Source organism: Domibacillus sp. 8LH, assembly GCF_038806185.1.
Classification (GTDB): Bacteria; Bacillota; Bacilli; order Bacillales; family Domibacillaceae; genus Domibacillus; species Domibacillus indicus_A.
Genome location: NZ_JAVJNG010000001.1, coordinates 629,771 through 677,976, shown reverse-complemented (window position 1 = coordinate 677,976; position 48,206 = coordinate 629,771). Strand labels below are relative to the sequence as shown.

The following is a 48,206-nucleotide window of genomic DNA, read 5'->3' as shown; positions in this document are numbered from 1 at the left end:
GAGGCTGAAGAGGCGCCCCTGCTAAGGGTGTAGGTCGGGTAACCGGCGCGAGGGTTCAAATCCCTCCTTCTCCGCCATATGGCCCCTTGGTCAAGCGGTTAAGACACCGCCCTTTCACGGCGGTAACACGGGTTCGAATCCCGTAGGGGTCATTCAAAAGCGAAAAGCACCCGGAAGTTATTTTAACTTCCGGGTGCTTTTTTATTTGCAAAATTTTAGCATAAGGATTCGTGTTATTTTTTAAAAAATAAGGGAAGATAATAAATAAATATGGAAATAAAGAAGGGAAATCTGTTTTTTTAAAGAATACTAAACAATAATTCAATTATAAATACGGAGTTATTCCGCATTTTCCTCTTTTCACTTCACCAAGAATACATAAAATAAAGGGTGTGGACCATGTCATCAGAAACATTTTATCCAAGCGATTTTGACCTCCATTTATTCCATGAGGGAAATCTTTTCAAAGCTTACAAACTATTTGGAGCGCATGTTCAAAACGAAAAAACCTGCTTCGTTTTATGGGCTCCCAATGCAAGAAAGGTTCGAGTAATTGGTGATTTTAACAGCTGGGATGGACTAGAATATGAAATGCATCAAGTATCTGCTGAAGGAGTATGGTTTTTAGAAGTTCCACGTAATTTGGAAGGATCATTGTACAAGTATGAAATTGTTGCACAAAGCGGCAGAGTTATGCATAAAACCGATCCATTTGCTTTTATGACAGAACTTCGTCCAAATACAGCCGGCGTAGTGAAAACGCTTGATCATTATCAATGGCGTGACGAAGAATGGCTGCGCAGCTTGGAATCATCCTCTGTTTATGAGGAGCCGCTGGCTATTTATGAAATGCATTTAGGTACGTGGAAAAGAAAAGGAAAAGGTGAAAATGACCTTTACACATATAGAGAGTTGGCTGATATGCTGATTCCACATGTGAAGGAACAGGGATTTACTCATATCGAGGTTATGCCGATAACAGAGCATCCTTTTGATCGCTCATGGGGCTATCAAAGCACAGGTTATTTTGCAACTACACGGCGTTATGGAGAGCCAAAAGATTTTATGTACTTTGTTGATGAATGCCATCGCGCGGGGCTTGGGGTTATTTTAGACTGGGTGCCTGGTCACTTTTGTAAAGATGCGCATGGCCTGCATAATTTTGACGGAAATTTCAGTTATGAATATGAAAACAGCTGGGATCGTGAAAACTATGTATGGGGAACAGCCAATTTCGATTTAAGTAAAACAGAAGTACATAGCTTTTTAATTTCAAATGCTCTTTTTTGGATGGATTATTACCACATCGACGGATTTCGTGTCGATGCAGTATCCAACATATTTTACTGGCCTAACCGTGACGGATTAGAAGCAAACCCACACGGCGTCGCATTTTTGCAAAAATTAAATAAAGCCGTTTTTTCATTTAAGCCACAAGCGCTTATGATTGCAGAAGATTCAAGTGACTGGCCGCAAGTAACCGCTCCCGTACATCAAGGCGGCATAGGTTTTAATTACAAGTGGAATATGGGCTGGATGAACGATGTGCTTGAATATATGGAAACACACTGGAACGAGCGCTCTCAAAAACATCACTTGATGACTTTTTCCCTGATGTACGCCTACTCGGAAAATTATATTTTGCCTTTTTCACACGATGAAGTCGTTCATGGCAAGAAGTCCCTGCTTGATAAAATGCCGGGTGACTACTGGCAAAAGTTCGCACAACTGCGTTTATTGCTGATGTTTATGATGGCTCATCCGGGCAAAAAGCTGCTGTTTATGGGAACAGAGCTTGCTCCTTTTTCTGAGTGGAAAGATCTGGAGGAAGTGGATTGGCATTTAACTGATTACGACATGCATCATAGTTTCAACCTTTATTTCACAGAACTGCTGCACTGCTATCAAGCAGAACCTGCATTATTTGAACGTGATCACAGTCCGGAAGGCTTTGAGTGGATTGATGTTCACAATCACCAACAAAGCATTTTGTCTTTTGTACGAAAAGATAAAGAGGGAAATCCAATCGTAATCGTGTGTAATTTTGGTGAATACGGGTACAGTGATTATAAAGTAGGTGTTCCGGAAGCAGGGCAGTATGAAGAAATATTAAATAGTGACCGCGCATTGTATGGAGGATCAAATCAGGTGAATAACGGTTCTATCGAAACGGTATCAGACACGTTCCATGGACAGCCTGCTTTTGTAGAAATAAATATACCGCCATTTGGAGCAGTTTATCTGCGCCGCGTAGACGAAAAAGGGAGGAACTAACATGGCAAAACAAAAATGTGTAGCAATGCTTCTGGCTGGAGGAAAGGGAAGCCGTTTAAAAGAATTGACGGAGAACCTTGCAAAACCAGCAGTGCCATTCGGCGGAAAATATCGGATCATTGATTTTCCGCTTTCCAATTGTGCCAATTCAGGAATTCATACAGTCGGTGTACTTACACAATATCAGCCGCTTGTCTTAAATTCATACATCGGAATTGGAAGTGCCTGGGATCTTGACCGTAAAAACGGCGGGGTAACCGTTCTTCCTCCTTATAGTGAGTCGTCTGAAGTAAAATGGTATTCCGGAACAGCAAGTGCGATTTATCAAAATTTAAACTATATTAAGCAATATGATCCGGAATATGTCCTGATTTTATCCGGTGATCATATTTATAAAATGAATTATGATACAATGCTTGATTACCATATCGAAAAACAAGCAGACGTAACCATCTCTGTTATTGAAGTGCCATGGGAGGAAGCAAGCCGTTTTGGCATTATGAATACAGATGCGGACTTTAATGTAACCCGTTTTGATGAAAAGCCTGAAAAACCGGAAAGCAACTTGGCTTCAATGGGCATATATATTTTTAAATGGTCTGTTCTCCAAAGATATTTAGAAATGGACGAAAGCAATCCTGACTCATCCAATGACTTTGGAAAAGACGTTATTCCTGCTATGCTGGCGGATAATTTAAAGCTGATTGCTTATCCATTTAAAGGCTACTGGAAAGACGTCGGCACAGTAAAAAGCTTATGGGAAGCCAATATGGATCTGCTTGACGAAAAGCAGGATCTAAACTTATTTGAATACTCTTGGCGCATTTATTCCGTGAATCCGAATCAGCCGCCACAAATTATCGGCTCAAAGGCGAAAGTTCAGCATTCGCTTGTGAATGAAGGCTGCATTATTGACGGGGTGATCGAGCAGTCAGTCATGTTCCAGGGGGTAGAAGTGGAAGAAGAAGCTGTACTGAAAGAGTGTGTAGTCATGCCAAATGCCCGTATAGGACGCGGTTCCTATATTGAGCGCGCGATCGTGATGGGTGATCTTGAAATACCAGAAAATACAGTTATTCGAAACGACTCCAATGATATTTTGCTGGTGACTGAACAATTCTTAATGGAGCACACTGAACAACAATCGAAAGTGGAGGAAGCCTAATGAAAAAATCGATGCTTGGTGTTATTGATGCAACTATGCTTCCAGGGGAAATGGGCGATCTTGCCCTTTATCGCTCCCCCGCAGCGATCCCTTTCGCGGGCCGGTACCGGCTTATTGATTTTGTGCTCTCCAATATGGTTAATTCAGGAGTACAGAGTGTGGCAATTTTCCCAAGATCTCCTTACCGCTCGTTAATGGACCATTTAGGTTCAGGGAAAGACTGGGATTTGAATCGTAAGCGCGATGGCTTGTTTTTCTTTCCTTCACCAACAAAAGAAGGGCAGCTGGACCGCATGTCGGAGCACCTTGACTACTTCCACCGCAGTGATCAAAAGTATGTGATCGTTTCAAACTGCACAACAGTAGCAAATATGGATTTTGCTCCTGTGTTGGACCGGTTTATAAAGCAAAATTGTGATGTTTTGGAAGTTACCCATAAAGGTGAATCAACTTATATTTATCTTCTCTCGTTAGAGCTCTTGCTTGACTTAATTGACCGGCGTAATGAAACAGGATATGAATCTGTACAGGCAGCAGTTGAAGATGCATCTTCTTCGTTAATAAAATGCCAATACGAATTTGAAGGTTTCCTACAACGGATCAAGACAGTGGACGATTACTACCAAACAAGCATGCAGCTTCTTGAAAAAGACAAGTGGAGCGAGCTGTTTAATGAATTTCAGCCTATTTATACAAAAGTAAAAGACGAGCCGCCAACCAATTATCTCGCAGGCTCACACGTTACAAACGCCATGATTGCCAACGGCTGCATCATCAGCGGGGAAGTCAATCATAGTATCGTTTTTCGTGGCGTAGCCATCGGCAAAAATTCGACGGTTAAAGACAGCATCGTTATGCAAAAAAGTAAGATAGGCGAAAATTGCGTGCTGGAGCACGTCATTATTGATAAAGATGTATCAGTACAAGATGGGGCTATTTTGCGTGGAACGCCGGAAAAGCCGCTTGTCATTAAAAAAGGATCTGTTGAAAGTGCGGTGACCAGTTCGTGAAGGTTTTATTTGCTGTTTCAGAATGTGTACCATTTATCAAATCAGGGGGCCTCGCCGATGTGGCAGGGGCCCTTCCTAAAGAATTAGCCAGTATGGGAGTGGATGTACGGGTAATCATGCCGAAATACGGCACGATTCCTCAAAAATATCAACAGGAAATGAAACAAGTCGCTGTTTTTACTGTGCCGGTTGGATGGAGAAATCAGTATTGCGGCATTTTTGAGTTGAAGCAGGATGGCGTTACTTACTACTTCATAGATAATCTTTATTATTTCCAAAGGGGCAGCTTGTATGGCCATTATGACGACGGAGAGCGTTTTTCTTATTTTACAAGAGCGATTTTGGATTCTTTAAGTCATTTGGACTTTTTCCCAAATATCCTTCACTGTCATGATTGGCACACAGCCATGATTCCATTTATGCTCAAAGTTGAGCATCAGCACCGGCCGGGATATGAAAAAATACGGACCGTGTTCACCATTCATAATTTAATGTTCCAGGGGATTTTCCCGCCTGAAGCCGTAACCGATTTATTAAACTTACATAGCCAGCATTATCAAACGGGCCAGCTTGAGTTTAATGGCAATACAAACTTTATGAAAGGCGCACTTGTCGCTGCCGATGCGATTACGACTGTGAGCCCGACATACCGAAATGAAATTTTAAATTCATATTTTGGAGAGCGGCTTGAAGGCGTTCTGCAGGAACGGCAGGGTGATTTAAAAGGTATTTTAAATGGGATAGATTATTCCATTTATAATCCAGAAGCCAATGAGATGATTGAACCCTACAGTGTTGAAAATATGGCTGGGAAAGCGGAGAACAAGCGCCGTATTCAAGAGTTTTTCCATCTGCCTGTTCGTGAGGATGTTCCGGTTATCGGTCTTGTATCCCGCTTAACAGAGCAAAAAGGACTGTCGCTCATCCAACATGTTTTTCATGAAATCATGCAGGAAGATGTGCAATTTATCCTTCTTGGCAGCGGTGAAGCCCAGTTTGAAAACTTTTTCCGTGAAATGGAATGGGTGTATCCGGAAAAAGTCCGCTCCTATATTGGATTTAATGAGGAGCTGGCCCATCGTATTTACGCAGGATCTGATTTATTTTTAATGCCTTCCCAGTTTGAACCTTGCGGTCTTGGCCAGTTAATTGCCATGAAGTATGGTTCGCTGCCTATTGTTCGTGAAACAGGGGGGTTAAATGATACTGTTCATTCATACAATGAAGAAACCGGAGCAGGCAACGGATTTTCATTCAGTAATTTTAATGCCCATGATATGCTGCATACCGTGAGCAGGGCGCTGCATTTTTATCATGAAGAGCCTGAAGTATGGGCGAAAATTGTCGAGCATGCTATGCAGGCGGATTACAGCTGGTCGCAATCTGCTAAGGAATATATGAAGCTCTATGAGGATGTATCCAACAGGAGGGAAAGTCATGTTTTCTGATAAACAAGCATTTCAAGACTCGTTTAAAAAACGTTTGGAACAGTCCTATAGCATCAGCTTTCAAGATTCTACACGTTCCCAGCAGTTTGTTACGCTCAGCAGCATGGTTCGCGAATACATCAGCAGCGAGTGGATTGAAACAAATGAACGCTATCGAAAAAGCAACAAGCAGGTGTACTACTTGTCCATAGAATTTTTGCTCGGACGCCTGCTTGGACAAAATTTAATTAATCTTGGTTTGTATGAAAAACTGGATTCGTGGCTGTCAGATTTAAACATTCCGCTTCATGAGCTGGAGGAGATTGAGCCGGACGCTGCGCTTGGCAACGGTGGCTTAGGCCGCCTTGCCGCCTGCTTCCTGGACTCACTGGCTTCTTTGAATTTACCAGGACATGGATGCGGTATTCGTTACAAACACGGGTTGTTTGAACAAAAAATGGTCGACGGTTTTCAAATGGAGCTGCCGGAAAACTGGCTGCGTTATGGTTATGTATGGGAGATACGAAAGTCTGATTTATCAGTCGATGTCCCGTTTTGGGGCAGTGTCGATGTGATCGAGCGCGACGGTGCAATGAAGTTTCGTCATGTAGATGCGGAATACGTACGAGCTGTCCCGCATGATATGCCTGTTGTAGGCTATGGCGGAGAAACCATTAATACATTGCGATTATGGAGCGCAGAAATGTCTACCATGACACCGATGCATGATGTGCTCAAATACAAACGGGAAACGGAAGCCATTTCTGAGTTTCTATATCCTGATGATTCCAATGATGAAGGAAAGATTTTGCGCTTAAAGCAGCAATACTTTCTAGTATCTGCGAGCATCCGTTCTATTTTACGCCGCTTTCTCAGCACTGGCGGGGAATTAAAGGAGCTTCATGAACATGTAGCGATCCATATCAATGATACTCATCCGGTATTAGCTATACCAGAATTGATGCGTCTTTTGCTTGATGAGTATCAGCTTTCGTGGGAAGAAGCATGGAATATTACGGAAAAAACATTTGCTTATACGAATCATACTACTTTGTCGGAAGCGCTGGAACGCTGGCCGATTCGTTTATTTAAACCACTCCTGCCGCGTATTTTCATGATTGTGGAAGAAATTAATGAACGCTTTTGCAGAAGTTTGTGGGAAAAATATCCTGGTGATTGGTCAAGGATTGAAAAAATGGCCGTTATCGCTAACGGGGAAGTTCGTATGGCCCATTTAGCCATTGCCGGCAGTCATAGTGTGAACGGAGTAGCGCGCCTTCATACGGAAATCTTAAAAAATCGTGAAATGAACGATTTCTATCAGTTTTATCCGAAGAAGTTTAATAACAAAACCAATGGCATTACCCACCGCCGCTGGCTGTTAAAAGCAAATCCAGAGCTTACATCCCTGTTAACAGAGGCGATTGGCGACGGTTTTCACAAAAATGCGGCAGAGCTCTCTAAGCTCGCACCTTATGCTGACGATGCAGCATTTCAGGAAAAGCTATGGGATGTAAAAATGAAGCGGAAAGAAATATTAGCTAAGCGTATTTTTGACCAAAACGGCATTCAGGTCGATCCGTCGTCGATTTTTGATGTGCAGGTTAAACGTCTTCATGCTTATAAGCGGCAGCTGTTAAATGTGCTTCATATCCTGTCTCTTTATAACCGGGTAAAAGCAGATTCTTCTTACCAGATTCCGCCGCGCACTTTTGTATTTGGAGCAAAAGCATCACCGGGCTATTTTTATGCGAAACGAATCATTAAATTGATTCATTCGGTAGCGGACCTGGTGAATAATGACCCGGCCACAAAAGGGCTGCTTACTGTTGTATTTATGGAAAATTACCGCGTGTCTCTGGCGGAAGATATCATTCCGGCAGCAGATCTTAGTGAACAAATCTCTACTGCAAGCAAGGAAGCATCCGGTACTGGAAATATGAAATTTATGATGAACGGAGCCATTACCATTGGCACGCTCGATGGAGCGAATGTGGAAATTTTAGAACAAACAGGTCCTGAGAATATTCTTATCTTCGGTTTAAAAGCAGAAGAAGTGATGGCGTATGATAGAGAAGGCGGTTACCGTTCGATGGATTACTATCACCATAATCCGCTCATTCGCCGTACGCTTGACCAGCTTGTGGATGGCACGCTTGATGATAAAGGCTTGTTTAATATCATTTATGATTCTCTTCTTGGAGAGAATGATCAATATTTTGTGCTGAAAGATTTTGAGTCTTATTGCAAAACCCAGGAAGAAGCAGGCCGGATTTATACAAACGATTCGGAACGCTGGCGCAAAATGATGGTCCACAATATTAGCGGCTCCGGCATTTTTTCCAGCGACCGTACGATTCAGGAATACGCAAAAGGCATTTGGCATATTTAAAAAAATCCAGCGACATTACGTCGCTGGATTTTCATTGTCTTCATCACGGTCTTCTTTATACAGTTCGTTGTAATTCTCTTTGTCTTCTACAAAATCAGCAGGAGTCTCGGAAGTTCCGTAATTTGCTGCATCACTAAAACTGTCAATGCCGTCATCCGGATGGGAGAGACGGTCTTCCGGCACGCGGTCGGTTTCAGGTTCTTGATCTGGTGTGTGATCTACAGAATAAAGGGTTGTTGGGACTGCCTGAAGACGCTCAAATGGGATTTCCTCACCACTTTCTTTACAAATGCCGTATGTGCCACCTTCCATCGCCGCAAGAGCAGCCTCGACTTTATCCAACTCATCCCGGCTGTGATCATCAATGGCCATATCCCGCTCCCGTACATACAATTCCGTTCCGGTATCCGCTGGGTGATTGTCGTAAGAAGACAGCTCTCCTACATCCTCGTTATCGTTATCCTGCTCCAGCCGGCCGGTCAGCTGCTCCTTTTGACGGAGCAATTCTTGTTTGAGTTCGTTTAACTGTTCTTGTGTAAGCATAAGTTGCCTCATCCTTTCATCTATATCCTACTCTATAGCCGTTTTGACATAGAAAAAAACCCGATTGTTTGATCGGGTTAAAAAAGGTAGCTGATGCATAAGCCGAAAGCAAGAAGGAAGCCGTAAAACGTATTGGTCTGGGCGGTCGCCTTCATCGCCGGCATCATTTGAAATGGAGGTTCCCCGCCTTTGCCTTTAAAGCCTTTCACTGCTTTTATGGCTTTTGGAATGCTTAAGTATGAAAGAAACAGCCAAGGGGAACCTGAATCTGTGAATAATAAAACAATCACCCACAAGAAAGTGATGAAAAAAGATGCAGCAAGAACAAAAACCGAACGGTCATGGCCAATTAAAATAGCTATTGTTTTTCGGCCGGCTTCACTATCGCCAACACGGTCACGAATATTGTTGGATAAGTTAATGCTGCCAACAAGCAATATAATAGGAAGTGAAAATAAAATCGCTGTTGTGGACAGGAAGCCCGTTTGAATATAAAACGAAATATAGATAATAATGCCGCCCATAAAAACGCCAGATGCCAATTCACCAAACGGTGTATAAGCAATCGGAAGGGGGCCGCCTGTGTACAAGTAGCCGACAGCCATACAAATGATGCCAATTAAGCCGATCCACCATGAAGAAGCGATACAAATGTATAGACCGAGCAAAAGCGCGATGCCAAAAAAAGCGAAAGCCATATAAAGAACGGTTTTCGGCTTAACACCGTTGCGTACAATAGCACCTCCGATACCAATTGATTTTTCTGTATCAAGGCCACGCTTAAAATCAAAGTATTCGTTAAACATATTTGTTGCTGCCTGAATAAGCAAAGAGGCAATCAACATCGCTAGAAACAACGGAATATGCAGGTCTGTATGGGCAAGAGCCAGCGCCGTTCCAAGAAAAACAGGAACAAACGCAGCTGTTAACGTATGAGGCCGCATAAGCTGCCACCATATTTGAAAGCCAGTGTCAGCAGAGGGGGTTTGATTCATTCTTCTTCTCTCCCAATTTTCATTGTGAACAAATAAACAAATGTCCTTCATCAAGTGTAGAAAACGGAACCAAAAGTGTCAATCCTTTTTCAATAGGATATTAATCTTGAATTTTTTCCGAAAAATCGAACATCGTTTTTCGGAAATGAAAATGTAGCACAAGTGGTATATAATAAGAAGGAAACATAAAGCGCGGTTTAAAAGCCGCAATGTCTTAGTGCCTTAAGGGGCCAAAGAAGTTTGACCCTGTGTGGTCGGCACAATGGAGGGATTTCATTGGCTATGATAAAGGGGCACCCGCTTAAAGGGGCCTTTGTTGATTTTATAAACGAAATAAACGGTTCGACTTTATTCAGTTATGTAGAAAAAGTGGAAAAAGGCGACCCGATCTGTTTTTACGAGAACGGAAAAGAATGGTACAAAGGAGAACGGTTTTATTTCAAAGACCGTGATGGGGAAAGAACGATTGCAGGACTCGGCAGTGTACAGACGATCCAAAGCAGCAAAGCCGAGCGGTTTGAGGATGTGGAAGGGCAGTGGGATGCCCTGATGAAGCGTGCTTCCATCCATAATCCTTATGATATTTACGGGACAGGGCCCGTTGCATTTGGCGGTTTTTCATTTGATCCGCTTCGCTCTCAAGGAGAAGAGTGGTCCCGCTTTGCACCGTCTTTTTTTTATGTGCCGGAATTAATGATGACGGTTTATGGCGGTGAAACATATGTAACGATCAATATGATGTGCGAAGATGTAGAGTCAGGCCGGTTATTTGATCAAATTGAAGAACGGAAGCAGGCCATTTTGTCAGATTTGAAGCGTTCATTCGAAAAAGAAGCGGTATTAATGGAGCTTCGTGCTGGGGATACACAAGCGTGGAAGGAGTCCGTTCAAGCCGCGGTTCATCGAATTGAAGCAGATGACGATCTGAAGAAAGTAGTACTGGCCCGCAAAGCAAGCGCTGCTTTTGATGGTACTATTTCGTCAGACCGCATTCTTCGCCGCTTGGACGAGGGACAGCCGGACAGCTTCGTTTTTTCTATTGAAGCAATGGACAGCTGTTTTTTAGGTGCTTCTCCTGAACGGCTTGTGAAGAAACGGGCACAAACCGTTTTAACAACGTGCCTTGCCGGTTCAACAGGCCGCGGTGCAACAGAGCAGGAAGATGAGCAATTAGCGGATGCACTGCTGCATGACAGTAAAAACCGGATGGAACATGACTATGTTGTGCAGATGATCCGAGAGGAAATGCAGGCGATGTGCGATTACGTGGCCGTACCGGATGCGCCGGTCGTAATGAAAGTAAGAGATATTCAGCATCTGTATACGCCGGTCATCGGAGAAGCAGACAAGGACGAGTCTATTCTGCGGTTTGTTCAGGCACTTCATCCAACTCCTGCACTTGGCGGACTTCCGAGTGAAAAAGCACTCGGTGTGATCCGTGAACTGGAAGATATGGACCGGGGCTTTTATGCAGCGCCGGTTGGCTGGATGGATTACCGGAAAAATGGTGAGTTTGCGGTGGCGATTCGCTCTGGATTACTGGTACAGAACGAAGCATTTTTATATGCAGGCTGTGGAGTAGTGGCGGAGTCTGTTGCGGAGATGGAGCTTGAGGAAACAAACATGAAGCTGCGGCCGATGCTGCGGGCGATCGGAGGCGGCAATGAATAATCATCAGGACAACATGACACAATACAATGCACATTTTATAGACAGCCTGGTCCGTTCGGGAGTCAAGGAGGCGGTCATCAGCCCCGGCTCCCGTTCGACACCGATGGCGCTATTAATGGAAGAGCATCCTCGGCTGCGCACTTTTATTCAAGTGGATGAGCGGTCGGCGGGTTTTTTTGCGCTTGGGCTGGCTAAAGCCACACAAAATCCTATTGCACTTCTTTGTACATCCGGCACGGCGGCGGCCAACTACATGCCGGCAGTAGCGGAAGCGAAAATCTCACGCGTTCCGCTTATTGTGCTGACATCAGACCGTCCGCCTGAACTCCGGGATGTTGGCGCTCCGCAGACGATTGACCAGCTTCACTTATACGGTCATACAGCAAAATGGTTTGCGGAAATGGCCCTTCCGGAATCAGATCAGTCTGCGTTGCAGTACGTCCGCACACAAGGTGCCCGGGCGGTTTTTGAATCACTTGCTGAACCGGCAGGGCCGGTTCATTTAAATTTTCCTTACCGTGAGCCGCTCGTACCGGATTATGATGGTATTTTTGAACGAATCAAAATCCCTGCTCCCGTTCGGCTGATTTCTGGCAGAAAGGTGCCGGATCCGATTATGCTGGATGATGTAGCAGGAGCACTCAAAGTCGAAAAAGGTCTTATTGTAGCGGGAGAGATTGTGAAGCCGGAGATGTCAGAAGCGATCCTTTCGCTTTCCGAAAAAACAGGCTGGCCGGTTGTAGCCGATCCGCTTTCGCAGCTTCGTACGGACAAAACAGTGATTGACAGCTATGACGCCTTTTTACGTGATGATGAGATGAAAGACGCGTTAAAACCAGAAGCGATCGTTCGGTTTGGTGCGCTGCCGGTCTCAAAATCTCTCATGCAATATATGAAGCGTCAGCAGGATGCGGTGCATGTAATTGTAGACGCAGACGGAGGATGGCGTGATCCTTCCCATATTGCGACCCATATGGTGAATGTAGATGAAGCCGCTTTTTGCCGTGAAATGATACAGAGATTGGAAGGAAGCCGCTCTTCATGGTACACATTATGGCAGAACGTAAACGAAGCAGCCCGCTCGGAGATGAAAAAAGCAGAAGGCATGGACGAAGGTTCATTGTTTCGGCAGTTTTTAGAGGCAGTGCCATCCGGCTCTTCTGTTTTTGCAGGAAACAGTATGCCGATTCGAGATCTTGATTCCTTTTTATTTTCAGGCGAACAAACTCTTCGTCTTCACGGAAATCGTGGGGCAAACGGTATAGACGGTCTTGTTTCTACAGCTCTTGGCATTGCCGCAAGCGGGGAAAAGGTTTATGCTGTTATGGGAGATTTATCATTTTTTCACGATGTAAATGGTTTGCTGGCGGCCAAAATGAACGGCCTGTCGATGACCATTTTAATTATGAACAACAATGGCGGCGGCATTTTTTCTTATTTGCCGCAGGCGGGGGAACGAAAGCATTTTGAAAGGCTGTTCGGCACTCCGTCTGGCTTAAAGTTTGATCATGCAGCTGCACTTTACGGCTGCCACTACGTTCGAATTGAGAACAGCGGCGAGCTTCAAAGAGAGCTGTCCGTGAAACGGGACGGAATCACCATATTAGAAGCATTAACGGATCGTTCCCAAAACACAGCGATTCACCGGGAGTTATGGCAAAGAGCGATTGCAGCTGCAAAACAGGTGATTCAATGACCATTTTTCGTCAAGTAAAAGGCGAAGGAGAGCCGGTTTTATTGCTGCATGGTTTTACGGGAAATTCTTCTACGTGGAAAGGCTTGGACGAGCATCTTCCCTTTCAGCTTGTGATGCCCGATCTTGCCGGGCATGGACAAACGAACTGTTTAGCAGCAGATTTGGAAACAGAAGCTGAATCTCTTAAAAAGATGATGAATGACGCCGGTTTTTCTTCTTTTCATCTTATCGGTTATTCAATGGGCGGCCGCCTCGCTTTGGCTCTCGCGCTTCTTTACCCAGAGGCGGTCCGGTCTTTGGTGCTGGAAAGCACTTCACCGGGGCTCGAGAGTGAAGAAGAGCGTGCAGCAAGGCGGCAATCAGACGAAAAACTGGCTCAACGAATTGAACAGGAAGGCGTTGCCTCGTTCGTTGATTTTTGGGAAAGTATTCCAATGTTTGCTTCGCAGAAAAAACTGCCAGCGGCTGTTCAAGAGAAGGTCCGGAGGGAGCGCCTGGCCCAGTCGGCAGAAGGGCTGGCGTCGTCACTTCGTTTGATGGGAACCGGCAGCCAGCCATCGTATTGGAACCGGCTTCAAATGCTTAGCATGCCTGTTTTGCTGCTTACAGGAACGCAGGATGAAAAATTTACACGTATCGCCTGCCGGATGAAGGAGCGGCTTCCATTTTGTGAATGGATTCAATTTGACGGAGCAGGCCATGCAATTCATGTGGAGCAGCGCGAAAAATTTGGTACAATAGTAAAGACGTTTTTGTTGAATCAAAAAGGAGGACAACAAAGTGGCAATTAATTGGGTAAAAGAACGCGAATACGAAGACATTAAGTATGAAACGTATAATGGCATTGCCAAAGTGACGATCAACCGTCCCGAAGTACATAACGCATTTCGTCCGAAAACAGTCACGGAAATGATCGATGCATTTGCATATGCGCGTGACGATTCTAAAATTGGCGTTATTATTTTAGCCGGTGAAGGCGGAAAAGCATTCTGCTCCGGCGGTGACCAAAAAGTGCGCGGCCATGGCGGCTACGTAGGAGATGACCAAATTCCACGCTTAAACGTGCTGGACTTACAGCGTTTGATCCGTGTTATTCCAAAGCCGGTAATCGCAATGGTGGCAGGCTATGCAATCGGCGGCGGTCACGTGCTTCACGTTGTATGTGATTTAACGATTGCAGCAGACAATGCTGTATTCGGACAAACAGGACCGAAAGTCGGCTCCTTTGATGCTGGTTACGGTTCAGGCTACCTGGCACGCATCGTCGGCCATAAAAAAGCGCGTGAAATTTGGTTCCTTTGCCGTCAGTACAATGCGCAGGAAGCATTGGACATGGGTCTTGTAAACACGGTTGTACCACTTGAAAAATTAGAAGAAGAAACGGTGCAGTGGGCGGAAGAAATGCTTTCAAAGAGCCCGACGGCGCTTCGCTTTATCAAAGCGGCTATGAATGCGGACACAGATGGTCTTGCAGGCCTGCAGCAGTTTGCAGGTGATGCGACGCTTCTTTACTACACAACAGATGAAGCAAAAGAAGGACGCGATTCGTTCAAAGAAAAACGCGATCCGGACTTTGGCCAGTTCCCAAGATTCCCGTAACGAAATCGAAAGAGTGTCCTATACCGGACACTCTTTTTTTAAATGGAAAGGATGACCATAATGAACATGCCAAACTGGCTTCAGCAGCGTGCTTTTTTAACTCCTGAGCGAACGGCTCTTGCTTTTTATGACGAAACGTGGACCTTTTCACAATTGTTCGATAAAGCATCCATGCTGGCAGATCAATTGAAGGCAGCGGGAATAAAAAAAGGCGACTATTGCGGTGTGCTGGCAGGAAATCGTCCGGACACGGTTTTTCTCATTCATGCTCTTCAGCAGATCGGCGCTGCAGCAGTGATGCTAAACAGCCGGCTGGCCGCAGAAGAACTGGCCTGGCAGCTCCAAGATGCCGATGCTGTGTGTCTGTTGTATGACGGGGAGCATCAGAATAAAGCTCATTCTGTGAAAGATATACGTTCTTTTTGTTTTACCTCATTCGAGAAAGCAGCGAAAGAAAACAAGCGTGAAATGTTTGCTTTAGAGGACATTTGCTCGCTTATGTATACATCTGGTACAACAGGACGGCCAAAAGGTGTTAAACAGACGTATGGCAATCATTATGCCAGCGCGACAGCTTCAGCTTTAAATCTTGGTCTTCACTCGGACGATGCCTGGCTTTGTGCGGTGCCTCTATTTCATATTTCAGGGTATTCTATTTTAATGAAAAGCGTGTTGTATGGAATGGAAGTGTGCCTCGTTGAAAAATTTGATCCGAACTATGTAAACGGACTGTTACAAGAAGGACGAGTGACCATGATTTCAGTTGTCACGGCCATGCTTTCTTCCATGCTGCATACACTCGAGGGAGCGTACCACGCCCGGCTTCGCTGTGTACTTCTTGGCGGAGGCCCTGCTCCTCTTTCCATATTGGAGACGTGCCAGGCAAAAGGGATCCCTGTTTACCAAACGTATGGCATGACTGAGACTTCCTCTCAAATTGTAACGCTCGCACCAGAAGATGCTTTCCGGAAAATCGGTTCCGCCGGCAAGCCTTTGTTTCCATGCGCGATCCATATTGATGGAGAAGACGAGGGAGAAATTTGGGTCAGCGGCCCCAACGTGACGCCAGGCTACTTAAACCGCCCGGACGCGAACGAGCAGGCTTTTCAAAACGGCTGGTTTCGGACTGGAGATATCGGCCGGCTTGATGAAGAAGGATTTTTATATGTGCTGGACCGCCGTTCCGATTTAATTATTTCTGGCGGTGAAAATATTTACCCGGCCGAAATCGAGTCCGTCCTTACCGGTCATCCAGCCCTTTTAGAAGCCGGGGTGGCGGGTGTGCCGGATGAGAAATGGGGAAGTGTTCCCGCTGCTTTTTATGTGGCACAGTCTCCGGTTTCGAAAGCGGAATTGATGCATTTCTGTCAGGAAAAGCTCGCCCGTTTTAAAGTGCCGGCTTATTTTATTGAAGTAGAAGTCCTGCCGAGAAATGCGGCAAATAAATTGCTCCGACGTGAACTGGCGAGGCAGTGGAGTGAGCGTTATGAACATTAAGCGGCTCACGATGCATGTAGTAGAAATGCCGCTGAAAGTGCCGTTTTACACACACTTGGAAACGGTCACGAAGCGGGAAGCGATTATCATTGAGGTAGAAGACCGGGATGGGACAGTAGGCTGGGGAGAAGCGTCCGCTTTTTCTACGCCATGGTACACGGAAGAAACGGTGGCCACAGAGTGGCACATTATAAAGGACGTGCTGTTTCCGCTGCTGAAAGAGCATGACATTTCTCATCCGGCGGATGCATCGTCCCTTTTTTGGGCTGTACGGGGCAATCAGATGGCTAAAGCGGGTGTAGAATCAGCACTATGGGATTTGTACGCTAAAAAGCTGGATCAGCCGCTTTTTGGAGTGCTTGGCGGAACGCGCTCATCCATTTCGGTCGGAGCGGTTGCTTCAGGAAAAACAACGGACGATATGCTGGAACGCATACAAGCTCATGTAGAAGCTGGATATAGGCGCATTAAAGTAAAAATCAGCCAGGGCTCCGACATCGAAATGCTGACAGCGATTCGTAAAGCATACCCACACATTTCGCTGATGGCTGATGCCAATTCAGCCTACTCGCTGCAGAATATCGATCATTTAAAAACACTTGATACATATGGGCTGATGATGATTGAACAGCCGCTTGAAGCAGACGACATGTGGAACCATGCAAAGCTGCAGCGCCAGCTTAAGACACCGGTTTGTTTAGACGAAAGCATCCGTTCTTTCCACGATGCCAAGTGTGCGGTTGAAATGAAGGCCTGTCGGGTGATCAATGTAAAATTCAGCCGGGTAGGAGGAATATCGGAAGCAAAGCGCATTCATGATTACTGCCTTCAACAGAATATCGATATTTGGGCAGGTGGAATGATTGAATTTGGCATTTCGCGCGCACACAATGTGGCGCTTGCTTCGCTTCCAGGATTTACGATGCCGGGTGACATTGTCTCCACTGACTATTACTGGGAAGAAGATTTTATTGAGCCCGGCATTTTTGTTCAAAACGGCCGGATTCACTTGTCGCAGGAACCAGGCATTGGCTTCGGAGTCAGCCGGAAGCGAATAGAAAAGCAGCGAAAAGCGGTTCATTCCGCTTAATTCAATTTCTTTTTTTTAGCGGCCACTTTTCGGGCACATAATCTACGCCGCCAGGGTGAAATGGATGGCATTTTAAAATACGAATAACAGCAAGCAGTCCGCCTTTTAGGGCTCCATGCTTTTGAACGGCTTCGTACCCATAATGGGAACAAGTCGGATAAAAGCGGCATGAAGGCGGCTTTAGCGGTGAAATTCCTTTTTGGTAAAAGCGGATCAAAAACAAGAATAGCTTTTTCATTTTTCCTCCTGTTTTTCATATGCGGAGTTTTCTTTTGGCGGATCAATCGTGTGTTTGTAACGGTATCCTTTTTGAATGGTGAATAAGGCAAGAGCCAGTACAACGAGAACAACAAGCACAGAAACGATAAGGACCATCATCATATCCGACAAGGAAATCCCTCCTTTTTTCATAGTGTATCACGTTTTTGTTTAGTTCTGTATAGGAGTGGTATACTAAAAAGGTCGAGATAAATTTGAAAATGTTGGAGGAGATTCTTTTATGTCAGAACAGCTAATCAGCAGTGTAAACAAACAGGTTGCAAACTGGACGGTGCTTTATACAAAGCTTCATAACTATCATTGGTATGTAAAAGGACCTCAGTTCTTTACGCTGCATGCAAAATTTGAAGAGTTATACACTGAAGCAGGCGGACATATTGATGAGCTGGCTGAGCGTCTTTTGGCGCTGGACGGAAAGCCGGTAGCAACGCTTCGTGAATCCCTTGAACTGGCCACGGTAAATGAAGCAGAAGGGCAGGAATCTGCGGAAGAAATGGTACAGTCAGTTGTCAATGACTTTACAACGCTGACTAGCGAATTAAAAGAGGCAATGGATTTAGCCGCTGAAGTAGGCGATGAAACAACAGGCGATATACTTCTGGCAATCCACCAAAGCCTGGAGAAGCATGTTTGGATGCTTAAATCATTCCTAGGAAAATAATGAACAAGCCGAGCCGATAAGAGCTCGGTTTTTTTATGAAAGGAAACAAAAAAACGGAGAATGAGTATTCTCCGTTTTTTCTTTATGTATTAATGGAGCAGGCGGTTTCGGTCGGCAGGTATTTGATCCTGGTTGAATTTTTCTTTTAATCCTTCGTACAAATAAACGCGGAACAGCCAGGCAAGTTCTTCATTCGGCATTTCTCCAATGATGGACAGGATATCTGTCTCAGTCATTTCACCAAGAACGGTCAGCGTGATCATATCCAGGTCGTCTTCTGTTCCCTGCAGCCGGCCGCGATACAGTTCAAACAATTCATTTACAAATTTCATCGCTGTGCCTCCTTTTTAAGAATATATATATAGTTATACATGAAAACGCTATCATATTCCAACTTTTTTTATTGAATGAAGAAAAGAAAAAGCGCACATGCTGTAAAAAGGAGGGATTGATGTGGAAAAACAGCCTTACTATATTGCCATCGCGAATGGAGAAATTCAATCACAGCCGGATGTGTCCCCATGGAATTTTCGTGTTTTTGCCAATGATAGGGAAATACAATCGCTGCGTGAGCTGTTAAATGGAATGAATCGGGAGGACTTTGGCTCGTTTTGGCGGGCGCACGTTCCTGCTATTCCGTATCATGAAGATCAAAACAATGACCGATATGACGACTATATGATGGCCGTATACGAAAAAATCTATGAACTTGGAGATGAAGACGCACGACAACATATAAAAAAGTGGAGAAATAACGTATAATAGAGAGAAAGCAAGCAGGGGTGAGGGATGCCGGTTGCACAGTTTTACCGATCAAAACAATTATCCTGTTACGATGGTGTTTACAAGAGGGGCGTTTGGAAGGGTGCCGTCTCACGTTCTTGTTTTATGCCGATTCGAGCATTCTTGGCTTTTAACAAAACATAAAGTGCGAGGTCTTGAATGTCCGGGCGGAAAAAGAGAACCGGGTGAAACGCTTGAAGCAGCAGCCCACAGGGAAGTGGCAGAAGAAACGGGGGCCGCGATATCCGGTTTGCACTTCATAGGTGAGTATTATGTTCATGCACCAGAGCAGCCGTTTTTAAAAGCGGTTTTTTTTGCGCACGTAACGGATATAAAAAAGAAACAAGATTATTTAGAAACAGACGGTCCATATATAGAAAAGGATGATTTGCTCGAAGCGCGCTTTGGAGCTCATTATTCCTTTTTAATGAAAGATGAAATGATTCCGCTCGCGTTATCAGAAGTAAGGAGAAAGGGGCTGGTCTAATGGAGTGTATACCGTACCCATCGCCAAATCCACATGTACGTCTTTTCCTGGTTCATTATAAGTCTGCGGGTCTTTTAGTAAAAGGCTTTTTAGCGGAGCCGGCTGATCAGGAATCGTACGAAGGTTTTTTATACTTGCGAGGCGGTATTAAAGGCATTGGCATGGTGCGGCCGTCAAGAGTCGCCGAATTCGCTGCAGAGGGATTTATTGTCTTCGCACCGTTTTACAGAGGCAATCGCGGCGGAGAAGGAAATGAAGACTTCGCTGGAGAAGACCGCGAAGATGCCTTTAGCGCTTTTGACCTTTTAAGAAATCATCCGCGTGTAAAAAATGGCCGGATTCATGTGTTTGGCTTTTCACGAGGCGGCATCATGGCTCTTTGGACAGCCATCCACCGGCCGGTATCTTCACTTGTTACATGGGGCGGCGTATCCGACATGAAACTTACGTATGAAGAAAGAAAGGATATGCGCCGAATGATGAAACGTGTGATCGGCGGAACGCCCCAAAAAGTGCCGGAGGCGTACGACCGGCGGACACCCCTGGAAGAAGCCGGCCTGATCACAGCGCCCGTGCTGATTATTCACGGCCGCAGTGACAAGAATGTATCGGTAGAGCATGCTTATCGGCTGAAGGAAGCTGTGCCGCATGCAGACACGATGTATTTGGATAAATATGATCATTACATACCACCTGCAGTAAACCGTCAGATTGTCGGTTACATTGCAAAATGGATAAAGGGGGACTAAAATCATGGGAATGCCTATGGAACTAAATACGATGATTGTCACAAAAGGAAATGAAGTACGGGAGGAAGAAAATCGGTTCGTTCTTCAAAAAGACGGCTACCGGCTGTATCCAATTGATATTCCAATTGCCGTGTTTAAAACAAAGGACAGCGAACAAAGCGGTACCGCCCTCATTAAAAAAGTAGAATGGCAACAGGAGAAAACGACCATTACGTATACGCTCGTTTCTTTGAAATCAACGAATTAAAAATAAAAGCCCGAGAGACAGTCCCTCGGGCTTTAAGAGTGTAGACGAAAAGTAAGAAAGCCCGAAGGATTGATCCTTCGGGCTTTTTGTAGGGGTTAAAGAAGCGGACCGCCTTTTTGGGCAATTTCATCTGCTACACCGCTGAATTTTTTGAAGTTTTCCCGGAACTTTGCTGCTAATTCCTGCGCTTTTTGCATAAAGGCTTTTTCATCCGCCCATGCCTTGCGTGGAATCAAAACATCATCCGGCACACCTGGAACATGAAGCGGAATTTCCAGGCCAAAAACTTTTGTTTTATAAGTTGGTGTGTGCGCCAATTCGCCTTCTAGAGCAGCTTGAATCATTGCACGTGTGTAGGAAAGCTTCATTCGTTCGCCAGTTCCATACTCGCCGCCTGTCCAGCCTGTGTTCACGAGGAAAACTTGCACATTTTGCTCATCGATTTTTTTGCCGAGCATTTCTGCATAAACCGTTGCATGCAAAGGCAGGAACGGTGACCCAAAGCAAGTAGAGAACGTTGCCTGAGGGCTTGTAATACCGCGTTCTGTACCAGCAAGTTTAGACGTATATCCGCTTAAAAAGTGGTACATTGCTTGTTCTTTCGACAGTTTGCTGATTGGAGGCAGCACACCAAACGCATCTGCAGTCAGGAAAATAATCGTATTCGGATGGCCGGCAACGCTCGGGTCTACAATATTATCAATGGCTTGAAGCGGGTAAGCGGCCCGTGTATTTTCGGTTAATGTGTTATCGTCGTAATCCGGCTCCCGTGTTTTAGAATCAAGAACAACATTTTCAAGAACAGAACCAAAACGAATCGCATCAAAAATTTGTGGTTCTTTTTCGCGTGTCAGGCCAATTGTCTTTGCATAGCAGCCGCCTTCAATATTGAACACTCCGTTGGCGGACCATCCATGTTCATCATCGCCAATCAAACGGCGGTTTGGATCAGCGGAAAGCGTCGTTTTTCCAGTACCCGAAAGACCAAAGAACAGGGCTACATCTCCTTCGTAGCCGACGTTTGCTGAGCAATGCATTGGCAGGACATTATTTTGCGGCAGAAGGTAGTTCATCACAGAAAAAATGGATTTTTTCATTTCACCGGCATATTCTGTGCCGCCAATAAGAATAACACGCTGTTCAAAGGAAACAATAATAAATGTTTCAGAGTTTGTGCCATCTGTAAGAGGATCCGCCTGGAAAGAAGGCGCTGACAAAATAGTGAAGCCTGCGTCATGTGTTCTAAGCTCTTCTTCTGTTGGACGAATGAACAATTGGTGCGCGAATAGGTTATGCCAGGCATATTCATTTATAACCTGAATCGGAAGGCGGTGTTTTTGATCCGCGCCGGCAAAGCCTTTGAAAAGAAACAGTTCTTCTTTTTCTTTTAAATGAGAAACCACTTTTTCATACAAGCGGTTAAATGCTTCTTCAGAAATCGGCTGGTTGACTGAACCCCAGTCTATGCTGTTTTCAACAGATGCTTCCCGGGCAGTAAACTTGTCTTTTGGGGAGCGGCCTGTATATTTGCCTGTTTCGGCGCGAACAGCACCGGACGCGGTTAAAACACCTTCGCCGCGCTGAAGTACCTTTTCTACAAGAACCGGTACAGAAGGCTGAACGAGAATATTGGAGCCTTTGAGCAGCTCAGTTAATTCGCTGGAAACAGTTAAAGAGTTCATCATGTACAACCATCCTTTATTTGAGTTTTAATGTGTTTGATTAACTTGAAATTAGTATAACACATTGAAATGAATAGTCTATACTATTGGATGAAATTTTTCGTATATTTTTATATTTTTTGGGTCATGCTAGTAAATATGTGAATTTAATTAAATAGGAAGAAAAGCAGGATACACAAAAAAAGCACCTTTAAAAATTGTTTGCTTTTTGAAAGAGAAACGGGTTGACACGAAGCGCGATATTTCGTAACATTGACACTTGAACGGATACTCTTATCCTGAGTTGGTGGAGGGACAGGCCCTGTGAAACCCAGCAACCTGCCGTACTTTACGGACAAGGTGCTAAACCTGAGCAAGGATCAGCCTTGGACGATAAGAGTGAAAGGCCCGAGTGAAAACAACCTTTCCTCTCTCAATGCCGGGAGAGTTTTTTTATTTTCTGGATCACCTGAGGGAAATGAGTACCGTACACACACTGATTTTAAGGAGGAATTTTTTCATGACAAAACAGCGCCGTCTGTTTACATCAGAGTCCGTAACGGAAGGACATCCGGACAAAATCTGTGACCAGATTTCCGATGCGATTCTTGATGCCATTCTTGACAAAGATCCGAATGCCCGCGTGGCAGCGGAAACATCTGTAACAACTGGACTTGTTCTTGTTGCAGGGGAAATTACCACTTCTTCTTATGTGGATATTCCAAAAATCGTTCGTGAAACGGTAAAAGAAATCGGGTATGTTCGTGCAAAATACGGATTTGACTCTGAAACAGCAGGGGTTTTAACATCTATTGATGAACAGTCACCTGATATTGCAGCAGGGGTTAACGTAGCTCTTGAAGCGCGTGAAGGCCAAATGACGGATAAAGAGCTTGATGAAATCGGTGCCGGAGACCAGGGCTTAATGTTCGGTTTTGCGTGTAACGAAACAGAAGAGCTTATGCCGCTTCCAATCTCACTTGCTCATAAATTGGCACGCCGTTTAACAGAAGTGCGCAAAAACGAGACACTTGATTACCTTCGTCCAGATGGTAAAACGCAAGTAACAGTTGAGTACGATGAAAACGGCAAACCTGTTCGTGTTGATACAATCGTTATTTCTACGCAGCATCATCCAGAAGTAACACTTGAGCAAATTCAAAAAGAAATTCGCGAACAAGTGATTAATGAAGTGGTTCCAGCCGAATTAATCGACGCGGAAACAAAATTCTTTATTAATCCAACAGGCCGTTTTGTTATCGGCGGACCTCAAGGGGATGCAGGCTTAACAGGCCGTAAAATCATTGTGGATACGTACGGTGGATATGCACGTCACGGCGGCGGCGCATTCTCTGGTAAAGATCCAACAAAAGTTGACCGCTCTGCCGCTTATGCAGCACGCTATGTAGCGAAAAACATCGTAGCAGCAGGCCTTGCGGACAAATGTGAAGTACAGCTTGCTTATGCAATCGGTGTAGCACATCCGGTGTCAATTTCAGTTGATACTTTCGGAACCGGAACAGTAGCGGAAGAAACGCTTGTTGACGTAATCCGTCAAAACTTCGATCTTCGTCCAGCAGGCATTATTAAAATGCTGGATCTTCGCCGTCCGATTTACCGTCAGACAGCAGCTTATGGCCACTTTGGCCGCACGGATGTAGATCTTCCGTGGGAACGTACAGATAAAGCAGAAGCACTGAAAGCAGCTGCGAAGTAATAAAAAACCATGCCCAAATACTCGGGCATGGTTTTTTTATGCTTGAATAGATTTATAATACTGGCCTTTTTCAGCGTATTCACGCACGATACGTTCCATGTCTTTGCGGTCTTCTTCATTTACATTTCGCACTACTTTAGCAGGCCGTCCGAAGGCCATTGTATTTGGAGGAATCACCTTACCCGGCGGTACAAGGCTGCCAGCGCCGATAAATGCACCTTCTCCGATTTCGGCATTATCTAAAATAATGGATCCCATGCCGATCAGGGCGCCTTTCCGAATTTTACAGCTATGTAAGATCACTTGATGGCCAATTGTCACTTCATCTTCAATGACGAGCGGGTTGTTTGGACTTTGATGAAGAACGGAATTGTCCTGGATATTCACTTTACTGCCAATGATCGTCGGTGCAACATCTCCGCGTATGACGGTATTATACCAAATAGTGGATTGTTCGCCGATCACGACATCTCCTGTAATCGTTGCATAGTCCGCAACGAAAGCGGATTCAGCAATAACCGGCTGTTTATCTTTATACGGATAAATCATGGTTGAGGCCCCTTTCTTTTTTGTCTGTTATACCGTTTTATTTTATCGAACAGCAAAAGATTTGTATAATAGAAAAAACGGTTGTCGTTTTTTGAAGGAGAGAGCACTATGTGGAAATGGGAATGTGAGGAAAAGCCAAAAGGCGTGATTGTGATGGTGCATGGTGCCCTTGAACACCATGGCCGGTACGGCTGGCTTATTGAAATGTGGCGGCAAAACGGGTTTCATGTTGTCATGGGAGATCTGCCTGGACAGGGAATGACTTCACGTGCAAAACGTGGCCACATTTCATCTTTTAAAGAATATACGAATGAATTATCGGATTGGGTGCAGGCAGCGTATCAATTTAACATCCCTGTGTTTTTGCTGGGCCACAGTATGGGCGCGCTTGTGATTACCCGCTATTTACAGGAGGAAAAGCCGGAGATCGCTGGGGTCATTATGTCGTCTCCTCTATTTAAAATGAAACATGTGCCGCCTAAGCATTTAAACGTGCTTACACACGGCTTAAATTCAATGACCCCGTCCTTGAAATTTGATTCAGGCATTACGTCTGAAATGGCGACCCGGAACGAAGAAATTTGGGCTTTTGATGCTGAAGACTCTTTGTTTGTCCGGAAAGTATCGGTTCGGTGGTACAGAGAAATTGTGCAGGCCATCAAAATCGCAACAGCTGGACCGGGAGAAGTGCCGGATATTCCTCACTTGATTATGCAGGCGGGAGAAGACCGGATCACCGACGGAAGTACAGCCCGTTCATTTGCCAAAAAGCTGGAGCTGTCCGAGCTGCAATACAAGGAATGGCCGGGCCTTTATCATGAAATTTTTAACGAACCAGAGCGGGAAGATGTATTTCAATATGCGCTTGATTTTGTCCACAACCGATTGCGGTCGCTCGGTTTTATTATGGAAAAGTGAGGTAAGAACATGACAGTCCCTACGAATTCGCTCCTGTTAATGCGAAAAATATATAAAACCATTTTCCCTGCTGTGAAAACAGAATGGATCAAATGGAAGGCATTGGCGGAACAAATACCCAATCCGGAACTGCGCAAGCAGGCAATGGACGTGTATGAGAAAAAATACTTTCACTGCGAAGCAGGCGGTGTGATTTCAATGCTGGCTGGTAATAGCCAAAAAGAAGCGATCTCTTTTATTGTGCCTTATCAATTAATTTGTGATTATCTCGATAATTTATGCGACCAGACTACATCATTTGATCCGAATGATTTCGCGGCGCTTCATGAAGCGCTGCGTGACTGTTTTTTTCCCGGCCAGCCTAAAAGCGATTATTATCGATTTCGTGAAACCAAGAATGATGGCGGCTATTTAGATGCATTGGTTGATGGCTGCCGCCAGGTGGTGGAAGAAACACCTTCCTTTGCAGCGGCAAAACCGCATGTGCTGGATTTAAGCCGCTATTACAGCGAACTGCAAATTCATAAGCATGTTCGCGAAGAAGAGCGGGAAGAGCGCCTGATCCGCTGGTTTGAGAGTTACAAAGCGGATTTACCGGAAATGGAATGGTATGAGTTTGCCGCCTGCACGGGTTCGACAATCGGTGTATACTGCTTAATGTCTTGTGCGATGCAGCCGGCGTTTACGCCTACATACGCCAAAATGGTGCGTGACTGCTATTTTCCATATGGGCAGGGCATTCACATTTTGCTCGACTATTTTATTGACCAGGAAGAAGATATGGAAGATGGCGAGTTAAATTTCTGTACATACTACAACAGCGAAACAGAAATGATGGAACGGTTTCTTCACTTTTTGCGCCAGGCAAAGAAAGGAACCGAACGGCTGCCGCACGCTAAGTTTCATTCATTTTTAATTGAGGGCATTGTGGCTGTTTACTTATCGGAAGAAAAAGCGGCTGTCAAAAAAAGCGTGCGGGGACATTGCCGCAAGCTTGTCCATACGGCTGGAGCGGCCAGTATTTTCTTTTACTGGAATGGCAGAACCTATAAAACATACCGGAAAATGCGCCAGGCCGGCCGGTAAAAGGAGAGGGGCATATGAAGCTTAGTATATTGGATCAGTCTCCCTTGTCGGAAGGACAAAGCGCTATGAAAGCTCTTCAGGAAACGGTAGAGCTGGCTCAATGGGCGGAAGAACTTGGTTATGAACGGTTTTGGGTATCTGAGCATCATGATGCAGATACACTCGCCGGCTCTTCGCCAGAAGTGCTGCTCGGCCATTTGGCAGCAAAAACAAACAGCATTCGGCTTGGCTCAGGCGGTGTGATGCTGACGCACTACAGCGCTTATAAAGTTGCTGAAAATTTTAAAGTACTGTCTGCGCTTGCTCCGGAGCGAATCGATCTAGGTATAGGGCGGGCACCAGGCGGTATGCCGAGGGCTTCGTTTGCCCTGTCGAATGGCCGGAAGCGGGAAAAAGACCGCTTTCCGGAACAAATTGATGATGTGCTCGCTTATTTGTATGATCAGCCCGTTCCCCATCCGTATTCTGGTGTCAAGGCAACTCCTGCTCTTGAAGTACCGCCTGATGTGTGGCTGCTTGGTTCAAGCCCGTCCAGTGCAGCGCTCGCTGCCCAAAAAGGGCTGCCGTACGTATTTGCTAAATTTATTAATGGCGACGGGGGGCCCGATGAGCTGGCTGAGTACCGGCGCACCTTTCAGCCGTCTCCTCATTTAAAGGAGCCAAAATCCGCTGTGGCCGTTTTTCTTGTATGTGCAGAGACAGATGAGGAAGCCGATTTTCTTGCGGGAAGCCTTGATCTGTCCCTGATGATGACCGGCCAGGGGATTCGATCAACCGGCACACCTTCACCGGAAAAAGCAGCGGCTTACTCATATGGGAAGTTTGAGCGGATGCATGTTGAAGAAAACCGAAAGCGTATGATTGTGGGAGGACCGGACACTGTTCGAACGCAGCTGGAGGAATTAGCGGAAAAATGCGGGACGGATGAGACCATGGCTGTGACGATCTTGTTTGATTTTGAAAAAAAGAAACGCTCCTTTCAATTACTTGCTGAGGCAGTGGGTAATAAAGAGCTCCTTTAAAAGGAGCTTTTTTTAAAAAATAACATTGACAATGAGAATCATTTTCGATAAGATTTACCTAGTTAATGATAATCATTTTCACTTAGAAAGGACGAACAACATGAAGCGTAAATTATTTTCAGTTTTACCGCTGCTTATGATCATAAGTGCTCTTTTCCTAGCCGCGTGTTCTCAGGAGAAAGAAGAAAGCGGGCAGGAAAAAGAATCAAATACAAAAGCAGAAACACGTACATATGCATCAGAAGAAGGTGACATTGAGATTCCGGCCAACCCAGAACGGGTAGCTGTCATGGCTGCTACGTATCCAGGGAATTTCCTCGAGCTTGGTGTAACTCCTGTTGCGATTACAGACTGGTCTGCTAAAAGCAAGTTTTTAGGTGATAAGCTAAAAGATGCAAAAGTAGTAGCACCAGATGATTATGAAACGTTGATTGGTTTAGAGCCGGATTTGATTATTACGTATACAGGAGACGAAAACATGGCGAAATACAAAGAAATTGCGCCAACAGTCGGACTGTCTTACGAGAAATACAATTATCTTGATCAGCATCTTGAAATCGGCAAAATTTTAGGCAAAGAAGAAGAAGCCCAAAAATGGGTAGATGAATGGAATGCAAAAGCAGAAGAAGCGAAGAAAAAGGTTCAAGAAGCGATTGGAACAGATGCAACAGCAACTGTAGTTGAAACATTCGGTAAAGACACGTATGTATACGGAAAAAACTGGGGCCGTGGAACAGAAGTCATCTATCAGGCTCTTGGCATGAAAGCCCCTGAAAAAGTAGAAGCGGAAGCGTTTGGACCAGGCTATAAGGCCATCTCTGCTGAAGCGATTCCAGAATATGCGGGTGATTATATTTTCGTTGGAGAAGGTGCCAACGTATCATCTTCAACATTTATGGAAACAGACTTATGGAAAAACATTCCGGCTGTAAAAGCAGGGAATGTGATCACATTTGACTCGGATTCTTTCTACTTCAATGATCCGATCTCAGTTGAAAAAGAACTTGACTTTATCGTAGACGCTTTAACGAAAAAAGCGGCACAATAAAGGGAAGATCCGTATGAATCATACAAGTGAATTACAAGCAAGCTCCCGTCCAAAGACGGGAGTATTCGTTCTTTTAGCAGGATTTGCAGGTTTATTGATCAGTCTCGCGCTGTCCGTTTCGGTTGGGGCAGCAGAACTGACGCTGAAAACGGTTTGGGAAGCCATTTTTTCATTTGATCCAAGCCGTGAAGCAGATCAAATTATTATGGGCATCCGTCTGCCAAGGGAGATTGGAGCGGCGCTGACGGGAGCGGCATTTGGAACAGCAGGAGCTATCATGCAAGGGGTTACACGTAACCCGCTGGCGGAGCCGGGCCTGCTTGGCTTGAATACAGGTGCAAGTCTTGGCCTTGCGTGTATGCTGGCCTTTTTTTCTGCCAGCTCTTATACAATGGCTATTCTTTTTTCTTTTGCCGGTGCAGCTGTCGGAGCTGTTTTATTATTCGGCCTGGCTTCAATCAAAAAAGGCGGCTTCTCGCCGCTGCGCATTGTACTCGCAGGGGCCGCCATTTCTGCTCTGTTAACGGCACTTGGAGAGGGTGTCGCTCTTATGTTTCAGTTGTCACAGGACCTTGCTTTCTGGCAGGCCGGGGGTGTTTCCGGGACAAGCTGGCCTCAGCTTAAAGTGCTGGCTCCGGTCGTTGGAATTGGTCTGCTGACGGCTATTCTGCTGTCGAGGTCGCTGACTATTTTAAGCTTTGGCGAGGAAATGGCTAAAGGTCTTGGACAGCGGACAACGCTTATAAAAGTGATTTTAATTTTGATCGTGCTTATCCTGTCTGGGTCAGGTGTCTCTGTCGCGGGACCGATTATGTTTATTGGCTTAATGACTCCACATTTAGTCCGGGCGCTTGTCGGAACGGATTATCGGTGGATTATTCCGGGCTCAGCCCTTTTCGGAAGCATGATGCTTGTGCTGGCTGATACAGTAGCCCGTATGATTAACCCGCCATTTGAGACACCTGTCGGCGCGGTCATTTCTGTTGTCGGCGTGCCGTTTTTCCTTTATCTTATTCGCAAAAGGGGGCGGCTCACACAATGAATGATCATTTAAAGAAAAGAGCAAGACGCGTTTTCACCGTGTCAGCTGTACTTCTTGTTGTTTTATTTATAGCAAGTGCTGCGTCGGGAAAAGCGGCTGTTCCGCCGATGCGTCTTCTAGAAACGCTGCTCGGTAATGGGACACCCAGAGAAGAGCTTATTTTGTACAGCTTCCGCCTGCCGCGCATGATGATTACGATGCTGGCCGGAGCGGCGCTGGCCGTCTCGGGCGCGATATTGCAAAGCATTTCCCGCAATCCGCTGGCTGATCCCGGTATTCTCGGCATTAACGCGGGAGCGGGCTTGATGGTTACCATTTACGCGTTGGTCTTTACGCCGCAGTCTTCTACATTTTTATATATGGTGCCGCTGTTCGCGTTTATTGGCGGCATGGTAACGGCACTCATCATTTCTGCGGTTTCCTATCATAAAACAGAAGGCCTTGATCCGATCCGTCTTGTGTTAGCAGGAGTCGGTATGGCGATGGCAATGGCGGGCATCATGCTGATCCTTGCTTCACAGTTTGACTCGCGCGAATACGAATTTATCGCCGGCTGGCTTGCCGGCGATATATGGGGCAATGACTGGAACTTTGTAAAAGCATTGGTGCCATGGCTCATTGTCTTGATTCCGGCCGTATTGTGGAAATCAAATGTATTGAATCTATTAAACTTAAATGAAGGCACTTCTGCAGGGCTTGGAGTAAGAGTCGGCAGGGAGCGGATTGTGCTGCTGCTCGTTTCCGTTGCACTTGCATCAGCAGCTGTGTCAGTGAGCGGCGGCATTGTGTTTATCGGCTTGATGGCTCCGCATATTGCAAGAGGATTAACAGGACCGCGTCATCAGCATTTTGTGCCGGTTGCGGCAGTCATCGGCGCACTGCTGCTTCTTGGAGCAGATACGATCGGCCGCCTGATGCCGTTTACAACCTCTGTACCAGCAGGGATTATTGTCACATTGATCGGCGCTCCATATTTTATGTATTTGATGGTTAAAAAGTAATCTCCTGCACAAGAAGATATCTCAATTTGTAAAAAAGCTTCCTCCTTTTAAAAGGAGGAAGCTTTTTATATGGCCGGGCGTTTTTCAATTGCGACAATAAAAGGGGGCGTGTTTACTTGGTTAATAAAGCCGTATTGCATGACATGCGCCCGCTGCTGGTCAAGACCGGCAGCAAATTCAACCACTGCATTCCGCTCATCAGCGCCGCCTGCATGGCCATGGTATACAACGAGTACAATCAAACCGCCGGGTTTGAGCATATCAAACAGCTGGCGGATGGCTTCAATAGTGGTATCCGGTCTGGTAATGATCGATTTGTCGCCTTTTGGCAGATAGCCGAGATTAAAAATGGCCGCATTGATCCCTCCGTGATAAAAGTCTCGAATATGCTTTCGGACCTCTTCATGGCCGCTATGAAACAGCGAAACACGGTTTGAGAAACCCGCTTCTGCTACGCGGTTTTTTGTATTATGAATCGCCTGTTCTTGAACGTCGAATGCAAAAACGCGGCCGTCTTCGCCGGCCAGCCCGGCTAAAAATACCGTATCATGTCCATTGCCGGCTGTAGCATCGACAAAGCATGGGGCATCTGACAGGGTTTTTTGAATGAGAAGCCGCGCGAACGGCAAAATTCCATCTAGCGTCATGGCTGCACAATAGCTCCCTTGTAGAACTTGCCCTGCCACGTATCGCGCTTTTGCATTTCGGCATGAATGGCATTCAAGACTTCCCACTTATTGACACTCCACATCGGGCCGATCATCAGCTCGATTGAGCCGTCACCTGTAATGCGGTGGACAACCATTTCCGGCGGAAGGATTTCAAGCTGGTCTACAACAAGCTTCGCATAGTCCTGCATCGATAAAAAATCCAGCATGCCTTTTTCATACTGTTTGACAAGAGGTGTCCCTTTTAAAAGGTGCAGCAAGTGAATTTTAATGCCCTGTACATCTAAATCAGCGATAGCCTGGGCTGTCTCCATCATCATTTCGGGAGTTTCAAGCGGCAGGCCGTTAATTAAGTGCGAGCAAATACGGATATTGTGCTTACGCAGCTTTTCAACGCCTTCCACATACGTTTGAAAATCGTGGGCACGATTAATAATACGGGCTGTTTTTTCGTGAACGGTCTGCAGGCCGAGTTCTACCCATAAATACGTACGCTCATTCAGTTCAGCCAAATAGTCAACAACGTCATCCGGAAGGCAGTCCGGACGCGTGGCGATCGAAATACCAACCACATCATCCTGCTTCAGGACTGTCTCGTATTTTTCACGAAGCACGTCAACCGGTGCATGTGTATTCGTATATGCCTGGAAATACGCCATATATTTTCCGTGCTTCCATTTTTGGTGCATTTTTGTTTTTATATTATGAAACTGTTTTTCCAGCGGGTCAACCCGGTCGCCGGCAAAATCACCCGATCCTGCTGCACTGCAAAATGTACAGCCGCCAAAAGCAACCGTGCCGTCGCGGTTAGGGCAGTCAAATCCGCCGTCAAGTGCTACCTTAAATACTTTATGACCGAAGTGCTGCCGCAAATGATAATTCCATGTATGATACCGTCTGTCGTCGCTTGCGTACGGAAACGGGTTTGTCATCATTCATTCCTCCTTTAAAGCTCGTTTTAAATTGTAGCATGAAGAGGGAAGCGGGTAAAATGCGCTTGCATATTAGCTGGAATTTTTCTAAAATGAAAGGTAAAGATTAATGAAGAAAGCCGTCGGACTAATGCTCCATTTTGGGTAGAGAAAAGCCTCTCCTGTCCCACTCGCTGGGCAGGAGTTTTCTATTAGGTCTATTATGCGGGCCGCGAAGCGCGGCGTATTCAGTTTTCGATCGGCAGTACATAAACGGAAGGCAGGTTTCAACATGAATTTTGATCACAAAAAGATCGAGCAAAAATGGCAGCACTATTGGGAACAAAATAAAACTTTTAAAATGAACGATGATTTGGATAAGCCGAAGTTTTACGCACTGGATATGTTTCCGTATCCATCAGGCGCCGGGCTTCACGTTGGTCACCCGGAAGGCTATACGGCAACGGATATTTTAAGCCGTTTTAAGCGTATGCAGGGGTACAATGTGCTTCATCCAATGGGATGGGATGCATTCGGGCTTCCGGCAGAACAATACGCGCTTGATACTGGAAACGACCCGGCCGAATTTACAGAACAAAATATTAATAACTTCCGCCGTCAAATCAAATCACTCGGGTTTTCTTATGACTGGGATCGTGAAATCAATACAACAGACCCGGATTATTATAAATGGACACAGTGGATTTTCCTTCAATTGTATAAAAAAGGGCTGGCATATGTAGATGAAGTGCCGGTTAACTGGTGCCCGGCACTAGGAACGGTTCTTGCAAATGAAGAAGTGATTGACGGGAAATCGGAACGCGGCGGCCACCCGGTTGAACGCCGCCCGATGCGTCAATGGATGCTTAAAATCACGGCTTATGCGGACCGTTTAATCGAAGATTTAGAGGAATTGGACTGGCCAGAGAGCATCAAAGATATGCAGCGTAACTGGATTGGACGTTCTGAAGGAGCAGAAGTAACCTTCAACATTGACGGCCATGACGAAACGTTTACGGTGTTCACAACGCGTCCAGACACGCTGTTTGGAGCGACGTATGCTGTTTTGGCTCCTGAACATCCATTTGTTGAAAAAATTACAACAGCTGAACAAAAAGAAGCCGTCGAGCAATATATTGATGCAGTCAAATCAAAAAGTGATCTTGAGCGGACCGATCTTGCCAAAGACAAAACCGGTGTTTTCACAGGCGCTTATGCCGTAAACCCGGTAAATGGTGAAAAAATGCCGATCTGGATCGCAGATTATGTATTGATCACATATGGCACGGGTGCAATTATGGCCGTTCCGGCACATGATGAACGTGACTATGAGTTTGCGCGGAAATTTGATTTGCCAATCAAGGAAGTGGTAGCCGGCGGAAATGTAGAAGAAGAAGCCTATACAGGAGACGGCGAGCATATTAACTCAGACTTCCTTAACGGTTTAAACAAAGAAGATGCGATTGCGCAAATGATCGCCTGGCTCGAAAAAGAAGGCATTGGTACGAAAAAAGTGACGTACCGTCTTCGTGACTGGCTGTTCAGCCGCCAGCGTTACTGGGGTGAGCCAATTCCGATTATTCACTGGGAAGACGGTACAATGACAGCTGTTCCAGAATCAGAGCTGCCGCTTGTATTGCCGAAAACGACGGAAATTCGCCCGTCCGGCACTGGTGAATCACCACTTGCTATTATCGAAGACTGGGTGAATGTCGTGGATCCGGAAACAGGCAAAAAAGGCCGCCGTGAAACAAATACAATGCCGCAATGGGCGGGAAGCTGCTGGTACTACCTGCGCTTTATCGATCCTACCAACAAAGAAGCGCTTGCGGATGCCGATCTTTTAAAACGCTGGCTGCCGGTTGATATTTATATCGGTGGAGCAGAGCATGCTGTACTTCACTTGCTATATGCGCGTTTCTGGCATAAAGTGCTGTATGATATCGGTGTGGTTCATACAAAAGAGCCATTCCAGAAATTGTTTAACCAGGGAATGATCCTTGGGGAAAACAATGAAAAAATGAGTAAATCAAAAGGCAACGTCGTTAATCCGGACGAAATCGTGGAAAGCCATGGTGCCGACACGCTCCGCCTTTACGAGATGTTCATGGGCCCGCTTGAAGCATCGATTGCCTGGAGCACGAACGGCGTAGAAGGAGCACGCCGCTTCCTTGACCGCATTTGGCGGTTGCTTGTGACAGATGATGGTTCGTTAACATCAAAAGTAGGCGAAGGCGATACAGCGCTTGAGAAAGTGTATCACCAGACCGTGAAGAAAGTAACGGAAGACTATGAAGGCCTTCGCTTTAACACAGCCATCTCACAAATGATGGTATTTGTAAATGAAGCGAACAAAGCCGAAACGATTCCAACAGAATACGCAGAAGGATTTGTGAAGCTTCTATCACCGCTTGCTCCGCACTTGGCAGAAGAGCTATGGGAAAAGCTCGGCCACAGCGAGACGGTAACGTACGAAGCATGGCCGCAATTTGATGAGTCAAAGCTTGTCGATGACGAAGTCGAAATCGTCTTGCAGCTGAATGGAAAAGTAAAAGCAAAACGTATGGTATCTAAAGACGCCACGCGTGAACAACTGGAAGAACTGGCTATGCAGGACGAACAGTTTGCAGCGGAGCTGGCCGGTAAAACGGTTCGCAAAGTTATTGCTGTACCGGGCAAGCTTGTGAACGTTGTAGCCAACTAATGTTGAGGGGATGAAGAATATGATTCCAACGATTACAGCAGAAGAAGTACGCCAAAAACTCGAAAACGGCGAAACATTAGCCCTGATCGATGTTCGTGAAGAAGATGAAGTTGCAGAAGGCATGATCCCGGAAGCAGAGCATATCGTCATGGGAACCATTCCTGGTGAATTGGATCGCCTTGATCCAGAAACCGATTATATCATCGTATGCCGTTCAGGTGTACGTTCTGAGAATGTGGCCCGCTTTCTCATTGAAAACGGCTTTAAAGCCACAAACATGACAGGCGGCATGCTGAACTATACAGGTGAAACAGCACCGAAAAAATAAAAAACTGTGCGGAGCGAGTCCGCACAGTTTTTTTATTTATCGAACGGCTGCTGCATTGGTGCCGGCAATATGTCCGGTAATAAGAGCCGCCGTAATATTGTAGCCGCCGGTATAACCATGAATGTCGAGTATTTCCCCACAGAAGAAAAGGCCGTCTTTCTTTTTAGAAGCCATCGTTTTGGGCTCGATTTCTTTTACGGATACACCGCCGCCGGTTACAAACGCTTTTTCAATTGGCAATGTTCCGTGAACGGACATTTTAAATGACTTAAAAAGAGAGGCGAGTTCACGGATGGACACTTCTGATAATCCGTTTCCAGATGTCTCAAGATCGATGCCGGCCTGCTGGAGCAAAAAGTGCAGATATCGTTCCGGCACCATTTTTTTTAAGCTGTTTTTCACTGCTTTTTTCGGTTCTTCTTTTATCGTTTTGCGGATGGCAACGCCTGCGTCATGTTCATTTCCGTCTGGAAACGCATCGATGGCCATTTGAACGGGAAAGCCGTTTTTCCTGCCTTCTTTCACGACGTATTGGCTGCAGCGCAGGGCAGCAGGGCCCGATAAACCGAAATGAGTAAACAGCATATCCATTCGGTGAGTAACAAGCACTTTGCCTTTTTTATTGAGTACCGACAAGCCGACATCCCGAAGAGCAAGCCCCTGCATAGAGCGGTTTACAATAAACGGCTCTTTTGACGTAATGGGCACCTCTGTCGGGAACAGCTCGGTAATGGTATGGCCCGCCTGCTGGGCCCATGGATAGCCATCGCCGGTAGAGCCTGTCTGCGGCACCGCTTTTCCGCCTGTTGCCAGCACTACTGCATTCGAATGAATATCTTCGCCGGAGGCCAGACGGACACCGCGTATAAATTCCTCATCCATCAATAATGAGTCAACAGGCGAGCCAAGGCGCATATCGACCCGAAGGCGCTTAAGCTCACCGAGCAGTGCTTCCACAACGTCCTGCGCCCGGTTTGAGACCGGAAACATTCGTCCGTGATCTTCTTCTTTCAGTTTCACGCCGAGCTGTTCAAAAAAACGGATAATGTCTTCATTACTGAACACAGAAAAAGCGCTGTACAAAAAACGGCCGTTACCGGGAATGTGCCGGATAATTTCTTCAACAGGCAGGCGGTTTGTTACATTACAGCGCCCGCCGCCGGAAATTTGCAGCTTGTTTCCCGGTTTACGCCCTTTATCAATAAGCAGTGTGCGTGCGCCTGCACGGCCGGAGGCAATCGCTGCCATCAAGCCGGCCGGTCCGCCGCCCACGACGATTACGTCATACATATAGTCACCTCATTGTTCGAACTTTGTTCATTATAGCAGATGGCGAAAAAAATTGTCAGACACGAGAGAAAGAGGTACACTAGCAAGTGATGTTTAAAGAGAAAAAGAGGGATTCAATGTATGTCATCCAATTTGATCCGAGGGACGTTTATCCTCACACTTGGCACGTTTATATCTAAATTTCTTGGCTTGTTTTATGTTATCCCGTTTTACAGTATTATCGGAGGGGAAGATGCGGCAGCGCTGTATAGTTATGGCTACGTGCCCTATACGATTTTTATCAGTATCGCCACTGCAGGGGTTCCGCTTGCTGTCTCTAAATACATCGCAAAGTATAATGCGATAGAAGAGTATGCCGTTGGCAGGAAGCTGTTTAAATCGGGCATGGTAATTATGCTGATGACTGGTTTTGCTGCTTTTCTTATTATGTATTCATTTGCGCCTTTCTTTGCACAATTATCATTAAATGGGGAAGAGACGACTTATACGATTGAGGACGTCACGACCGTTATACGCGCAGTCAGCTTTGCTCTGATTATCGTTCCATTTATGAGCATCACGCGCGGTTTTTTCCAGGGGCACCAATCAATGGGGCCATCAGCCGTTTCAACGGTTGTAGAGCAAATCGCCCGTATTGCTTTTCTATTGGCTGGAGCTTATATTGTGATTTATGTGATGAACGGATCGGTCGTAACAGCGGTCAGCGTTGCGACATTTGCTGCTTTTATCGGTGCGGTATTCGGACTGATTGTGCTGTACGTGTATTTCTTCAAGCGAAAAAAGCATTTGGACAAGCTCCTTGAGCAGGATAAAGGACAAGCAAAAGTTTCATTATTTGGGATGTATTCAGAAATTGTCGTGTATGCCATTCCGTTTATTTTTGTCGGCATCGCGATTCCGCTTTACCAGCTTGTCGACCAGTTAACCTTTTCCCGTGCCATGTCTCAAATTGGTTTAGCCGATCAGGCAGTATCGGCATTTGGGATTTTAAATTTCAGCACGCAGAAGCTTGTCATTATTCCCGTTTCCCTTGCTACTGCATTTGCCATGACGCTTGTTCCGATGGTCACGAGCTCATTTGTAAAGGGAAAAATGGATGTTGTCACGCAGCAGCTGAATAAAACCTTTGAAGTGCTGCTTTTTTTAACGGTTCCTGCGGCGGTCGGTATGGCGCTTTTAGCAGAACCGCTTTATACCATTTTTTATGAAGCGAGCGCGCTTGGCACAGACGTACTTCGTGTGTATGCACCGATTGCGATCTTATTTGCTCTATTTTCCGTTACGGCAGCCATTTTACAAGGAATTAATGAACAGCGTTTTACGGTTTTAAGTTTATTGACCGGTATATTGGTTAAGCTGTCTTTAAATATTCCACTTATTAAATTGTTTGAAACAGAAGGGGCCGTTTATGCGACTGCACTCGGCTACTCCACTTCTATTATCATCAATCTGGTTGTCATCCGTTTTTATGCCAATTACTCACTTCGCCCGCTTGCGAAAAAAATCGGCTTGATTATTGGGTTTAACGTGGTGATGGCTGTGGTTGTGATGGCCCTTTACGGAGTGCTGTCTTTCGTATTGTCGGCACAATCGGACGGTCCTGCTTTATTGATTACCATCATCTGTGCTGGCGCTGGAGCCGTTGTTTACTTTGTACTCAGCCAGAAGTTTGGCCTGCTTGATGAGGTATTCGGTTCAAGGCTGGATGGAATTAAACGAAAACTACGCTTGAAAAAAGCATAAAAGGAGTAACGCTATGCGCTTAGATAAATGGCTGGCCAATTCTGGCATCGGTTCCCGCAAAGAAGTAAAAAAGCTGTTAAAATCGGGAGCCGTAACAGTGAACGGAAAAGTAATAAAAGATGCAAAGCAGCACGTTCATCCTCAAACAGATGAAGTGATGCTGTTTGATGAGCCGGTTGAATACCGTGAATTTGTTTACTTGATGATGAACAAGCCGGCAGGGGTCATTTCAGCAACAGAAGACAAGCGGGACGAAACAGTGGTGGATCTGCTTGATGATATGCATAAGCATTTTGACCCGCACCCGGTCGGCCGCCTTGACAAAGACACAGAAGGGCTGCTTCTTTTAACAAATGATGGACAGCTGTCCCATTCTTTGCTTTCACCGAAGCATCATGTTCCTAAAACATATTTTGCCCGTGTCCGCGGCCATGTAACGGAAGAAGATGCAGCAGCTTTTCAAGAAGGGGTAACGCTTGATGACGGCTATCATACAAAGCCGGGAGAGCTTGTTATTTTATCAGCAGGCGAAGAGTCGGAGATTGAGCTGACGATCACGGAAGGAAAGTTTCATCAAGTAAAGCGAATGTTTCAAGCCGTAGGTAAAGAAGTTCTTTATTTAAAAAGACTATCGATGGGCGGTCTTTTGCTTGACGAAGAATTGGAGCTTGGCGAGTACCGGGAAGTAACAGAAGAAGAGCTTGCTTTACTACGTGAAAGCTGAAAAAACGGCTGCCTGAAGAGGCGGCCGTTTTTTGATAAAAACATTATGATGTCATCCGAACTTTCTTTTCTGTGGTTGTCCATTTTCCACGTGTGGGGCTAAAAACAAGCTCATTGTAAGCCAGTACATTCAAGTCGCGTTGAATGGTTCGCGGGGTGATGCCAAATTCATCTACAATATCCTGCGTTGTCACAGTTCCATTTTCTTTAATGAACATATAGATGGATTTTATGCGAGTCAGCATCCGATTTGTAGTAGGCTTCAAAAAACCACTCCCTCATCTTTTTTCCCGTGAGACATAACGACAGCAGGAGACATAAAATGATGATATGATAAGCTGATTCAGACATCTCCTTGCACCTGTTTAACAGGCGCTAAACTGTCTGACAATTACAGTGTACTGTATTTACAGAGATTATGCTAGGGAAAAGAGCTTAATTTACAAGAGATTTACCCTTTTTTAATAATATTATGCCTGATAACAAAAAAAATGTACGTATTTTGGTAAAAAAATTGAAAAATAAATCTTTTGTAAAGAAATTGGTTAAAATGCCGGTTCCCATGTAAAATGAAAAAAGGAGGAATGCTTATGCGTACCATTAACTGGCGAAATGAAATTAAAAAACGCGAAGGCGAATTGATTCAGGATTTGCAGTCGTTAATTCAAATTCCAAGTGTGAAAAGCGATCAGGCAGCAGAAGATGCTCCTTTTGGAAGGGAAGTACGGCAGGCGCTTGATTTTATGCTCGAACTGGGCGAGACAAGCGGCTTCCGTGTAAAAAACACAGGAAACGTAGCTGGACACCTTGAAATGGGACAAGGAAAAGACCTGATTGGTATTCTATGCCATGTTGACGTTGTGCCTCCGGGTGACGGCTGGTCGTATAAACCATTTGAGGGAGAAGTGGAGGACGGCAAAATCTTTGGACGCGGGGCGATTGATGATAAGGGCCCGACTATTGCAGCGTACTATGCCATGAAAACCGTTCAGGAATTAGGCATTCCGCTCGAAAAGCGGATCCGGATGATTGTGGGGACTGATGAAGAAAGTACGTGGCAATGCGTGGAGCATTACTTTAAAACAGAAGAAATGCCAGGAGTCGGATTTGCGCCTGATGCAGATTTCCCGATTATTTTTGCAGAAAAGGGGATTGCGGATGTCCAGCTGGATCTGACCGTTCCGGAGCCCGGACAAGCTGATATCCAAATCGAATCGTTTAAGGCGGGCAGCCGGTATAATATGGTTCCGGATTATGCAAAAGCAGCCGTTTGGATTGAAAAGCAGCATACATTATTTTTACAAAACTATACAGAGTATATAAAAGACAACGACTTAGAAGGCTCTTATTATATTGACGGAGGAATTGTTTTTCTCGAAATGAATGGCGTATCTGCTCATGCAGCGGAACCAAAGGATGGACAAAACGCTGCGCTGTTCCTGGCCGATTTTTTAGTCAAGGAAGCGATTGATCCCGCCGCCTCTGCTTATTTGCAGTTTGTTGTAGATTATTTCAAGGATGATACACGGGGGCACCAGCTGGACATTGCCTCAACCGATGCAGAAATGGGCGATGTTACAGTGAACGCGGCCTTGTTCTGCTATGAAAAGCAGCAAACAGCGCAAATCGGCTTGAATATTCGATATCCTGTTTCTTTTTCATTTGAAGAAGAAATACACAAGCTTAAGGAATCTCTTTCTCCTGTTTCACTACAGGTTTTAGACAACAATCCTCCGCATTATACAGAGCCGGATGATCCATTTGTCCAAACGCTAAAGCGAGTGTACGAAGAGGAAACCGGCGAGGAGGCGAAGCTGCTTTCGACCGGCGGCGGTACATATGCGCGGGCTTTAAAAAGAGGCGTTGCGTTTGGAGCCTTGTTTCCTGGACGGGCTGACGTTGCCCATCAGAAAGATGAATATGCGGTCTTGGATGATCTGTTCCGAGCTGCGGCTATTTATGCACGGACTATTGTCGAGCTTGCTGGAAAAAAGAATTAAACAGAACCCTGCCATAAGAGCAGGGTTCTTCAGCTTGTAGACAAACAAAATCTTTTGACAAAGTATCTCTTTGTTTCTTTTTTGCTCAAGAAGTCCGGCCGGCTTCCTCTATCGGCTCTTTTTAAGAAGCGATGTTTCCCCCGAAAATTTCCTATCTTTTTTAAGAGAAAGCTCATTTACTCATCTTGAAATACATCCGTAGACAAGTACCGTTCGCCTGTATCCGGAGCCAGGCAAATGACCATATCATCTTTTGATAAAGCTTTAGCTGCTTGGATCGCGGCAAAGCATGCAGCACCGGCAGATGGACCGACCAAAATCCCTTCCTCAGCAGCAAGGCGGCGGGTAATATCATAGGCGTCCTCATCTGTAATTTTAAAGATCGAGTCATAAACCTCTGTATTTAAAATAGAAGGGATAAACCCAGGGCTCGTACCGACGAGCTTGTGCCGGCCAGGCTGGCCGCCTGATAAAACAGGGGATCCGGCCGGTTCTACGACATGAACAGCTAAATCAGGGAATTGCTTTTTTAGTTCTTCCCCTGTACCCGTAATTGTTCCGCCTGTGCCTGCAGTTGCCACAAAAGCAGCAAACCGCTTGCCAATCTGTTCTACAGCTTCGGAAATTTCCGAGGATGTTGTGCCACGGTGGGCATCCGAATTAGCGGGATTGTCAAACTGCATGGGAATAAAACTGTTTGGAACACGTTCGGCCAGCTCCAGTGCTTTGCGGATGGAGCCAGGCATTTTTTCATCTCCCGGCGTCAAAATGACTTCTGCACCATATGCTTTTAAAAGGTTGATGCGTTCCTTTGTCATCGTGTCCGGCATCACCAAAATGGCTTTGTATCCTCTGGCAGCCGCGTTCATCGCAACACCGATGCCTGTGTTTCCGCTTGTCGGTTCAATGATCACAGCTCCCGGTTTTAACTTTCCTGATTTTTCTGCCTCTATAATCATGTTATAAGCAGCGCGGTCCTTTACACTTCCGCTCGGGTTGTAAAATTCTAATTTTACGTACACATCTGCTCCGTGTTCAGGTGACAAACGCTGCAGCTTTACGAGCGGTGTGTCGCCAATCAGTTTGGCAATATTATCAACCACTTTCATCAAACGTCACCCTTTCTTTGTTCAATTAAAGCATATTACTCGAACAATTCCAATCGAAATACAGTGGATGAGAAAAGACGACTTTTCTTGCGGGTTTTTGGTAAACTAAAAACAACAATTGGCCGAAAAAAGGAGTGTAGGGTATGCAGCCACATTATTTTTTTGCACTTGTTCTTCCCGATGATGTGAAAGAAACGATTGCGGATGAAATGAAAGGAAGAAATGAGATTTTTAAACGGCTGGTCCATAAGGAAGATTACCATTTGACATTGGCATTTGTGGGCGCAGCTGATCTTTCGGATCTGGAAAAAGCCTGCGTGTTTATGGAGGAAAACATAAAACATATACCTGTTTTCGAACTTAAACTGACGTCGTTTGGTACGTTTGGCCAAAAAACGTCTCCCCGTATTTTCTGGATTGGAACGAATGAGCCTTCTTCTCTTTTCGATGTGCAAAAAGAGGTGGCAGCTGCGTGCCGGAAAGCAGGAATTTCCATAGATGAAAAACCGTTTCGCCCTCATATTACCACTGCGCGAAAATGGACGGGTTCCGAGCCGTATGTGCCAGATGTACTTCCGGAATGGCCGTCTTTTCCTGCAGCTGAAATTGCTTTGTATGAAACGAAAAGGGCAGCGGGTCCAAAGTACGTGAAAAAATGGTCCTGTCTATTAAGCGGGTCAGGAGAGGAAAGAGAGCCATGGCGCAATTAATTAAGCTTCAAAATTATATCTCAAGATATGAACAAGACCCTTTCCATTACCCAGCCCGGTATGTTCGGCTGAAAAAAGGGGAGTGGGAAAAGTTTCATAACCAGTGGGAATACCAGCGGAGCACGGGAATAATACATACAGAACCCGGCGAAGAGGAAAATTGGCTGCTGGAAGAACCAAAGGAAAAGCATTTTTTGCTCCGAGGGTTGTTTTCTAAAAAAGAAAAACGGGTAGAAACAGAGCCCGGGCCTTTGCAGGAAGATGAAGCTTTGTTTTCAATGAATGAATCAGAATTCATATACTTACAAACAGAAGAGGATGTAAAAAAAGCATTCGTTGATAAAATGTTTGCTTTTCAAGTGAAATGGGCAAGTTCAACGCTGCTGCATCAGTCACCGCTCGACCACAAATATTATGTGGATGAGCAGCTGAAATTTTTAGCCACGCGTCTGCCGGATACGTTCCTCATTTTGTATAAGCCGGTTTTTCGCTTTCGAAAAGCCGTTGTCGAGCTGGACATTGTACTGATCACACCGCTGCAAGTCTGGTGCCTTACATTTTTGGAAGAGCAGGACGAAGCGGTTTTTACCGGTTCTTCTGACCGGTTTTGGATGAAGCGTTTTCGAGAAACGGAATCTAAAGTGTTAAGTCCTGCCGTTTCATTGGCAAGAACAGAAACGATCGTCAAAAAATTGCTCCGGCATCATGAAGTGGATATTCCCGTTCGAAAAGCGATTTTATCTCGAAACGGCTACATTGATGACCCGTCCGCACCAGCAGACATATATTACATTGATAAGCGTGAATTTCCCCGCTGGTTTCAAGAAATGAGACAGTTGTCTTCACCACTGAAAACGATTCAGCTGAAAGCAGCAAAAGTTTTGCTTGCACATGCAGATTCGATCAGCCTGCGCCGCCCAGAATGGGAGGAGGAGATATAAATGATTTCAACCCGTCCGTTTAATGCATATTTAGATACACTGACTGAAGTCGCTGTTTTGCTTCCAAAGCATTATTATTCAGGGAAGTCTTCTGCTTTTTATATTGAGAGCGGGGGCAACGTAACGAAAATGGAGCTTGTGAGCGTACAGGAATTGAATGCAGAAATAAAATACACGTGCCGCTTAAAAGAAATGCCGGAATTTGGCCGGGAGCATGTTATTTTAGATGAACGCCTTATGCGTACCGATTTGCAAATGGGCGGTGTAATCCGGACGAAAGAATTCGACCGGCTCTTTTACTACGAAGGTGAGCTGGGAAGCATGTACACACCGGAGAAAACCTCTTTTCGAGTGTGGGCACCAACGGCAACTGAAGCTTTTGTAAAGTTTAAAGAAACAGAAGAAGCTCCGCTTCGCTATATGCCGATGAGAAGAGGACCATCCGGTACATTTGAAGCAGAAATAAACGGAAATGCAGAAGGTTTTTTTTACCATTACCAAGTGCGGGTCAATAATATCTGGCATGAAGCGGTGGACCCTTACGCAAAAATGGTTTCTGTTCACAGCGAGTGGGCACGTGTTGTCGATGATGAAAAAATGAAGGTGGAAAAGCATCAGCTCCCTCCTTTTTCTTCTCCGCTCGATGCGATTATTTACGAAGCTTCCATTCGTGATGTTTCGAGCCAGCGGGAAAGCGGCATTAAGCACCGGGGCTTGTATCTTGGACTCACAGAGGAAGGGACACAAAGTCCTGACGGGCAGCCGACTGGACTGGATTATATTACATCGCTCGGTGTCACCCACGTACAGCTGATGCCCTTTTTCGATTTTTTTGGTGTATCTGACACAGATTTTTCCGCCAACTACAACTGGGGCTACAATCCTCTTTATTTTAACGTACCGGAAGGAAGTTTCAGCTCCAATCCAGCCGACTTGTATGCACGTTCAGTAGAGCTGAAGCAAATGATCGAAGCATTTCATAAAAAAGGGCTCCGAGTCATCATGGATGTGGTGTATAACCATGTATTCGTCCGGGAGACTTCCTCGTTTGAAAAGCTCGTTCCGGGCTACTTTTTCCGCCAGGGAATCGACGGAATGCCTTCAAACGGATCAGGGTGCGGAAACGACTTTGCCTCAGAGCGGAAAATGGGCCGCAAGTTTATTTTAGATTCTCTTCAGTACTGGATGGAAGCCTACAATCTCGATGGATTTCGTTTCGACCTGATGGGACTGATTGATGTGGAAACGATGAAGCAGGCAGCCAGCCGTCTTCGCCGTCATAATCCAGGTCTTATTCTGCTGGGAGAAGGGTGGGACTTAAACACCGCGCTGTCCGCTGAGGAAAAAGCAGCGATTCGCAATGAACATGCACTGCCGGAGATTGCTTTTTTCAATGACCGGTTCCGTGACTCCATTAAGGGAAGTACCTTTCAGCTGTTTGAAACCGGTTTTGCGTTTGGAAACAGCAAGATGCTCGACAATGCCTTTGCCGCACTGACGGCCAATGTCGGATGCAGCGGTGTGGACCGGTTGTTTCACTCGCCGGCCCAGTCCGTCAACTATGTAGAATGTCATGATAACTATACACTATGGGATAAGCTTGAAGCATGCTTTCCAGGAGATACAGAAACCAATAAGAAAAGGCATCTTTTGGCCACCGCTATTGTGCTTTTCTCCCAGGGAATTCCGTTCCTGCATGCCGGCCAGGAATTTTGCCGGACAAAGCATGGAGTTGAAAACAGCTACACAAGCTCAGATATCATTAATCAAATGGATTGGCGCCGCCGTGGTGAATTTGTAGACCATGTGCAATATGTGAAAGGGCTGATAGAAGTCCGAAAATCAACGGGGGCGTTTCGTCTTAGAAAAGAAGAAGCCATTTGCTATCATATTGTTAAATGGCCAGCCAATGCGGATACACTAACTGTCTGGCTGAAGGATGTCGGTTCGTACGGCAAGTGGAAAGACTTGGTTTTAAGCTTTAATACGGGTAAAATGGCTTCGACTTTTGCACTTCCAGAAGGAGAAGAATGGCACCAGATCGTTTCAGGTACTGAAGCTGGAACAAAGCCGCTTCAAACGGTGAAGCAGGACGCTTCAGTAGAGCCGTTCAGCTGTGCCGTTTTTGCCAGATAGAATGTTTCATAAAGGAACTGGTCGAAAGCGCCGATTCATGATACAATATGTCAGACGATAAACGAACGATACAAGTAATAAAAAAGACAGCGATTGTTTCTCGAAGCGGCTGCTGTCTTTTTTTTATGAAAAAGGTGAGGTTTTTGGAACACTTTTTGGGAAGAGATTGGGAAATCATGCCTGCCGGAGGCGTAACAGGAAAAGCTTTTTTTGCGCGCCATGCTGGACAGGAGCTGTTTTTAAAGCGAAATTCTTCTCCTTTTCTTGCTATGCTTTCAGCTGAGGGAATTGTCCCAAAACTTGTTTGGACAAAGCGGCTTGAAAACGGCGATGTGATTTCCGCGCAGCATTGGATGAATGGCAGGGAACTTGGGCCGGAAGAAATGGAGTCAGATCGTGTTGCCCGGCTGATGGGGAAAATTCATTCATCCAAACCGCTTTTAAACATGCTCAAACGGCTTGGAAAACAGCCTGTACTGCCGGCAGCTACTTTATCTGATATCCGTTCCCAAGTTCATTCGATGTCTGCCCATCCGGTTGTCTCGGATGCGCTCCGTTTTTTAGAAGAGGGTCTGCCAAATGTGCCGGATTATCAATTTGTCGTATGTCACACAGATGTAAACCACCATAATTGGCTCCTTTCTGACGAGGACGAGTTATTCTTAATTGATTGGGATGGTGCCATGATTGCCGATCCGGCGATGGATATTGGCACATTGCTGTTTGGATATGTGAAACGGGAAAACTGGGCCGAGTGGCTCAATCAGTATGGCTTGGCATTAACACCAGATTTCTTTCACCGCATGAAATGGTATGCGGCAGCACAGCTGCTTTCATCTATTGAGTGGAACCGTGAAAAAACCCGCTTCCACGATATGAACCGCGGTTTAGCTTCTCTGCATCAGCTGTTGGAAGCAGAGCATAATTTATTTGGAAATGGAGAGAACAGGCAAGATGCGTTTACGAAATAAACCATGGGCGCACGAGAAAATCAGCGCTCATCCACAATATATTGTTCCAAACCCTGAGGAAGCAAAAGGGCACTGGCATGAAATTTTTGGCAACAATAATCCGATCCATATTGAAGTAGGAACAGGAAAAGGCCAATTTGTAACAGGAATGGCAAAACAAAACCCTGATATCAACTATATCGGGATTGAAATGTATGAAAGCGTCATTGTGACGGCGCTTGACCGGCTTATTGAAGCAGACCTTCCTAACTTGAAACTGCTCAATGTAGATGGGGCAGAGCTGCTCAATTATTTTGAAAAAGGGGAAGTAGGCCGCGTTTATTTAAACTTTTCTGACCCATGGCCTAAAAGCCGCCATGCCAAACGCCGTTTAACCTATAAGACATTTTTAAGCTTGTATGAATCCCTTATGCCTGAGGGCGGGGAAGTGCATTTTAAAACTGACAACCAAGGGCTGTTTGAATTCTCGTTAAAAAGCTTTTCCGAATATGGTATGCTGTTAACGTTTGTCAGCCTGGATCTGCACAACAGCTCCTTTGAAGGAAATGTGATGACTGAATATGAAGAAAAATTCTCGGCAAAAGGCCAGCGAATTTACCGTTCGGAGGCCCGATTCCAGCCGCGTGCATAAAAAATCCCAAACGGGTCGAACCCGTTTGGGATTTTTGTTTTATACAGGCTGCACGTTTAACAGTGTGCCCGTTTTTGCATCTGCTGAAAATTCAAATTGTGTATTTCCGGAATCGCCAGGGCGGGAAATACCGCCTTTATAAACGAGTACAGGAAATCCATTGTTGTCAATTTGCTCCGGCTTCATTTGAATCCAGGAACCATCGACCGGTCCATTCTGTTTAAAGGTCTCTTTTACTTTTTTCAATACTTTTTCAGGTGGAATATTCATTGATTTGGACGTTTGTTTTTGAATCAAAATGGCGGCGGCTGCTCCAGCGGCTGCGCCGATCAAAAAAGCGGTTCGATCCCATTTTACCATATTGAAACCCCCTGTTTATCTAGTTGATTGCTTCTTTAGTATACAAGAAGACGAAAGGACTGAAAACTAAAATGCGCTTCAGTCCACCTTGAGCGTTATTTTCGGTATAATGAACAAAAGAAAAGCGGGAGGAATGGAGCAAATGAATCAGGAAACTAAAAATATGTTTAAAACGCTGACAGAACTGCCGGGTGCACCGGGAAATGAACATGCCGTGCGCGCTTTTTTGAAAAAAGAGATGGAGCCTTATGCTGATTCTATTATTCAAGATCACCTTGGCAGCATATTTGGTGTGAAAAATGGGGATGAAAATGGGCCGCGTGTGATGGTAGCAGGCCATATGGATGAAGTCGCTTTTATGGTAACCGCGAT

Annotated in this window: 47 protein-coding genes, 1 tRNA gene and 1 riboswitch (1 of these 49 cut by a window edge); of the genes, 35 read left to right on the top strand and 13 right to left on the bottom strand. The window is 45.5% G+C overall.

Annotation, left to right across the window (positions count from 1 at the left end; translation table 11 throughout):
- Positions 1-80 precede the first annotated feature (80 nt).
- The 6 genes from RG959_RS03500 (at position 81) to RG959_RS03475 (ending at position 8,268) form a co-directional block, all read left to right on the top strand.
- Positions 81-152: transfer RNA gene (locus RG959_RS03500), tRNA-Glu, on the top strand.
- A 247-nt stretch (positions 153-399) separates the two neighbouring features.
- Complete coding sequence (gene glgB / locus RG959_RS03495; protein ID WP_342795952.1) at positions 400-2,274, top strand: 1,4-alpha-glucan branching protein GlgB; 1,875 nt, start codon at positions 400-402, stop codon at positions 2,272-2,274.
- A 1-nt stretch (position 2,275) separates the two neighbouring features.
- Positions 2,276-3,439, top strand: a complete 1,164-nt coding sequence (locus tag RG959_RS03490) for a glucose-1-phosphate adenylyltransferase (protein ID WP_242233183.1) — start codon at positions 2,276-2,278, stop codon at positions 3,437-3,439.
- The gene (locus tag RG959_RS03485; RefSeq protein ID WP_342795951.1) at positions 3,439-4,449 is read left to right on the top strand and encodes a GlgC family sugar phosphate nucleotidyltransferase; all 1,011 of its coding nucleotides are present in this window, start codon (positions 3,439-3,441) and stop codon (positions 4,447-4,449) included. Before RG959_RS03490 ends, RG959_RS03485 begins: the two co-directional genes overlap by 1 nt.
- Positions 4,446-5,897: a glycogen synthase GlgA gene (gene glgA, locus RG959_RS03480; RefSeq protein WP_342795950.1), complete on the top strand. Its 1,452-nt coding sequence runs from the start codon at positions 4,446-4,448 to the stop codon at positions 5,895-5,897. Before RG959_RS03485 ends, glgA begins: the two co-directional genes overlap by 4 nt.
- Positions 5,887-8,268 carry a glycogen/starch/alpha-glucan phosphorylase gene (locus RG959_RS03475; RefSeq protein ID WP_342795949.1) on the top strand — a complete coding sequence of 794 codons (2,382 nt, stop codon included), beginning with the start codon at positions 5,887-5,889 and terminating at the stop codon, positions 8,266-8,268. The genes glgA and RG959_RS03475 overlap by 11 nt, the downstream gene beginning before the upstream one ends.
- A gap of 15 nt (positions 8,269-8,283) precedes the next feature.
- On the opposite strand, the gene RG959_RS03470 is transcribed toward RG959_RS03475, so the two are convergent.
- Together RG959_RS03470 and RG959_RS03465 are read right to left on the bottom strand one after the other, a co-directional pair.
- Positions 8,284-8,811, bottom strand: coding sequence for a TraR/DksA C4-type zinc finger protein (locus RG959_RS03470; protein WP_342795948.1), 528 nt, complete (start codon positions 8,809-8,811; stop codon positions 8,284-8,286).
- Positions 8,812-8,888: 77 nt separating this feature from the next.
- The gene (locus RG959_RS03465) at positions 8,889-9,806 is read right to left on the bottom strand and encodes a 1,4-dihydroxy-2-naphthoate polyprenyltransferase (RefSeq protein WP_342795947.1); all 918 of its coding nucleotides are present in this window, start codon (positions 9,804-9,806) and stop codon (positions 8,889-8,891) included.
- Between the two features lie 282 nt (positions 9,807-10,088).
- On the opposite strand from RG959_RS03465, the gene RG959_RS03460 reads away from it, so the two are divergent.
- Genes RG959_RS03460 through menC form a run of 6 tightly spaced genes read left to right on the top strand, consistent with a single transcriptional unit; the run spans position 10,089 to position 17,359 of the window.
- Entirely contained in the window at positions 10,089-11,477 is a 1,389-nt protein-coding gene (locus RG959_RS03460; RefSeq protein ID WP_342795975.1) for an isochorismate synthase, read from the top strand.
- A complete protein-coding gene (gene menD, locus RG959_RS03455) occupies positions 11,470-13,173 on the top strand; it encodes a 2-succinyl-5-enolpyruvyl-6-hydroxy-3-cyclohexene-1-carboxylic-acid synthase (RefSeq protein ID WP_342795946.1) in 1,704 nt (567 codons plus the stop codon). The genes RG959_RS03460 and menD overlap by 8 nt, the downstream gene beginning before the upstream one ends.
- On the top strand, positions 13,170-13,964 hold the full coding sequence (menH, locus tag RG959_RS03450; RefSeq protein ID WP_342795945.1) for a 2-succinyl-6-hydroxy-2,4-cyclohexadiene-1-carboxylate synthase: 795 nt from the start codon (positions 13,170-13,172) through the stop codon (positions 13,962-13,964). The genes menD and menH overlap by 4 nt, the downstream gene beginning before the upstream one ends.
- The gene (gene menB / locus RG959_RS03445; protein WP_410493044.1) at positions 13,960-14,772 is read left to right on the top strand and encodes a 1,4-dihydroxy-2-naphthoyl-CoA synthase; all 813 of its coding nucleotides are present in this window, start codon (positions 13,960-13,962) and stop codon (positions 14,770-14,772) included. Before menH ends, menB begins: the two co-directional genes overlap by 5 nt.
- Positions 14,773-14,829: 57 nt before the next feature.
- Positions 14,830-16,269, top strand: a complete 1,440-nt coding sequence (locus tag RG959_RS03440; RefSeq protein ID WP_342795974.1) for an o-succinylbenzoate--CoA ligase — start codon at positions 14,830-14,832, stop codon at positions 16,267-16,269.
- Positions 16,259-17,359 (top strand): o-succinylbenzoate synthase, encoded by a 1,101-nt coding sequence (gene menC / locus RG959_RS03435; protein ID WP_342795944.1) that lies wholly within the window; start codon positions 16,259-16,261, stop codon positions 17,357-17,359. The genes RG959_RS03440 and menC overlap by 11 nt, the downstream gene beginning before the upstream one ends.
- Position 17,360: 1 nt before the next feature.
- Here menC and yidD read toward each other — a convergent pair whose 3' ends face one another.
- Both yidD and ytzI read right to left on the bottom strand, forming a co-directional pair.
- On the bottom strand, positions 17,361-17,597 hold the full coding sequence (yidD, locus tag RG959_RS03430; RefSeq protein WP_251269714.1) for a membrane protein insertion efficiency factor YidD: 237 nt from the start codon (positions 17,595-17,597) through the stop codon (positions 17,361-17,363).
- Positions 17,594-17,740, bottom strand: a complete 147-nt coding sequence (ytzI, locus tag RG959_RS03425; RefSeq protein WP_342795973.1) for a YtzI protein — start codon at positions 17,738-17,740, stop codon at positions 17,594-17,596. The genes yidD and ytzI overlap by 4 nt, the downstream gene beginning before the upstream one ends.
- 118 nt (positions 17,741-17,858) lie before the next feature.
- Here ytzI and RG959_RS03420 point away from each other — a divergent pair, with 118 nt between their 5' ends.
- Positions 17,859-18,299 (top strand): Dps family protein, encoded by a 441-nt coding sequence (locus tag RG959_RS03420; RefSeq protein WP_342795943.1) that lies wholly within the window; start codon positions 17,859-17,861, stop codon positions 18,297-18,299.
- Between the two features lie 89 nt (positions 18,300-18,388).
- Here RG959_RS03420 and RG959_RS03415 read toward each other — a convergent pair whose 3' ends face one another.
- A complete protein-coding gene (locus RG959_RS03415) occupies positions 18,389-18,631 on the bottom strand; it encodes a DUF6154 family protein (RefSeq protein ID WP_242233195.1) in 243 nt (80 codons plus the stop codon).
- A 121-nt stretch (positions 18,632-18,752) separates the two neighbouring features.
- Here RG959_RS03415 and RG959_RS03410 point away from each other — a divergent pair, with 121 nt between their 5' ends.
- Genes RG959_RS03410 through RG959_RS03395 form a run of 4 tightly spaced genes read left to right on the top strand, consistent with a single transcriptional unit; the run spans position 18,753 to position 20,565 of the window.
- The gene (locus tag RG959_RS03410; RefSeq protein ID WP_342795942.1) at positions 18,753-19,061 is read left to right on the top strand and encodes a hydrolase; all 309 of its coding nucleotides are present in this window, start codon (positions 18,753-18,755) and stop codon (positions 19,059-19,061) included.
- 34 nt (positions 19,062-19,095) lie between these two features.
- Complete coding sequence (ytkD, locus tag RG959_RS03405; protein WP_342795941.1) at positions 19,096-19,569, top strand: RNA deprotection pyrophosphohydrolase; 474 nt, start codon at positions 19,096-19,098, stop codon at positions 19,567-19,569.
- Complete coding sequence (locus tag RG959_RS03400; RefSeq protein WP_342795940.1) at positions 19,569-20,318, top strand: alpha/beta hydrolase family protein; 750 nt, start codon at positions 19,569-19,571, stop codon at positions 20,316-20,318. Before ytkD ends, RG959_RS03400 begins: the two co-directional genes overlap by 1 nt.
- A gap of 4 nt (positions 20,319-20,322) precedes the next feature.
- Positions 20,323-20,565: a DUF2584 domain-containing protein gene (locus tag RG959_RS03395; protein WP_242233199.1), complete on the top strand. Its 243-nt coding sequence runs from the start codon at positions 20,323-20,325 to the stop codon at positions 20,563-20,565.
- A gap of 95 nt (positions 20,566-20,660) precedes the next feature.
- Here the strand turns inward: RG959_RS03395 and pckA are convergent, their stop codons facing one another.
- Complete coding sequence (gene pckA / locus RG959_RS03390) at positions 20,661-22,247, bottom strand: phosphoenolpyruvate carboxykinase (ATP) (RefSeq protein ID WP_342795972.1); 1,587 nt, start codon at positions 22,245-22,247, stop codon at positions 20,661-20,663.
- A 270-nt stretch (positions 22,248-22,517) separates the two neighbouring features.
- Positions 22,518-22,626, top strand: a riboswitch (SAM riboswitch).
- 120 nt (positions 22,627-22,746) lie between these two features.
- Between pckA and metK the strand changes: the two genes are divergently transcribed.
- Entirely contained in the window at positions 22,747-23,943 is a 1,197-nt protein-coding gene (gene metK, locus RG959_RS03385; protein WP_309089446.1) for a methionine adenosyltransferase, read from the top strand.
- 36 nt (positions 23,944-23,979) lie between these two features.
- Here the strand turns inward: metK and RG959_RS03380 are convergent, their stop codons facing one another.
- The gene (locus RG959_RS03380) at positions 23,980-24,492 is read right to left on the bottom strand and encodes a gamma carbonic anhydrase (RefSeq protein WP_342795939.1); all 513 of its coding nucleotides are present in this window, start codon (positions 24,490-24,492) and stop codon (positions 23,980-23,982) included.
- Positions 24,493-24,600: 108 nt separating this feature from the next.
- Here RG959_RS03380 and RG959_RS03375 point away from each other — a divergent pair, with 108 nt between their 5' ends.
- The 6 genes from RG959_RS03375 to RG959_RS03350 all read left to right on the top strand — a co-directional run bounded on the left by RG959_RS03375 (position 24,601) and on the right by RG959_RS03350 (position 30,609).
- Positions 24,601-25,410: an alpha/beta fold hydrolase gene (locus tag RG959_RS03375; RefSeq protein WP_342795938.1), complete on the top strand. Its 810-nt coding sequence runs from the start codon at positions 24,601-24,603 to the stop codon at positions 25,408-25,410.
- 9 nt (positions 25,411-25,419) lie between these two features.
- A complete protein-coding gene (locus RG959_RS03370) occupies positions 25,420-26,496 on the top strand; it encodes a tetraprenyl-beta-curcumene synthase family protein (protein WP_342795937.1) in 1,077 nt (358 codons plus the stop codon).
- A 14-nt stretch (positions 26,497-26,510) separates the two neighbouring features.
- Positions 26,511-27,518, top strand: a complete 1,008-nt coding sequence (locus tag RG959_RS03365; protein WP_342795936.1) for an LLM class flavin-dependent oxidoreductase — start codon at positions 26,511-26,513, stop codon at positions 27,516-27,518.
- 100 nt (positions 27,519-27,618) lie between these two features.
- Positions 27,619-28,566, top strand: a complete 948-nt coding sequence (locus RG959_RS03360; protein WP_309089455.1) for an iron-hydroxamate ABC transporter substrate-binding protein — start codon at positions 27,619-27,621, stop codon at positions 28,564-28,566.
- Positions 28,567-28,579: 13 nt separating this feature from the next.
- The gene (locus tag RG959_RS03355; RefSeq protein WP_342795935.1) at positions 28,580-29,608 is read left to right on the top strand and encodes a FecCD family ABC transporter permease; all 1,029 of its coding nucleotides are present in this window, start codon (positions 28,580-28,582) and stop codon (positions 29,606-29,608) included.
- On the top strand, positions 29,605-30,609 hold the full coding sequence (locus tag RG959_RS03350; protein WP_342795934.1) for a FecCD family ABC transporter permease: 1,005 nt from the start codon (positions 29,605-29,607) through the stop codon (positions 30,607-30,609). Before RG959_RS03355 ends, RG959_RS03350 begins: the two co-directional genes overlap by 4 nt.
- A gap of 65 nt (positions 30,610-30,674) precedes the next feature.
- Here the strand turns inward: RG959_RS03350 and mnmM are convergent, their stop codons facing one another.
- Together mnmM and mnmL are read right to left on the bottom strand one after the other, a co-directional pair.
- Complete coding sequence (gene mnmM, locus RG959_RS03345; protein ID WP_342795933.1) at positions 30,675-31,256, bottom strand: tRNA 5-(aminomethyl)-2-thiouridylate-methyltransferase MnmM; 582 nt, start codon at positions 31,254-31,256, stop codon at positions 30,675-30,677.
- Positions 31,253-32,209, bottom strand: a complete 957-nt coding sequence (gene mnmL / locus RG959_RS03340) for a tRNA modification radical SAM protein MnmL/YtqA (protein WP_342795932.1) — start codon at positions 32,207-32,209, stop codon at positions 31,253-31,255. The genes mnmM and mnmL overlap by 4 nt, the downstream gene beginning before the upstream one ends.
- 271 nt (positions 32,210-32,480) lie before the next feature.
- Between mnmL and leuS the strand changes: the two genes are divergently transcribed.
- Both leuS and RG959_RS03330 read left to right on the top strand, forming a co-directional pair.
- Positions 32,481-34,892, top strand: coding sequence for a leucine--tRNA ligase (gene leuS / locus RG959_RS03335; RefSeq protein WP_342795931.1), 2,412 nt, complete (start codon positions 32,481-32,483; stop codon positions 34,890-34,892).
- A gap of 19 nt (positions 34,893-34,911) precedes the next feature.
- Positions 34,912-35,220: a rhodanese-like domain-containing protein gene (locus tag RG959_RS03330; protein ID WP_251269698.1), complete on the top strand. Its 309-nt coding sequence runs from the start codon at positions 34,912-34,914 to the stop codon at positions 35,218-35,220.
- A 36-nt stretch (positions 35,221-35,256) separates the two neighbouring features.
- Here RG959_RS03330 and RG959_RS03325 read toward each other — a convergent pair whose 3' ends face one another.
- The gene (locus RG959_RS03325) at positions 35,257-36,510 is read right to left on the bottom strand and encodes a BaiN/RdsA family NAD(P)/FAD-dependent oxidoreductase (protein ID WP_342795930.1); all 1,254 of its coding nucleotides are present in this window, start codon (positions 36,508-36,510) and stop codon (positions 35,257-35,259) included.
- A gap of 120 nt (positions 36,511-36,630) precedes the next feature.
- Here RG959_RS03325 and RG959_RS03320 point away from each other — a divergent pair, with 120 nt between their 5' ends.
- Positions 36,631-38,253 carry a putative polysaccharide biosynthesis protein gene (locus RG959_RS03320; protein WP_251269696.1) on the top strand — a complete coding sequence of 541 codons (1,623 nt, stop codon included), beginning with the start codon at positions 36,631-36,633 and terminating at the stop codon, positions 38,251-38,253.
- Positions 38,254-38,266: 13 nt separating this feature from the next.
- On the top strand, positions 38,267-38,977 hold the full coding sequence (locus RG959_RS03315; RefSeq protein ID WP_342795929.1) for a pseudouridine synthase: 711 nt from the start codon (positions 38,267-38,269) through the stop codon (positions 38,975-38,977).
- Between the two features lie 43 nt (positions 38,978-39,020).
- Here RG959_RS03315 and RG959_RS03310 read toward each other — a convergent pair whose 3' ends face one another.
- Positions 39,021-39,242, bottom strand: coding sequence for a DeoR family transcriptional regulator (locus RG959_RS03310; protein WP_045851690.1), 222 nt, complete (start codon positions 39,240-39,242; stop codon positions 39,021-39,023).
- A gap of 324 nt (positions 39,243-39,566) precedes the next feature.
- Between RG959_RS03310 and pepV the strand changes: the two genes are divergently transcribed.
- Positions 39,567-40,976 carry a dipeptidase PepV gene (pepV, locus tag RG959_RS03305; protein ID WP_342795928.1) on the top strand — a complete coding sequence of 470 codons (1,410 nt, stop codon included), beginning with the start codon at positions 39,567-39,569 and terminating at the stop codon, positions 40,974-40,976.
- A 176-nt stretch (positions 40,977-41,152) separates the two neighbouring features.
- Here pepV and cysK read toward each other — a convergent pair whose 3' ends face one another.
- On the bottom strand, positions 41,153-42,088 hold the full coding sequence (gene cysK / locus RG959_RS03300) for a cysteine synthase A (protein WP_342795927.1): 936 nt from the start codon (positions 42,086-42,088) through the stop codon (positions 41,153-41,155).
- Positions 42,089-42,228: 140 nt separating this feature from the next.
- Here cysK and thpR point away from each other — a divergent pair, with 140 nt between their 5' ends.
- The 5 genes from thpR to trmB all read left to right on the top strand — a co-directional run bounded on the left by thpR (position 42,229) and on the right by trmB (position 47,474).
- Positions 42,229-42,795, top strand: a complete 567-nt coding sequence (thpR, locus tag RG959_RS03295; protein WP_342795926.1) for an RNA 2',3'-cyclic phosphodiesterase — start codon at positions 42,229-42,231, stop codon at positions 42,793-42,795.
- Positions 42,783-43,736 carry an NERD domain-containing protein gene (locus RG959_RS03290; protein WP_342795925.1) on the top strand — a complete coding sequence of 318 codons (954 nt, stop codon included), beginning with the start codon at positions 42,783-42,785 and terminating at the stop codon, positions 43,734-43,736. Before thpR ends, RG959_RS03290 begins: the two co-directional genes overlap by 13 nt.
- Positions 43,737-45,872 (top strand): type I pullulanase, encoded by a 2,136-nt coding sequence (gene pulA / locus RG959_RS03285; RefSeq protein WP_342795924.1) that lies wholly within the window; start codon positions 43,737-43,739, stop codon positions 45,870-45,872. It abuts the gene before it with no gap.
- A 134-nt stretch (positions 45,873-46,006) separates the two neighbouring features.
- Entirely contained in the window at positions 46,007-46,843 is an 837-nt protein-coding gene (locus RG959_RS03280) for a phosphotransferase (RefSeq protein WP_396120234.1), read from the top strand.
- Positions 46,827-47,474, top strand: coding sequence for a tRNA (guanosine(46)-N7)-methyltransferase TrmB (gene trmB / locus RG959_RS03275; protein ID WP_342795923.1), 648 nt, complete (start codon positions 46,827-46,829; stop codon positions 47,472-47,474). The genes RG959_RS03280 and trmB overlap by 17 nt, the downstream gene beginning before the upstream one ends.
- A 39-nt stretch (positions 47,475-47,513) precedes the next feature.
- Here trmB and RG959_RS03270 read toward each other — a convergent pair whose 3' ends face one another.
- Positions 47,514-47,834 carry a PepSY domain-containing protein gene (locus RG959_RS03270; RefSeq protein ID WP_242233222.1) on the bottom strand — a complete coding sequence of 107 codons (321 nt, stop codon included), beginning with the start codon at positions 47,832-47,834 and terminating at the stop codon, positions 47,514-47,516.
- A 142-nt stretch (positions 47,835-47,976) separates the two neighbouring features.
- Here RG959_RS03270 and RG959_RS03265 point away from each other — a divergent pair, with 142 nt between their 5' ends.
- A protein-coding gene (locus RG959_RS03265; RefSeq protein ID WP_342795922.1) for a M42 family metallopeptidase crosses the window boundary here: on the top strand, positions 47,977-48,206 show its 5' portion. Its footprint extends 841 nt past the window's final position; the window shows 230 of its 1,071 coding nt (coding positions 1-230); it begins with the start codon at positions 47,977-47,979; the stop codon falls past the right edge of the window.

What these genes read in the sequence shown, in the direction of transcription:
- RG959_RS03380 (WP_342795939.1), bottom strand. Translation starts at nt 24,492, where the DNA reads ATGATTTATCCGTATAAAGATAAACAGCCGGTTATTGCTGAATCCGCT.
- RG959_RS03470 (WP_342795948.1), bottom strand. Translation starts at nt 8,811, where the DNA reads ATGCTTACACAAGAACAGTTAAACGAACTCAAACAAGAATTGCTCCGT.
- metK (WP_309089446.1), top strand. Translation starts at nt 22,747, where the DNA reads ATGACAAAACAGCGCCGTCTGTTTACATCAGAGTCCGTAACGGAAGGA.
- ytzI (WP_342795973.1), bottom strand. Translation starts at nt 17,740, where the DNA reads ATGATGATGGTCCTTATCGTTTCTGTGCTTGTTGTTCTCGTTGTACTG.
- pckA (WP_342795972.1), bottom strand. Translation starts at nt 22,247, where the DNA reads ATGAACTCTTTAACTGTTTCCAGCGAATTAACTGAGCTGCTCAAAGGC.
- yidD (WP_251269714.1), bottom strand. Translation starts at nt 17,597, where the DNA reads ATGAAAAAGCTATTCTTGTTTTTGATCCGCTTTTACCAAAAAGGAATT.
- RG959_RS03350 (WP_342795934.1), top strand. Translation starts at nt 29,605, where the DNA reads ATGAATGATCATTTAAAGAAAAGAGCAAGACGCGTTTTCACCGTGTCA.
- menD (WP_342795946.1), top strand. Translation starts at nt 11,470, where the DNA reads ATGAATAATCATCAGGACAACATGACACAATACAATGCACATTTTATA.
- RG959_RS03365 (WP_342795936.1), top strand. Translation starts at nt 26,511, where the DNA reads ATGAAGCTTAGTATATTGGATCAGTCTCCCTTGTCGGAAGGACAAAGC.
- pulA (WP_342795924.1), top strand. Translation starts at nt 43,737, where the DNA reads ATGATTTCAACCCGTCCGTTTAATGCATATTTAGATACACTGACTGAA.
- RG959_RS03475 (WP_342795949.1), top strand. Translation starts at nt 5,887, where the DNA reads ATGTTTTCTGATAAACAAGCATTTCAAGACTCGTTTAAAAAACGTTTG.
- RG959_RS03290 (WP_342795925.1), top strand. Translation starts at nt 42,783, where the DNA reads ATGGCGCAATTAATTAAGCTTCAAAATTATATCTCAAGATATGAACAA.
- RG959_RS03370 (WP_342795937.1), top strand. Translation starts at nt 25,420, where the DNA reads ATGACAGTCCCTACGAATTCGCTCCTGTTAATGCGAAAAATATATAAA.
- RG959_RS03395 (WP_242233199.1), top strand. Translation starts at nt 20,323, where the DNA reads ATGGGAATGCCTATGGAACTAAATACGATGATTGTCACAAAAGGAAAT.
- menH (WP_342795945.1), top strand. Translation starts at nt 13,170, where the DNA reads ATGACCATTTTTCGTCAAGTAAAAGGCGAAGGAGAGCCGGTTTTATTG.
- mnmM (WP_342795933.1), bottom strand. Translation starts at nt 31,256, where the DNA reads ATGACGCTAGATGGAATTTTGCCGTTCGCGCGGCTTCTCATTCAAAAA.
- menC (WP_342795944.1), top strand. Translation starts at nt 16,259, where the DNA reads ATGAACATTAAGCGGCTCACGATGCATGTAGTAGAAATGCCGCTGAAA.
- RG959_RS03490 (WP_242233183.1), top strand. Translation starts at nt 2,276, where the DNA reads ATGGCAAAACAAAAATGTGTAGCAATGCTTCTGGCTGGAGGAAAGGGA.
- RG959_RS03485 (WP_342795951.1), top strand. Translation starts at nt 3,439, where the DNA reads ATGAAAAAATCGATGCTTGGTGTTATTGATGCAACTATGCTTCCAGGG.
- RG959_RS03325 (WP_342795930.1), bottom strand. Translation starts at nt 36,510, where the DNA reads ATGTATGACGTAATCGTCGTGGGCGGCGGACCGGCCGGCTTGATGGCA.
- glgB (WP_342795952.1), top strand. Translation starts at nt 400, where the DNA reads ATGTCATCAGAAACATTTTATCCAAGCGATTTTGACCTCCATTTATTC.
- leuS (WP_342795931.1), top strand. Translation starts at nt 32,481, where the DNA reads ATGAATTTTGATCACAAAAAGATCGAGCAAAAATGGCAGCACTATTGG.
- mnmL (WP_342795932.1), bottom strand. Translation starts at nt 32,209, where the DNA reads ATGACAAACCCGTTTCCGTACGCAAGCGACGACAGACGGTATCATACA.
- RG959_RS03420 (WP_342795943.1), top strand. Translation starts at nt 17,859, where the DNA reads ATGTCAGAACAGCTAATCAGCAGTGTAAACAAACAGGTTGCAAACTGG.
- RG959_RS03460 (WP_342795975.1), top strand. Translation starts at nt 10,089, where the DNA reads ATGATAAAGGGGCACCCGCTTAAAGGGGCCTTTGTTGATTTTATAAAC.
- RG959_RS03415 (WP_242233195.1), bottom strand. Translation starts at nt 18,631, where the DNA reads ATGAAATTTGTAAATGAATTGTTTGAACTGTATCGCGGCCGGCTGCAG.
- RG959_RS03355 (WP_342795935.1), top strand. Translation starts at nt 28,580, where the DNA reads ATGAATCATACAAGTGAATTACAAGCAAGCTCCCGTCCAAAGACGGGA.
- RG959_RS03400 (WP_342795940.1), top strand. Translation starts at nt 19,569, where the DNA reads ATGGAGTGTATACCGTACCCATCGCCAAATCCACATGTACGTCTTTTC.
- RG959_RS03315 (WP_342795929.1), top strand. Translation starts at nt 38,267, where the DNA reads ATGCGCTTAGATAAATGGCTGGCCAATTCTGGCATCGGTTCCCGCAAA.
- RG959_RS03375 (WP_342795938.1), top strand. Translation starts at nt 24,601, where the DNA reads ATGTGGAAATGGGAATGTGAGGAAAAGCCAAAAGGCGTGATTGTGATG.
- RG959_RS03360 (WP_309089455.1), top strand. Translation starts at nt 27,619, where the DNA reads ATGAAGCGTAAATTATTTTCAGTTTTACCGCTGCTTATGATCATAAGT.
- thpR (WP_342795926.1), top strand. Translation starts at nt 42,229, where the DNA reads ATGCAGCCACATTATTTTTTTGCACTTGTTCTTCCCGATGATGTGAAA.
- RG959_RS03330 (WP_251269698.1), top strand. Translation starts at nt 34,912, where the DNA reads ATGATTCCAACGATTACAGCAGAAGAAGTACGCCAAAAACTCGAAAAC.
- RG959_RS03270 (WP_242233222.1), bottom strand. Translation starts at nt 47,834, where the DNA reads ATGGTAAAATGGGATCGAACCGCTTTTTTGATCGGCGCAGCCGCTGGA.
- pepV (WP_342795928.1), top strand. Translation starts at nt 39,567, where the DNA reads ATGCGTACCATTAACTGGCGAAATGAAATTAAAAAACGCGAAGGCGAA.
- trmB (WP_342795923.1), top strand. Translation starts at nt 46,827, where the DNA reads ATGCGTTTACGAAATAAACCATGGGCGCACGAGAAAATCAGCGCTCAT.
- RG959_RS03320 (WP_251269696.1), top strand. Translation starts at nt 36,631, where the DNA reads ATGTCATCCAATTTGATCCGAGGGACGTTTATCCTCACACTTGGCACG.
- RG959_RS03465 (WP_342795947.1), bottom strand. Translation starts at nt 9,806, where the DNA reads ATGAATCAAACCCCCTCTGCTGACACTGGCTTTCAAATATGGTGGCAG.